Annotated in this window: 41 protein-coding genes and 1 pseudogene; 19 read left to right on the top strand and 23 right to left on the bottom strand. The window is 41.0% G+C overall.

From position 1 onward, the window contains the following. Window positions 1–207 precede the first annotated feature (207 nt). On the top strand, window positions 208–1302 hold the full coding sequence (locus tag V7K89_RS14115) for a phosphotransacetylase family protein (protein ID WP_335188038.1): 1095 nt from the start codon (window positions 208–210) through the stop codon (window positions 1300–1302). Window positions 1303–1336: 34 nt separating this feature from the next. Here V7K89_RS14115 and V7K89_RS14110 read toward each other — a convergent pair whose 3' ends face one another. Continuing rightward, entirely contained in the window at window positions 1337–1861 is a 525-nt protein-coding gene (locus tag V7K89_RS14110) for a DUF4188 domain-containing protein (RefSeq protein ID WP_335188036.1), read from the bottom strand. A gap of 94 nt (window positions 1862–1955) precedes the next feature. On the opposite strand from V7K89_RS14110, the gene V7K89_RS14105 reads away from it, so the two are divergent. From V7K89_RS14105 to V7K89_RS14090, 4 genes are all read left to right on the top strand, one after another. Next, the gene (locus V7K89_RS14105) at window positions 1956–2501 is read left to right on the top strand and encodes a PadR family transcriptional regulator (RefSeq protein ID WP_335188034.1); all 546 of its coding nucleotides are present in this window, start codon (window positions 1956–1958) and stop codon (window positions 2499–2501) included. An 84-nt stretch (window positions 2502–2585) separates the two neighbouring features. After that, window positions 2586–3089, top strand: coding sequence for a DNA recombination-mediator protein A (locus V7K89_RS14100; protein ID WP_334976739.1), 504 nt, complete (start codon window positions 2586–2588; stop codon window positions 3087–3089). A 156-nt stretch (window positions 3090–3245) separates the two neighbouring features. After that, complete coding sequence (locus V7K89_RS14095; RefSeq protein WP_335188032.1) at window positions 3246–3644, top strand: MAPEG family protein; 399 nt, start codon at window positions 3246–3248, stop codon at window positions 3642–3644. 96 nt (window positions 3645–3740) lie between these two features. Next, complete coding sequence (locus V7K89_RS14090) at window positions 3741–4232, top strand: YajQ family cyclic di-GMP-binding protein (protein WP_012411046.1); 492 nt, start codon at window positions 3741–3743, stop codon at window positions 4230–4232. A 190-nt stretch (window positions 4233–4422) separates the two neighbouring features. On the opposite strand, the gene V7K89_RS14085 is transcribed toward V7K89_RS14090, so the two are convergent. Then, entirely contained in the window at window positions 4423–4980 is a 558-nt protein-coding gene (locus V7K89_RS14085; protein ID WP_335188030.1) for a glutathione S-transferase family protein, read from the bottom strand. 6 nt (window positions 4981–4986) lie between these two features. After that, window positions 4987–5451 carry a hypothetical protein gene (locus V7K89_RS14080; RefSeq protein ID WP_335188028.1) on the bottom strand — a complete coding sequence of 155 codons (465 nt, stop codon included), beginning with the start codon at window positions 5449–5451 and terminating at the stop codon, window positions 4987–4989. Window positions 5452–5925: 474 nt separating this feature from the next. On the opposite strand from V7K89_RS14080, the gene V7K89_RS14075 reads away from it, so the two are divergent. Next, a complete protein-coding gene (locus tag V7K89_RS14075) occupies window positions 5926–6651 on the top strand; it encodes a tetratricopeptide repeat protein (protein ID WP_335188026.1) in 726 nt (241 codons plus the stop codon). 220 nt (window positions 6652–6871) lie between these two features. Here the strand turns inward: V7K89_RS14075 and V7K89_RS14070 are convergent, their stop codons facing one another. Both V7K89_RS14070 and psaM read right to left on the bottom strand, forming a co-directional pair. Then, window positions 6872–7282: a hypothetical protein gene (locus V7K89_RS14070; RefSeq protein ID WP_335188024.1), complete on the bottom strand. Its 411-nt coding sequence runs from the start codon at window positions 7280–7282 to the stop codon at window positions 6872–6874. Between the two features lie 352 nt (window positions 7283–7634). Next, window positions 7635–7766, bottom strand: a complete 132-nt coding sequence (gene psaM, locus V7K89_RS14065) for a photosystem I reaction center subunit XII (protein WP_190912801.1) — start codon at window positions 7764–7766, stop codon at window positions 7635–7637. 158 nt (window positions 7767–7924) lie between these two features. On the opposite strand from psaM, the gene V7K89_RS14060 reads away from it, so the two are divergent. Continuing rightward, entirely contained in the window at window positions 7925–9196 is a 1272-nt protein-coding gene (locus V7K89_RS14060) for an FGGY-family carbohydrate kinase (protein ID WP_335188022.1), read from the top strand. Window positions 9197–9394: 198 nt separating this feature from the next. Here V7K89_RS14060 and V7K89_RS14055 read toward each other — a convergent pair. Beyond that, a pseudogene (locus V7K89_RS14055) lies at window positions 9395–10600 on the bottom strand (McrC family protein). Next, a complete protein-coding gene (locus V7K89_RS14050; RefSeq protein WP_335188020.1) occupies window positions 10591–12186 on the bottom strand; it encodes an McrB family protein in 1596 nt (531 codons plus the stop codon). Before V7K89_RS14050 ends, V7K89_RS14055 begins: the two are co-directional and overlap by 10 nt. Before the next feature lie 212 nt (window positions 12187–12398). Here V7K89_RS14050 and V7K89_RS14045 point away from each other — a divergent pair, with 212 nt between their 5' ends. Continuing rightward, the gene (locus V7K89_RS14045; RefSeq protein WP_335188018.1) at window positions 12399–13139 is read left to right on the top strand and encodes a dienelactone hydrolase family protein; all 741 of its coding nucleotides are present in this window, start codon (window positions 12399–12401) and stop codon (window positions 13137–13139) included. 26 nt (window positions 13140–13165) lie between these two features. Here V7K89_RS14045 and V7K89_RS14040 read toward each other — a convergent pair whose 3' ends face one another. The 4 genes from V7K89_RS14040 to V7K89_RS14025 form a co-directional block, all read right to left on the bottom strand. Then, on the bottom strand, window positions 13166–14122 hold the full coding sequence (locus V7K89_RS14040; protein WP_335188016.1) for an N-acetylglucosamine kinase: 957 nt from the start codon (window positions 14120–14122) through the stop codon (window positions 13166–13168). 14 nt (window positions 14123–14136) lie between these two features. Beyond that, on the bottom strand, window positions 14137–15408 hold the full coding sequence (locus V7K89_RS14035; protein WP_335188015.1) for an MFS transporter: 1272 nt from the start codon (window positions 15406–15408) through the stop codon (window positions 14137–14139). A gap of 30 nt (window positions 15409–15438) precedes the next feature. Beyond that, window positions 15439–16608: a glutathionylspermidine synthase family protein gene (locus tag V7K89_RS14030; RefSeq protein WP_335188043.1), complete on the bottom strand. Its 1170-nt coding sequence runs from the start codon at window positions 16606–16608 to the stop codon at window positions 15439–15441. Between the two features lie 100 nt (window positions 16609–16708). Continuing rightward, window positions 16709–17014 carry a hypothetical protein gene (locus V7K89_RS14025; RefSeq protein WP_335188013.1) on the bottom strand — a complete coding sequence of 102 codons (306 nt, stop codon included), beginning with the start codon at window positions 17012–17014 and terminating at the stop codon, window positions 16709–16711. Between the two features lie 191 nt (window positions 17015–17205). Here V7K89_RS14025 and V7K89_RS14020 point away from each other — a divergent pair, with 191 nt between their 5' ends. Then, complete coding sequence (locus V7K89_RS14020) at window positions 17206–20304, top strand: valine--tRNA ligase (RefSeq protein WP_335188011.1); 3099 nt, start codon at window positions 17206–17208, stop codon at window positions 20302–20304. 168 nt (window positions 20305–20472) lie between these two features. Further along, window positions 20473–20907: a hypothetical protein gene (locus V7K89_RS14015; protein ID WP_335188009.1), complete on the top strand. Its 435-nt coding sequence runs from the start codon at window positions 20473–20475 to the stop codon at window positions 20905–20907. 110 nt (window positions 20908–21017) lie between these two features. Here the strand turns inward: V7K89_RS14015 and V7K89_RS14010 are convergent, their stop codons facing one another. After that, entirely contained in the window at window positions 21018–25445 is a 4428-nt protein-coding gene (locus V7K89_RS14010; protein ID WP_335188008.1) for a beta strand repeat-containing protein, read from the bottom strand. Window positions 25446–25509: 64 nt separating this feature from the next. Next, on the bottom strand, window positions 25510–26613 hold the full coding sequence (locus V7K89_RS14005; protein WP_335188007.1) for a TIGR03032 family protein: 1104 nt from the start codon (window positions 26611–26613) through the stop codon (window positions 25510–25512). Between the two features lie 908 nt (window positions 26614–27521). On the opposite strand from V7K89_RS14005, the gene cysC reads away from it, so the two are divergent. Further along, window positions 27522–28094 carry an adenylyl-sulfate kinase gene (gene cysC, locus V7K89_RS14000; RefSeq protein ID WP_335188005.1) on the top strand — a complete coding sequence of 191 codons (573 nt, stop codon included), beginning with the start codon at window positions 27522–27524 and terminating at the stop codon, window positions 28092–28094. Window positions 28095–28125: 31 nt separating this feature from the next. Here cysC and V7K89_RS13995 read toward each other — a convergent pair whose 3' ends face one another. After that, window positions 28126–30114: an ABC1 kinase family protein gene (locus tag V7K89_RS13995; protein WP_335188003.1), complete on the bottom strand. Its 1989-nt coding sequence runs from the start codon at window positions 30112–30114 to the stop codon at window positions 28126–28128. Between the two features lie 313 nt (window positions 30115–30427). Here V7K89_RS13995 and recN point away from each other — a divergent pair, with 313 nt between their 5' ends. Continuing rightward, window positions 30428–32176, top strand: coding sequence for a DNA repair protein RecN (recN, locus tag V7K89_RS13990; RefSeq protein ID WP_335188041.1), 1749 nt, complete (start codon window positions 30428–30430; stop codon window positions 32174–32176). A 134-nt stretch (window positions 32177–32310) separates the two neighbouring features. Here recN and V7K89_RS13985 read toward each other — a convergent pair whose 3' ends face one another. Together V7K89_RS13985 and V7K89_RS13980 are read right to left on the bottom strand one after the other, a co-directional pair. Next, window positions 32311–32973 carry a response regulator transcription factor gene (locus V7K89_RS13985; protein ID WP_335188001.1) on the bottom strand — a complete coding sequence of 221 codons (663 nt, stop codon included), beginning with the start codon at window positions 32971–32973 and terminating at the stop codon, window positions 32311–32313. Continuing rightward, on the bottom strand, window positions 32973–34238 hold the full coding sequence (locus V7K89_RS13980) for a sensor histidine kinase (RefSeq protein WP_335187999.1): 1266 nt from the start codon (window positions 34236–34238) through the stop codon (window positions 32973–32975). The genes V7K89_RS13985 and V7K89_RS13980 overlap by 1 nt, the downstream gene beginning before the upstream one ends. 338 nt (window positions 34239–34576) lie before the next feature. Between V7K89_RS13980 and V7K89_RS13975 the strand changes: the two genes are divergently transcribed. The 3 genes from V7K89_RS13975 (at window position 34577) to V7K89_RS13965 (ending at window position 36109) form a co-directional block, all read left to right on the top strand. After that, window positions 34577–35089 (top strand): Spy/CpxP family protein refolding chaperone, encoded by a 513-nt coding sequence (locus V7K89_RS13975; protein WP_335188040.1) that lies wholly within the window; start codon window positions 34577–34579, stop codon window positions 35087–35089. Window positions 35090–35251: 162 nt separating this feature from the next. Next, window positions 35252–35494 (top strand): regulatory protein SipA, encoded by a 243-nt coding sequence (sipA, locus tag V7K89_RS13970; protein ID WP_335187997.1) that lies wholly within the window; start codon window positions 35252–35254, stop codon window positions 35492–35494. A 57-nt stretch (window positions 35495–35551) separates the two neighbouring features. Beyond that, window positions 35552–36109 (top strand): peroxiredoxin, encoded by a 558-nt coding sequence (locus V7K89_RS13965; protein ID WP_335187996.1) that lies wholly within the window; start codon window positions 35552–35554, stop codon window positions 36107–36109. A gap of 38 nt (window positions 36110–36147) precedes the next feature. Here the strand turns inward: V7K89_RS13965 and modA are convergent, their stop codons facing one another. Next, window positions 36148–36942 carry a molybdate ABC transporter substrate-binding protein gene (gene modA, locus V7K89_RS13960; RefSeq protein WP_335187994.1) on the bottom strand — a complete coding sequence of 265 codons (795 nt, stop codon included), beginning with the start codon at window positions 36940–36942 and terminating at the stop codon, window positions 36148–36150. Window positions 36943–37038: 96 nt separating this feature from the next. Here modA and V7K89_RS13955 point away from each other — a divergent pair, with 96 nt between their 5' ends. Continuing rightward, window positions 37039–37482 (top strand): TOBE domain-containing protein, encoded by a 444-nt coding sequence (locus V7K89_RS13955; protein ID WP_335187992.1) that lies wholly within the window; start codon window positions 37039–37041, stop codon window positions 37480–37482. A 190-nt stretch (window positions 37483–37672) separates the two neighbouring features. On the opposite strand, the gene V7K89_RS13950 is transcribed toward V7K89_RS13955, so the two are convergent. Next, a complete protein-coding gene (locus V7K89_RS13950) occupies window positions 37673–38641 on the bottom strand; it encodes a TauD/TfdA dioxygenase family protein (RefSeq protein WP_335187990.1) in 969 nt (322 codons plus the stop codon). Between the two features lie 654 nt (window positions 38642–39295). Between V7K89_RS13950 and V7K89_RS13945 the strand changes: the two genes are divergently transcribed. Both V7K89_RS13945 and V7K89_RS13940 read left to right on the top strand, forming a co-directional pair. Further along, window positions 39296–40888 carry a glycosyltransferase family 39 protein gene (locus V7K89_RS13945; protein ID WP_335187988.1) on the top strand — a complete coding sequence of 531 codons (1593 nt, stop codon included), beginning with the start codon at window positions 39296–39298 and terminating at the stop codon, window positions 40886–40888. Window positions 40889–41208: 320 nt separating this feature from the next. After that, window positions 41209–45138: a DUF2157 domain-containing protein gene (locus V7K89_RS13940; RefSeq protein WP_335187986.1), complete on the top strand. Its 3930-nt coding sequence runs from the start codon at window positions 41209–41211 to the stop codon at window positions 45136–45138. 127 nt (window positions 45139–45265) lie between these two features. Here the strand turns inward: V7K89_RS13940 and V7K89_RS13935 are convergent, their stop codons facing one another. Beyond that, a complete protein-coding gene (locus V7K89_RS13935) occupies window positions 45266–46225 on the bottom strand; it encodes an NAD-dependent epimerase/dehydratase family protein (protein WP_335187984.1) in 960 nt (319 codons plus the stop codon). Between the two features lie 404 nt (window positions 46226–46629). Between V7K89_RS13935 and V7K89_RS13930 the strand changes: the two genes are divergently transcribed. After that, window positions 46630–46788, top strand: a complete 159-nt coding sequence (locus tag V7K89_RS13930; protein WP_335187982.1) for a hypothetical protein — start codon at window positions 46630–46632, stop codon at window positions 46786–46788. Between the two features lie 245 nt (window positions 46789–47033). On the opposite strand, the gene V7K89_RS13925 is transcribed toward V7K89_RS13930, so the two are convergent. The 4 genes from V7K89_RS13925 to V7K89_RS13910 all read right to left on the bottom strand — a co-directional run bounded on the left by V7K89_RS13925 (window position 47034) and on the right by V7K89_RS13910 (window position 52147). Continuing rightward, entirely contained in the window at window positions 47034–48632 is a 1599-nt protein-coding gene (locus V7K89_RS13925) for a B12-binding domain-containing radical SAM protein (RefSeq protein WP_335187980.1), read from the bottom strand. 271 nt (window positions 48633–48903) lie between these two features. Continuing rightward, window positions 48904–49863, bottom strand: a complete 960-nt coding sequence (locus tag V7K89_RS13920; RefSeq protein ID WP_335187978.1) for an NAD-dependent epimerase/dehydratase family protein — start codon at window positions 49861–49863, stop codon at window positions 48904–48906. Window positions 49864–50035: 172 nt separating this feature from the next. Next, window positions 50036–51097 carry a uroporphyrinogen decarboxylase gene (gene hemE / locus V7K89_RS13915; RefSeq protein ID WP_335187976.1) on the bottom strand — a complete coding sequence of 354 codons (1062 nt, stop codon included), beginning with the start codon at window positions 51095–51097 and terminating at the stop codon, window positions 50036–50038. Between the two features lie 363 nt (window positions 51098–51460). Further along, window positions 51461–52147: an Npun_F0296 family exosortase-dependent surface protein gene (locus V7K89_RS13910; RefSeq protein ID WP_335187974.1), complete on the bottom strand. Its 687-nt coding sequence runs from the start codon at window positions 52145–52147 to the stop codon at window positions 51461–51463. Window positions 52148–52304: the final 157 nt, after the last annotated feature.

Raw genomic sequence — 52304 nt, 5'->3', positions numbered from 1 at the left:
CCGAGACTTTTATTTATATTGCGATGATACGTATTATGCTTCGACGACTCGCATGAGTTTTTACTTTCTTGGACTTTTAAAACATCCTCTTAGAAGGTAATTCTGGGAAAGCTTAATTTGTGAGAGTGAGAGGCTTTTCCCAGAAGGAACTAGAATTAGGAAACACCTAGCTGGGTTCTTCTGACTTTTGAAATTAGGAGTGCATGTGTGCCAAAATTCCCTAAATATTTGCTGATTGGATCGACCGAGACTTACAGCGGTAAATCTGCAACTGTTCTGGGTTTGTCTCATCAGCTACAGCAAAAAGGTCTGGATATTAGCTACGGTAAACCACTCGGTACGTCTTTCAATTCGTCTAGTGGAACCGTAATTGAGGAAGATGTCCAGTTCATCGCTCTTAGCCTCAATTTGCCGGAAAACCGCGTTGCACCTACAATGCTGGCTTTGGATGAACCGAATGTGCAAAAGCGCTTGCGGGGGGAAGACAAAACCGATTATCAGCAGTCCCTAATACAGCAATATTTGCATAAGTCTCAAGGAGATTTAGTGTTACTGGAGGGGCCTGGTAATTTGTCCGAAGGCAATTTGTTTGACTTGTCTTTGCTGCAAATGGCTGAAGTCTTGGATGCTGGCGTGCTGTTAGTAACCCGCTATAAATCGTTGCTTTCGGTTGAGGCGCTATTGACTGCAAAACAGGGTCTGGGTGATCGCTTGATTGGAGTTGTAATCAATGATATCCCTGTCACCCAACTAGAAGCGGTTGACATTATCTTGCGCCCATTTTTGGAACAGCAGGAGATTCCAGTGCTAGCAATGCTGCCGAATAGCGATTTGCTCCGCAGTGTCAGTGTTGGCGAACTAGTCAAGCAGTTAAAGGCTGATGTTCTCTGTCGCAACGATCGCATGGATTTGTTAGTAGAAAGTCTCGCAATTGGAGCGATGAATGTCAACTCCGCTGTGAAATATTTCCGCAAACGCCAGAATATGGCAGTGGTGACAGGAGGCGATCGCGTGGAAATTCAGCAAGCGGCTTTAGAAACTTCTACCCAATGTTTAATTCTCACCGGACAACTACCACCCCCACCATTCATTCTCAGTCGCGCTGAAGAACTAGAAATCCCCATTTTGTCTGTTGACTTAGACACCCTCACCACTGTAGAAATTGTTGATCGCACTTTTGGTCAAGTCCGTGTCCACGAGCCGATTAAGGTTCTGTATATTTGCCAGTTGATGTCTCAGCATTTTGACATTGACCGCTTGTTATCCAAACTAGATTTAACTCCGGCAGGGGCATTATCTTAGATTTATCAACTCAAACTATTAAGAGCATCAATGCTCAGTTATCAGTTAGAGGCTGTATATCTGGTGAGGGTACAGCTGGCTCGCCGTCACCTCCTAGGCGACGGCGTGCTGTTTCCTTCCGTCCCATAGCTGGCACGTGCTTAGTTGCAGCAGCTAATCCAAAAACAGGCATATTCCCGTAAATTGCCTCATATCTTCCTGGTTCTATTAAATAGGTTTCGTGCCAAATGCCGACACTGCCATCAGCACCAATAGCTTGATTAAACCTTTGCCAAGCTTTTAGATGTGCATCGGCTGGATTTCTGGCAAAACGCTCTAAATCCTCGAACGATCGCCAATACTGAATCAGTCCTACCCCTCGCCAGTAAACAAAAGTTTCTCCACCTAAAAACCCTTTTTCAGGATTCTGGTAAAGGCTTCGTAACATGGGCGACATTGCTGTTGCAGTCGGAATCCATTTGGAAAAAGCGAATAATTTATTAATTCGCATCCCAATCAGAAACACAACAAAGGGTTGATCGATTTGGGCTGAAAATCGTCCCGGTATGACTTGAGGCATATACCACTCCTTGTTCTTAAGTTATTATGCAACTAATTGCATAATAACTTATATATGCAATTAGTTGCATATATCAAGTGGTAAATTAAAAATCATGGCATTAGCGCACGCAATATTAGCGGCTCTGGTTGACGCACCCTGTAGTGGGTATGATTTAGCAAAAAGATTCGATGGCTCTGTAGGCTTTTTTTGGTCAGCAAGTCACCAGCAGATTTATCGGGAGTTGGCGAAGCTAGAAGATCAAGGATGGATTAGTTACGAGTCGATTCTTCAAGCAGGACGGCCAGATAAAAGGCTTTACACTGTTACAGACTTGGGAGAACAGCACCTCAAAGAATGGATTGCTCAATCTTGTGAACCCACACCGATTAAAGATGATTTACTGGTAAAAATTTTTGCTGGTCATATTGTTCCTAAGCAAATTATCTTAGCAGAGCTAGAAAATCACCAAAACGCCCATCAAAAAAAATTGTCTACGTATAAGGACTTAGAACAGCGTTACTTTCAAAATCCGCAAGAACTGTCAGAATCAGGCAAATTCCGGTATTTGACTCTTCTAAATGGTATTAGTTACGAAACACATTGGCTAGCTTGGTGTAAGCAAGTAATGGAGTTACTGAACCAAACAATCGAAAATTAGTAGCAATGTTTAACTCAAGTTTTCCTCGTATCTACACGCTGTTTGGTAGAATATCTGGGTCGTTTAATCTGATTTTCTCCATCTTTGAGCCAATCAACAGACCTTATTAACCTAGATACACTAGCGCAAGAACTAGCGACAATCCAGCAAACGGGTTCTAAAAGAATTGCCTTGCTGGGTTCTCGTCACGTCCCGATTACGCATCAGAATCTTATTGAAATGATGACTTATGCCCTAGTTTTATCGGGTAATCGAATCATCACTTCTGGTGCTACAGGTACAAATTCAGCTGCTATCAAGGGAGCAACGCGGGCTGATGCAAATTTGTTGACGGTGATTCTACCCCAAAGCTTGGAACGCCAGCCTTTGGAATCGCGCCAGCAACTAGAACAGGTAATGCATCTAGTCGAAAATTCCAGTAATGATAATCTGTCTCTTGCTGAAGCTAGTTACTTATGCAACAAAGAGATTGTCTCCCGTTGCCAGCAACTAATCTGCTTTGCATTTCACGACAGTGGCACCCTGTTACAAACTTGTCAGGATGCAGAAGAACAAAGAAAAGTGGTGACGCTTTTCTACTTTGATTAGTCATTTGTCATTTGTCTTTCGTCTTCTCTTACAAAGTTCCGATGCCTACGGCGAGCTGCGCTAACGGAGGAAACCTCCGCTCAGACTTTGCGCTTTGTCCTTTGTATTAGACTAATGACTGATGACTGATGACTAATAAACAATAACTAATAAGTAATGATAATTTTTTTGTACTCGATCGCTGCTGCTGCTTTTCTAATTTATGTGCCATTTTTGCTAGTAGCTTATGCCCGTGCGCGTATTGGACCTGAAATGTTTTCTACTCCTCGCGCTCTGTTGGATAAATTGCCACCTTATGCCCAACGAGCTACTTGGGCACATCAGAATACCTTTGAAGCGTTTATGGTGTTTGCGGCAGCCGCATTGATGGCTTATGTAACTGGTGTAAATTCAACTAAGGCACAAGTAGCTGCGATCGCCTTTGTGGTGGCTCGTTTGCTATACTCGATTTTTTATATTTTGAATATACCCCTTTTGCGATCGCTGATGTTTGCCATTGGCATTCTTAGCTGTGCCACTCTCTTTTTCTTAAGCATCATCCAAGCTACTAGTTAATTGGGGTATGGAGACTGAGGACTGGGGAAGATTCCCAATCCAAAATTGTTCGACTGAGCGAAGTCGAAGTCCAAAACCTAAAATCTAAAATATTTTATGGCTTCTACTTTTTCCTTTGACATTGTGAGCGACTTTGACCGACAAGAGTTGGTTAACGCTGTCGATCAAGTTATACGAGACATCAAAGGTCGTTACGACCTCAAAGACACTGAAACTACCGTCGAGTTAGTTGAAGAAAGCATTAACGTTAGTACTGACAGCGAGTTTACCTTAGATTCTGTACACACCATTCTGCGAGAAAAAGCTGCCAAGCGTAACCTCTCCCAAAAAATCTTTGATTTTGGCAAGGTTGAATCAGCCAGTGGTAATCGCGTGCGTCAAGAAATCAAACTCAAAAAAGGCATCAGTCAGGAAATCGCTAAACAAATTTCTAAATTGATTCGGGACGAATTCAAAAAGGTACAAGCTTCAATTCAAGGAGATGCTGTACGGGTTTCTGCTAAATCTAAAGATGACTTACAAGTTGTCATGCAGCGTTTAAAACAAGAAGACTACCCAGTTGCTTTGCAATTTACAAATTATCGTTAAAAGATTCGTAATTCGTAGTTAAAAATTCATTACGAATTACGAATTACGCCTGATGTGAATTAAAAACGCCTCTTAATTCCATAAGGGTTTCTAGAGTCGCCCAAAATCATTATTTTGGGACTACCTATGAAATTACAAGGGTTTCAAGACTTAATTCACATTAAACGTGAATTACGAATTACGAATTATTTTAAGTCCGTTTGGCAATACTTCTTTGAAATGCTGGACGCTCAGATAACTGCTTCATATAGTTCAATACCGCTGGATAGGGGCTGAGGTCTAGTTTCAGTATCATGGGAATATAATTCAGAATAGCCCCCACTGCCACATCAGCAACAGTGAATTTATCGCCAAGTAAAAAAGGTTGCTGACTGAAAATTTCATTTAACTGAGTCAACAAGCGGGGCATTTCCCGTTCTCGATTTGCTTCTACAAAAATCCCTGACCCAAGGGTAGCATTAGCAAACAACACCCATTGAGAAAATACAGCACGTTCCTCTGATGAAAGTGAACTTTTACTGTACTTATCAGCAAGATACAGCAAAATTGCTCCAGATTCCCAAAGTTTAAAATCCCCATCAACAATTGCTGGAACTTTACCAAATGGGTTAATTGCTAAATATTCAGGCTGGAGATGTTCACCCATTTGCATATCAAGCTTGACGAACTCGTAGGGAATTTCTAATTCTTCCAAATACCAGTGAACAATCGAGGCTCGACTACGAGCGCCACCGTAAAGTTTGAGCATGATTACTTAAAGAACTTTGTGAGTGTGAGAATGCTGTTTAATATTGTCTTCTTTGGTGACTACTCTAGCGGCGTTTAACACCCGTTTCCGCTCAGTGGAATACTTAAATTCAGTGTAGTTTGTACCTAATGGAATCAGGGATTTTGCAGATTCACGACGCTTGTATGTACGAGCTGCTGCAAATGCCCGTGGCACAAATTCCTCTCCAAACTGAGCCGACTCTGGGAAGCCATCTGGCAGCAGTTGCAAATCGCCATCCAGCACAGATCCCAAAGTTGTGGCATGAGCCAGCTTATAGGAGGTAGGAATGCCCTTTAAAAGCGCTTCCAAAGCCGCAGAGGGAATCGGCTCTATAACTTCGATTTGATAAACTTCTCCATCTTCTTTGACGAAGCAGGTTGCCAAGCCAATAACAATGTAATCATCGGTTGCTAAATCAGGGGCATTGGGATAGGAAATTGCAGTTGTCATCGGTAAATTTCTCAAAACTTAAAAATTGAATCTAGGGAATGGGGAATGAGCATTGGGCATTGAGAAAAGACAAGGTAGACAAGGAAGAGGGGGAAGATAAAGGAAAGACTTGTTCAATAATTCACCCTTGTCCCTCTTGTCCTCTGCTCCTTTATCTCCCCTGCTTCCTCATCCCCTCTTTAATAATGGCTTGTTGGCATTCTACCAATTTGTCGCTCTGACTACTTGACTAGTCTTTGAGATTGATATCTGCTATTTCTGGAATTCACCTTCAAGATCAAGTATCCATGATTAGGTTTGAGGAGCAATTGTTTATTTAAGACATAGATTTCTACTGGTGTGAGTAGTTTAAATTCAGTCTTGAGATGGCTTTCCAGTAACCATAAATACTTTAAAAGTAGACCCAATGGTAAAACACCAGAGGGAAAAAACTAGAATTTTATTTCACAAAGCATGGATTTAATGTAGGAAAAGATGAATATTCACTCATTTTTAGCTGACGATGACCAGCAAAGTAAACAATACAAGTATGTTCTAAATACTACAAATAAAGTTCCAGATCGAAGGAAAAGCGATTACAGCAAATCTATTTTCGAGGATAGCTACTTACGCTCTTTTGCTTTAAAGTTGGCTCAACAAGGAGATTATACTGAAGCGATCGCACTTTTAAGCCAACTAATCTGCCGCAATCCTCACAATGCTGTTGATTACAATAACCGGGGGCTAATTTATTTTCAAAGTGGTGAAAGGCAAAAAGCGCTTTACGACTATAACACCGCGCTCAAACTTAATCCCTGTTTGGCTAGTGCTTATAACAATCGAGCAAATTACTACGCAGCTTGTAGAGAATTAGCAGCAGCACTTGACGACTACGATCAAGCGATTGATTTGAATCCTCGTCATGTTAGGGCGTGGATTAACAGAGGCATTACCTGGCGTGATTTGGGGCAATATGAAGAGGCAATTGAGAATTTTGAGGTAGCACTGCTTTTCGGTCAACTAGAAGGTCATATCTGGGCCGAACGAGGCAGAACTTACCATCTTTGGGGCGACTGGAATTGTGCGCTCGCTGATTATCGTCGCGCCCTCACTCAACTGCCCTCTCTTGACAATAGTAAGGATATTACTGGTTGTCGCTTGTGTTTACAACTCGAAAATTGGCTCAACGAGTTACTTTTGAATCAGCGTCCTAATTGGTAGATTAATTTTTTCTGGGGGATTTGAAATTCAAAATAATTGATTAAATTTTGAATTAGAGTTTAGTGGCGCTGTATCGCTAATGACTAATAGATGATAACTACATAGCTATTCAAAAATTAGCTATTAACCACTGTTTATTAGCAATAATATAAATTAACACCCGGTTTATACGTAGCCTGAATTACAATAAACCTAAATAATCCCGAATTCGCCATTTGTCTTATGGTAATGAGTCTGTTTGCTCATCTTCTCGGCGATCTTGATTCATCAACACCACCCGACGCTGGCTGGGATCAAATCGGTATCCTTGTTGTTGCCTAATACTTTTAGCTTGTTGCGGATCGAAGTTACGGCTAAATTCTGCCTGCAAACCATTGACATGTCCTTCCATCAGCTTGACTTCAGTACTCATTTCTCGCAACTTTTCTTGCTGTAACCAATGATAAGGCAAGAGTTGTGTTAAGGCAGATGCTGCAACGGCTGTAATCACAAGATTAACTGCTATTTTGGCTGTGCTTTCCAGTGCCATCACCTGGTAAGAACGTTGACGAAGATACCGCTTTGGTCGAGGAGTGACCCGACGTTTTTGTATAGGTTGTGACGGTGGTCTGGACGGTTGAATCGCGTTCATGATCCTAAAATATAACCTCGCTTAGTCAAGGGAAGCATTGTCAAGAGTGCTGAGTTATGAATTTTGTTAGCGGTAGCGGGAGTTTAGTCCGTGCTGAGTTAGAAATCTCACTCAGCACTCAGCACTCGATACTCGGAACTGAATTAGCACTCAGCATTCCTGAATGCTTGATTTAGCTGTCATATTACTTCATTTTTTTGAAATAGCTACAAGTGTTGTACCAGTTAAAAAATAACCTGGCTTACGTAAATGCAAGGTTTCAAGCTACTTATGGCATGAAACCACAAGCTTCTAAAAATTGCACCTCGTATCGCCAGGATTATTAGCTTTTTAACTGTGTCACATCGGAGCGTTATTTGTAAAGTTCTGTAGCTAATCGCCAAGCTAGAACTCCTGGGATCAAGGCTACAACTAGAGCGATGTAGACTTGAGTATCTGAGATGGAAGACACCTGAGCGATGTACAGAGTATCTAAAATAGGCATGGCTGAAAACCTCCTAACCTGAATAGATTTTGAATAGTTCGTTTACTACTTTTCCTTGTTTTGCCAGAATTGTGGAATATCTTGTTACAAGATGCAACAAAAGCAATTATTGATCAGTAGTTCTTATTTATTCTCCATTAAAAAAATTGATAAAAATTATGAATTTATATCTGGGTATCGACTTCGGCACATCTGGCGGACGTGGTGTGGTGATTGACGAGGAAGCCTCTTGTATTCAGACAGAAGTGCGATATCCCTTCCAAGACTCATCAGATGCCGTTACACCAAAAATTTGGCAGGAGGTTTTGTTTGCGTTGGTGGAACAAATACCTGAAGAGTTGCGGCGAGGAATTAAAGCGATCGCAATTAATGGTACTTCTTCCACCGTCTTGCTGGTCGATGCTGCTGGCAATCCAACAGATGCACCATTGCTATATAACGATGCGCGGGGATCGTTGATACTAGAGCATTTGAAGAGTATCGCACCCCCCAATCATACCGTGTTAAGTGCCACTTCCAGCCTGGCCAAACTTTTGTGGATGAGGCAATTACCCTCTTTTAGCAAAGCTAGATATTTCCTGCATCAAGCAGATTGGCTGGCGTTTCTCCTACATGGACAGTTGGGTATTAGCGATTACCATAATGCTTTAAAGCTGGGTTATGACGTAGAAGAGTTGAAATACCCAGAATGGCTAGAAAATTTGCAAATACTAATTCAGCTACCCAAAGTTTTAACTCCTGGGACTCCAATTGCCGAATTGCGACCGGAAATTGCGAACAAGTTCGGTTTTTGCCGTGATTGTCTGGTGTGTGCTGGTACAACTGATAGTATTGCCGCTTTTATTGCCAGTGAAGCAAAATTACCTGGTGAAGCCGTGACTTCCCTTGGTTCAACGTTGGTACTAAAGTTGTTAAGTCGTACCCGTGTAGAAGATGCCAGATATGGGATTTACAGCCATCGCTTGGGAGATTTGTGGCTGACTGGGGGTGCTTCTAATACTGGAGGTGCAGTACTAAAGCAATTTTTCACAAATGCTGAGTTAGAAAGCCTTAGCTTTAAAATTGATGCATCAAAAGCTAGTGAGTTAGATTATTACCCTTTGTTGAAGGTAGGCGATCGCTTTCCGATTAACGATCCCAATCTACCGCCACGTTTGTCACCACGCCCAGATGATCCAGTGGAATTTTTGCATGGGTTGTTAGAAAGCATTGCCCGCATAGAAGCGCGAGGGTATGAATTATTACAAGAAATGGGCGCAGATAAATTGAGCAGGGTTTATACTGCTGGCGGTGGTGCGGCAAATGATACTTGGACTGCAATTCGGGCGCGTAATTTGCAGGTTCCTGTAGTAACCTCAGTGTACACAGAAGCAGCTTACGGAACGGCGCTGTTGGCGATGAGAGGCGGAAGTAAGGGTGAACAAGAGTAATTGTGTAACAATCTTTTCGTAGGTATTTCGTAAATCAGTATCTATCCCAGTGACAATCTACATATCTCGGTCGATACTGTGATTATTAGATACCGGACTATAGATTCCAGGTTCATGATCTGGGCAGCTATTCGGGGATGGGTGCTTCGCAGCAAGCGAATGTTATCTATCCCCTTTACTAATTATTGGTATAAGTTCTCAGCAGATTAGGAGAAAAAGGTTTTTTAAAAAGGTTTGACCTGCGCGATCGAGATTATCATCTAGGGCAAAGGTGAGGCTGCGGACTCGGATTTGATCACTTTTAATATCTAGTGGCTGTGTCAAGTCTTTAGGGTATATCAAAAAGGCTTGCTTGCATTTTGTTGTGTTGGCGTAGCTGATCATTTGATGAATATCATCTGTAGATCCTGCCTGTTCAGGGGCTTTATACTTTGTATCCAAAACTGCTATTGTTTTACTAGTAGTAGCATCACACAGTAATATATCTATACTGAAGTGCCTATTCTGACTAATTTCTATTAGATGTTGCTGTTTGAAAAAATAGCCTTTTGGCGTATTTTTATTCAGCCATTCTGCAACAAAAAGTTCATATAAATGTGCCATATCGACAATAAAAGGTAGGGTTTTGTAATTTCCCATATTATGACTGTGACTACTATTTTCTAAAAAGAATCGACATAAATTATGTAATAGTTCATAGTCTGGATTAAGGCGATTATACTGTCTAGCAATGCAATCTTCTGCGCTACAAGGTTGCAGCGTTACTAATCCTTGTAAAGCGTGATAAGCTTTTCGTACTATTGGCGATACTCTTTCTAAACATAAACTGCTACGACCAATGATATAAAGTGCCCATGCCAGAATTTGATTTTCTTTAATATCAGCTGTATGTTCTTCTTAATCGCATTTAAGTTTAACATTCCACGGCTTTTGAATTACCTGTCGCACATCTAGTTTTCCCCGCACATAAGAAAACTGCTGTGTTTTAGGCAAGTAAGTACGATATAATCCTTTGCGGCATCGTTCTAAAACTTTATGGGCTAATATCTGAGCCAGATTATTATAAAATTCCTCTAGAGATTCACAATCCATCAGCCCTTCGAGAAAGCGAAAACTTTTCAAAGTATAAACATATTCCAGCATTCCGAAGAGGTTTTGAATAGGCACTTTTGGATTTATTTTTAGATGAAATTCAGGAGTAACAGGAATGCAACCTACCCATCCTTTAGCTTTCAATTTCCAATATCCTTTCGTTGTATAGGTAGGAAATTCTATATCTACTTGTGTTTTGTATTTCTCATATAACTCGACTCCGGCTGAATAGGGTATTTTGTCAAACGGAAATAATTTATTTTCGTATTCTTTAATCTCAATAATTCTTGGTTGTGCTAGGTTTATATCCATAGCTGAACCTGATCCTTGATTTTATCCCAGCGAAACTTATCTACTTTTTCTAGCTGGTTAAAAAAGTACTCTTCTAAATATGGCTCAATTTCCATACGCCATATATCTTCTATATCTTTACGTAGGTTGTCTGTTAAAAAGAATGAAATACCAATTTCGTAGTTTTTATCTGCGATCGCCTGATTTAATTGCTGTAAAATTTTAATTAATCCTTCTACTGAAACACCTGTTTTTAGGTGATAACGTTCCAGTACTTTATAGTTTGGGCGAAGTTCAATAAATGCAAAGCGGCGACGTAGCGCATGATCTATATTTGCAATAGACCTATCTGCTGTATTCATTGTTCCAATAATACGGACATTTTCTGGAATGCAAAACCTTTTACCGCCAGCTAATAGAATTTCTCTATCTCTGTACTCAAGCAAGTACATTAGTTCACCAAAAACTTGAGCTAAATTTGCACGATTTATTTCATCGATAATTAAAACACAAGTTCCTTGATGATACTCTGCTTCTTTGCAGAATTTTAGAAAACTGCCTGGAAGCAAAGGATATGTTAATTGCCCATCTTGGCTTTGAGGACGTATACCTTGAATAAAGTCCTCATAAGAGTATGCGGGATGAAATTGCACCAATTGTGAGAAGCCATCACTACCACCTATTAAATATTTTGCCAGGTGTTCAGCAATAAAGGTTTTTCCTGTTCCAGGAGAACCGTATAAGATTATTTGCTTTTTGCGATTAATTGTATGTATCCAGCGCCCTAACTCTGTTTCATTAAACCCAGTTTCCTGAGAAATTCGCTCAATAGAATACTTAGGTTTTATTTGATAGAAGGAAAAAAAAGCCACAAATTTATTAGTAGCATCTATAACTTCTTGAGATTGCTGAAAATCTTTATTATTTGTGCATTTCATCCATTCTGCGTCTGTATTATCTTCGTAAAAAAACATTTCTATGATTGCAGTTTCATCTCTAATAAATCCATTATTTTGATTATAAATTTCATGTATTTCGGCTAAGTTGACGATCTTATCCAAAAATATACTCTCACTAATTAGTTCAGCTTCCATTCTCTGCAACTCATATATATCTCCATCTACTTGAAACTGCTGGTGGTTAATTTTCCATACAGATTTAAATAGCATTGAGTCACTGTCTAGGCTATCCATCAGTACTTGCATTACTTGCTGTAAAGCATTATCGACAAAGTACAAAAGTAGATTATTTGGTTCGGATTTCGGTAGTATAGGGCAGCGTAAACCATTTACACAGTCGATTATGTATTCATTGTACTCATGAGTTATATGAATACCTTCAAGCCATTCTCTACTGTAATTCTTAATATAGTATTCCCAATAATAATCATTAAAAAATTCCAGGTAAAAACTTACAATAGCAAAAAATCTTATAACTACTAGCAAAAGCTCACGTTTATTAGAATAAGTTGCAAGTCCGGTGTAGATTATTATTTCCCATGCTTGCCAAATCAGTTCTAAAACTTCCCATTCTTGCTTTGATCCTCCAGTCGCAATTCGTGAAGCGTAAGCTACATCACCCCAAGTAAGAATATTTTTTTGATTCATATCACAGATGATCTAAATAGCCAAATTCATTACTTTATAATATTTAATACTTATTTATTAACTATTAAGGCGATCGCAACAAACTTTTACTGGAGATATTAAGCGATCGCAATAATGTAAAAGAACGCCAAATTGTGGGTTGAAAGTAACCGGATGCTGCGGCGCTACAGTGTAGAAGCTAATGACAGCAAGCGTAACACGGAGACAAAAAAGTGCAAATCACTAAGCGCAATGTTGAATTAAGAGTAGATGGCAGTTTAATGCGTGTTTATATTGCGGCTCCCAAAGCAGCAGGAAAATACCCTGGTATTGTCTTCTACAGTGATATTTATCAGTTAGGTGATCCAATGATTCGTCTAGCTAACTATTTAGCAGGATACGGCTATGTAGTAGCAGCCCCAGAAATTTTTCACCGAATTGAGCCAGTTGGTTTAGTAATTGAGCCAGACGATCTTGGACGAATGCGCGGTAATGATGATGCGCGTCGAACCTCCGTAGCTGATTATGATGCCGATTGCCTTGCTGTGATTGAATTTCTGAAAACAGAGAGTGCGGTTTCTCCAAATCAAATAGGCACTCTCGGCTTTTGTATTGGTGGACATTTAGCTTTCCGCGCTGCATTTCAAAGCGGAATTCGGGCTGCTGTTTGCTGTTACCCTACTGGTATTCCCAGTGGTAAACTCGGTAAAGAGGTAGCCGATACAATCCAGAGGGTAAGTGAAATTAAAGGCGAGATGCTAATGGTGTTCGGTACTCTTGACCCTCATATACCAGAGAGCGATCGCCAAATCATAATAAAAGCAATTGAAAATGCTAACATACCTCACCAAGTTTTCTTATATGAAGCAGAGCATACATTCATGCGCGACGACGGTTATCGTTATGATTCTAGTGCTACCACCGCAGCTTGGTCTGAAATAATAACTTTCTTGGAGCGCATATTTGCAGAGTGAAAACTTATATTATTGCTTTCTTCGCGTCAAATTTGAGTTGTCTGCAACGCCAACAAACCAGCACCATAAGCAGGTTCATACCTCGGAAAAATCACCTTTACTTCAGGAAACTTCTTCATAATTGATGCTGCAAATCTTTCATGGATCTTGCATTTACCCCGCCATACACTTCCTGTTGTGACTATTTCTAAAACTGAGTCGGCAGTAAAAATTGCATCAATTACTGTAGATGTAGCTTTCACTAATTCTTTGACAGCATCATCAATGATGATATTCGCTACTATATCACCTGAGGCAGCTGCAAAATCTACAATTGGTGCTAAAGCCGCTATCTGTTTAACTCCCCATTCTCGCCGATAGACTACTTCTATTAAATCTTCTATACTTTCCAAATCAAGATGCTGTTTGAAATCCTCTAGCAAACTCGTTGATATTTCCCGTCCATCATAAGATTTTAATGCTGCATTCATGCCAGCGATCGCAATTTTATAGGCGCTACCTTCATCTCCTAAAATATATCCCCAGCCGCCGACTCGCTTAGTATGTCCTTGATGATTTCGCCCAAAAACTATTGAACCAGTACCTGCTGCAACCACAATTCCTACATGCTGACCAATTCCACCAACTAAAGCAATTAAAGCATCGTTACAAATTAGAATATTCGCTGGCTGTAATGCCAAAATAATAGGTAATTTGTTATTCTGCAAGTCTTGTACTAAAGCTTTTACTACTTCGATATCTGCTGTACGACCTACACCTGCTAAACCCAGGCATATCGCATCAATCTTCACATTATTTGTAATTCTTGCTGTCTCAACCGCATTGTGAATTGCAGATTGAATAGATTGGAGAGTGACTTTAATACCTATACTCTGATAATTAGATGGGCCTGCTTCACCACGACCTAGCACTTGACGCAAATCATCCATCAAGACACAAACAGTCTTGCTACCTCCACCATCTATTCCCAAAACATAACTCATGATCTGTAATAATGTTAATTATTTTGACGCTTTGGTTCTTCTGTTAAAGGTATAAAAAAGAGAGCAATCATCCCAGGAATGGTCAGCAAACAAACTAAGATAAAAAATAATGGATAACCAAATGCTTTTTGCAAATAACCGCTAATTAAACCTGGTAGCATCAAGCCTAAAGCCATAATACCAGTGGAGATAGCAAAATGAGAAGTTTTATATTCGCCTTGGCAAATATACATTAAATAAACACTAAAAGCTGTAAATCCAAACCCATATCCAAATTGCTCTAAGGAAACCAAGGGATACACTAATATTAATGAAGGTTTAGTGTAAGCCATATATACATAAAATATATCAGGCAAGTTCAAAGCTAAAGCCATAGGAAACAAACATTTTTTTAATCCATATTTAGAAATTATCAAGCCTCCTATAATTCCTCCACAAATAAGAGATATTACTCCAAATGTCCCGTAAACTAATCCGACATCTGATGTTGATAGTCCTAAGCCCCCTACTTCTGGTTTATCCAATAAAAATAAAGAGGCTATCTTGACAAGCATTGCTTCACCAAGTCTGTAAAGTAAGATAAATGCTAAAATATTTATTATTTGATCCTGAATAAAATATGAGCTAATTATTGACCAAAAAGGTATATTTTCTCTAGTTTGGATTTGTCGTTGATTATCTAATTCAGGTAAGGGTAAAATTAGGTGATGGAAAATAAATAGGATTGTTAAAATTAAAGCTGAAAAGCCAATAGCTATAGTCCAGCTTAAAGGAATGTTATTGAGAGATACTTCAAGTTGACCGGCTAATACTACTAATATTCCTGAACCAAAAATGACAGCCATTCTATAAAACAGTGAGCGAATGCCAACAAAGAAGGCTTGTTGTTCTGGAGATAAAGCCAGAAGATAGAAGCCATCTGTAGCAATGTCATAAGTTGCAGAAATAAATGCTCCTATTGTTAATGCTGCAAGGGAGATGAAAAAGAAATTTGGCAGTTGTAAGGAGAAGGCTATCAAACCCAAGCAGCAGAACATGGCAAATTGGGTATAAAGTATCCATTTGCGTTTGGTAGAGTAAATATCAACAATTGGGCCCCAAAACATTTTGATGACCCAAGGTAGATAGAGAAAACTTGTCCATAAGGCTATTTGAGTGTTATCTATTCCGAGTTTTTTGAAAAAGATTACGGAAACTGTGTTGATGATGACGTAAGGTATGCCGGAGGCAAAGTACAACGTGGGTATGTATGTCCAGGGCGAATGGCTGGTGGTTTGAGGTTTCATGTTTGCCTCTAATTCTCGATGCTGTTAAAATTAGCATCCAATAGGACACCAATAGGATAAGTTATCTGTAATTTCTCCTTCAGAAAGGCGGATTCCTACACCTCCAGATATAAACTTGTCATTACCATCGTTATATAGCCATACTCCCCAAACTTGAGTCATTGACTTGCCATCAATTTCTAGTTTAGGAAACTCTAATAACTCTTGATACACATAATTCTGTTGTGTATACCAAGGGTCATTATTACTACTACGCACAGAGATATTTCCTGAATTAACTGCAAACCCTCCTTCACCTTCTCTTCCTAGAATAGGTTTAGCAAAGTATGAATTACCTATTCCTGTTGTACTCAGTGATGTTTTAGGGAAATATTCCCAGACTGTCCCAGCATCTTTGTCAGAAAAAAAGTCATATCCCAAATCTGTAATTAGGGTAAATACACTCTTTGGTTGCAGTGCAAAAGCAGATCCAAAGTTCACAATCACAATTTTATTCTCAAAAATTAGTTGCTCTAGAGCTGGCCATAATCTTTCACCTTTCTCATCAGTATCATGGATTAGCCATTCCACTGGATACCACATAAAGAGTATATCTATTGGTTTTTGTGTTCTCTTATCAAATAGATATTCACCATCTTTGATGGCAATATATTCTAAGGGTAAAACGGTACTTTTAGACTCCAAATAATTGCTTAACCATCGCATAGTACCTAAATCTTCGGCATTGTTCAAAGCTGTAAATGCCACGTGACAGTCTATAATTGGTTTACCCAAATTTAATGCGGCTCTATTGACATGTTGATTGAGTGTTAATTTTAAGGTTTTTTGAGCATCTAAATCTGGTTCTTGTAATCCAAAATGTCTGGCGACTTTGTTATTGCCGTCTGTACACTCAAACCAAAAGCTAGGAGTTTGGGGATTAGTTTCTACTACTTTTTTTATCCCGGTTTCTTGATTCCAGCACCAATCAAGACGCATACAAAATGGTGCGAAGAAGTCATATTTAACTAACTTAATAGTAGCTTCAGGAAATCCATAATAAAGTAGTGTATCTTGATCAAGAGTGCGGATAATTTCCCACGTTTGGGTTAAAATCCTACCGACTAATTCCGATGCTTGCTGGATTTCTTGTATGGTCTGTGGTAAAACTTGATGGCAATAATAAAGAGCGTAAGGTGTTTCTTGGTCAGTAAGAGGTATACCTGTTCCTTCTTCAATCGGAGCAAAGTTGTACTAACCCATTTTCATCGACTGAAATAGACGCTTTCGTTGAGGACTGTTGAAAATATTCATAACTCTCTTATCCACCCGCATGACCACCGCGACCGAAACTACCAAAACCACTACGACCCTTGGAAGAACCGCTAGAAATCCCGACCTCCGATGAATGATCATAACCGGATCTTCTAATGCTACTACCACCAGAGTAACCACTTGATCTGCCGCTACTATTAGATGAGGGAGAACAGTTATCGGCTTGTTGGTTTGGCGACGTTGTGGAGCTACAATCTGACTGTCTTGCTTCTGGGGTTGTCGCACAAGAAGTAAGTAGCGATATAGTCATAACTAACACGATGAGTTGAAATAAACCTGGTTTCAATTTCATGAGTCTTTCTGAGCGAATATACAGATGTCAGCTACGGAATTTATTCAAGATAACTACAAGGGTAAAAAATAGATTTCGCATTTCCAGATTTTTTAAGGGGTATATCCACGATTTCGAGAATTGCTAAACAAACCCACCTCCAACCCTGTGGCAAAATTTATTAGAGTCCTTCCATAGTTAGTTTGCCCCGCATGACCGCAACCATTCCCAATCTCCCCAGTCTCTACGACCCCTTTTCCACTGAAGCTAAGTGGCAAAAATTCTGGGAAGACAACCAAGTTTACAAAGCTGACCCCAACAAAGGCGGCGAACCTTATTGCATTGTGATTCCGCCGCCGAATGTCACCGGCAGTTTGCACATGGGTCACGCTTTTGAAAGTTCGTTGATTGATACCCTCGTGCGCTACCACCGGATGCAGGGGCGCAATACCCTGTGGCTACCGGGAACTGACCACGCCAGCATTGCTGTGCATAGTATGCTGGAAAAGCAACTCAAGACAGAGGGTAAGACTCGCTACGAGTTGGGGCGTGAGAATTTCCTAGAACGCGCTTGGCAATGGAAGGCGGAGTCTGAGGGAACGATTTTAAATCAGCTACGACGCTTGGGTGTCTCGGTGGACTGGTCACGGGAAAGGTTTACCCTGGATGAGGGTTTATCTAAAGCTGTCGTCGAGGCATTTACTCGCCTTTACGAGGAAGGCTTAATTTATCGTGGTGAATATTTAGTTAACTGGTGTCCCGCTTCTCAGTCGGCTGTGTCTGACGTGGAAGTAGAAAATCAAGAGGTGAATGGAAATCTCTGGCACTTCCGCTATCCCCTCACCGATGGTTCCGGTTTTGTAGAGGTGGCGACAACACGACCAGAAACGATGTTGGGTGATACGGCTGTAGCAGTTAATCCCAATGACGATCGCTACAAACATCTCATCGGCAAAACTGTAACTCTGCCAATTCTACACCGAGAAATTCCGATCATTGGCGATGAATTTGTTGATCCCACCTTTGGCACGGGTTGCGTGAAAATAACTCCCGCCCATGACCCGAACGATTTTGACATGGGTAAGCGTCATAATCTGCCGTTAATCAACATTATGAATAAAGACGGTACTCTCAACGCCAATGCCGGGGAGTTTCAAGGACAAGACCGCTTTGTTGCTAGAAAGAATGTGGTTTCTCGCCTAGAAGCAGATGGCTTTTTGGTGAAGATTGAAGATTATAAGCATACCGTTCCCTACAGCGATCGCGGTAAAGTACCCATTGAACCCCTCCTCTCAACTCAGTGGTTTGTCAAAATTCGCCCCCTAGCTGACAACACTCTCGAATTCCTTGACCAGCAAAATTCACCGGAGTTTGTCCCTCAACGCTGGACAAAGGTTTATCGTGATTGGCTACTAAAACTCAATGATTGGTGCATATCTCGCCAATTATGGTGGGGACACCGAATTCCTGCTTGGTACGCTGTTAGTGAAACGGATGGGCAAATTACCGATAACACGCCCTTTGTGGTAGCGAAATCAGAAACTGAAGCTTGGGAGAAAGCAAAATCGCAATTTGGCGAAAATGTCAAGGTAGAACAAGACCCAGATGTGCTAGATACTTGGTTTTCTTCTGGACTCTGGCCATTTTCGACTTTGGGCTGGCCGGAACAAACTCAAGATTTAGCGACTTACTACCCAACTACCACTTTGGTGACAGGCTTTGACATCATCTTTTTCTGGGTAGCCAGAATGACCATGATGGGTGGGCATTTTACTGGTCAAATGCCTTTCCAAACAGTTTATATCCACGGCTTGGTATTGGATGAAAAAGGTCAGAAGATGTCAAAGACCAAAGGTAATGGTATTGACCCGTTGTTATTAATTGACAAATATGGTACTGATGCCCTGCGATATACCCTAATTAGGGAAGTGGCTGGTGCCGGTCAAGATATCCGCTTAGAATATGATCGCAAAAAGGATGAATCAGCTTCTGTAGAAGCATCCCGCAATTTTGCTAACAAGTTGTGGAATGCTGCCCGGTTTGTAATGATGAATTTGGATGGACAAACGCCGCAACAATTGGGGAATCCAGTAGCTACAGAATTGAGCGATCGCTGGATTATCTCGCGGTATCATCAAGTTATCAAACAAACTACCAATTACATCGATAATTACGGTTTAGGGGAAGCAGCAAAAGGACTCTACGAATTCATCTGGGGTGATTTCTGCGATCAGTATATTGAACTGGTGAAATCCAGATTGCAAGCAGATGCCGATCCAGTATCGCGGCGGGTAGCACAGCAAACCCTCAGCTATATACTGGAAGGGATTATGAAACTGCTTCATCCCTTCATGCCTCATATTACCGAAGAAATTTGGCAGACTCTCACGCAACAATCAGCAGATTCATCGCAAACTTTACCGTTGCAAATCTATCCCCAGGTAGATGCAAATCTAATCAATCAAGCTTTAGAAGAACAGTTTGAATTACTAATTGGTACTATCCGCACAATTCGGAATTTGCGGGCTGAGGCGGATATTAAACCAGGGGTAAAAGTGACAGTGAATTTGCAAACTGAAAGCGAGAAGGAGCGGGAAATTCTCACTGCTGGACAAGATTACATTAAAGATTTGGCGAAGGTTGAGACTTTAACCATTACTGAAAAGGAAAAAAACCAAACTGTTGCTGTTAAAAAACCTCAGAGGGGTTTGAAGATAATTGGCTTAATTATCGTGGCCATTGTCTTTGGTAGAGTGGGTTTAGCTGCGGGAAATGCCATTGATGACATTCCCATCATCGGAACTTTCTTTGAACTAGTTGGTTTTGGTTACACAGCGTGGTTTGTTAGCCAAAATTTACTCACTGCTCAAGCGAGACTTAGGTTGTGGAGCCGATTTTTCTCACAGAAAGAATTAGAACAACCACAAGAACCAGAAAATGCGATGCCTGACGGCAAGCCCTTCCGGTTCGGCAGTAACGCTCGAAGACTCGCTACCGCTTCGCTAACGCAACCGACGGAAACCGCCAGGACTGCGACTGCCTCACCGCAAAACGTCTACGCAGGTGTGATTGGTACAATACAAGTGCTAATTCCTTTGAGCGGCGTAGTAGATATTGAAGCTGTCCGTGCCAAACTAGAGAAAAGCTTGAGTAAAGCCGAAGCAGAAGTTCAATCTCTGAGTACCAGATTAAACAATCCTAACTTTGTGGATAGAGCTAGAGCCGACGTGGTACAGGGAGCGCGGGATGCCTTAGCAGAAGCACAGAAACAAGCAGAAATTTTGCGCGATCGCCTTAAGGGATTAATGTAGGCATCGCCTGCGTGGCTTAGGATAACTGTAATAGGTAATGGGAGTGTTAATAATTCCCAATTACCCATTACCAATTAACAAGATCCAAATATCCATTCATTCTGGCACTTATTCTTTTATTAAATTTTTTTTGAATTTTGAATTTTGAATTGGAGCGAAGCGACCCTCATGCTATATCTAGCCCAGGTGCGTAAAAACGATTTTTTAGAGCAGCACCAGTTACGTTTGTTGGCGCGTCAAGAAGCTGATAACTTGTGGGCGATAATTCCGGAAGAAGCTTTCATTCTGCTTGGAAAGGGAAAAATCATGAGTGAGAACTTGCTTGTTCTGGTGGAACTTTCTCCTACAGGCGACATTGAAAGAATAGAAGACGCTACCAACTGGGTACTGCATCTGGTAGAAAGCTACCTCACCATTGGCATTACTCCAGAATTTTTGCAGCACGAAGCCGAGCGAGCAGAACATTGGCGACAATCCCTAACGTTGCAAAACCAAGACTTAGCAAGGCGTTCCTTAGAGTTGGAAGCCAGACGCGAACAAATTCAAGCCTTAGAAGAAAGTCTTAAACGCGAGAAAAACGGTTATTCCCAAGAGGAAAGTTAAAAGTTTGCAGTTGTATTGCACTCAAGTGTGTATTTATGACAGATTATCCAGTAAGAGTTGATCTGTCTGTTACTGGGTAATCTCTCAATCCTTGCTATAGTTAGCTTTCGTTAGGCAATGACAGTAATATTTGCACTACTAAGCATTGCCTGATTGGAGAGCAGAGCAATTTGAACTTGTGCAGCCTTACCAATCCCATCTGCGTCAAAGAAAAGATTACCCGTAGTTTGATCGTAGATAAAGCGATCGCTTCCTGCTGTAGCATTGGTACCAAGTCGGAATAAGCCAGAATTTAGTGTAGTATTCTGAGATTGGCTCAGTCCAAATTCCGCCTTAGAAATAAAGATAGTATCATCCCCAACAGTAAAATCAGTAATAGTATCATAGCTTCCAGTGCGGGTATCAGTCAGATATAAGCTATCTCGCCCATCTCCACCAGTCAGCATATCTCGACCAATTCCACCAGTCAGTGTATCGTCACCTGCACCACCGAACAAGGTGTCATTGCCAGAGCCACCAAAGAGGCGATCATTGCCATCTTCTCCTGTCAAAGTGTTAGCACCAGTATTTCCCGTCAGAATGTTATTGAGGCTGTTGCCAGTACCATTGATTGCTGTGCTTCCAGTCAAAGTCAAATTTTCTAGGTTATTTCTCAATACCCAAGTTATCGAAGACTTAACTAAATCTGTTCCTGCATCTAAGCTTTCAGCGATCATATCGCTAATGCTGTTTACAGTGTAAGTGTCATTGCCGACTCCACCATCAAGGCTATCATTACCTGTACCTCCATCCAAGTCATCGTCACCTGCACCACCGAACAAGGTGTCATTGCCCGAACCACCAATCAGGCTATCATTGCCATCTTCTCCTCTCAAAGTATTAGCTGCACTATTTCCTGTGATGATGTTATTCAAGCTGTTGCCAGTACCATTGATTACCTTGCTTCCAGTCAAGGTCAAGTTTTCTAGGTTATCTGTTAACACCCAACTCACAGCAGACTTGACTAAATCTGTGCCTGCATTTAAGCCTTCAGTAATTGTATCGCTAAGGCTGTCTACGGTGTAAATGTCGTTGCCGACTCCACCATCAAGGCTATCATTACCGACTCCACCATCTAAGGTGTCATTACCAGAACCACCAACCAACGTGTCATTACCGGAACTACCAATCAGACTATCATTGCCATCTTCTCCTTTCAAACTATTAGCACCAGTATTTCCTATAAGGATGTTATTAAGACTGTTACCAGTACCATTAATTGCTGTGCTTCCAGTCAAGGTCAATTTTTCCAAATTGTCTGTCAACACCCAATTTACAGAAGACTTAACTAAATCTGTGCCTGCATTTAAGTCTTCAGTAATCGTATCGCTGAGGTTGTCTACAATGTAAATGTCATTGCCAAATCCACCATTAAGACTGTCAGCTCCCAAACCTCCATCCAAGGTGTCATTGCCTGCACCGCCCAACAAGGTGTCATTGCCATCACCACCAATTAGATTATCGTTGCCATCTTCTCCTTTCAAACTATTAGCACCAGTATTTCCCGTGAGGACGTTCTTCAAGCTGTTACCAGTACCATCGATTGCCTTGGTTCCTGTCAGGGTCAAGTTTTCTAGATTAGCTCCCAACACCCAACTCACGGAAGAATTGACTATATCTGTACCTGCATTTAAACCTTCAGTAATCGTATCGCTGAGGCTGTCGACAGTATAAGTATCATTTCCTTTACCACCAATGAGACTGTCACTTCCTGCACCACCATCTAAGGTATCATTGCCATCACCACCATCAAGGGTGTCATTATTACCTAGTCCTTTGAGGCTATCATTGCCCTGCAACCCAGAGATGAGATCTTTTATCTCTGTACCAGTTAACTTGTCTGCAGCTGAAGTACCATTAATGACATTGACCACTTGATTATTGGGATCAGTGACTATCAGTACAAAAACATCGTTGATAAATGCTGTTCCATCACTGGCGATAACTTTGATGTTGAGGCTACCAACGTTGTTAGTTGTGGGAGTACCATTAAAGGTGGTGCCATTGAAGGTCAACCAACCAGGAAGAGAGTCACCATTTTGCAGGGTGGCTGTATAGGTGAGGTTTCCACCATCCACATCGTTAAAGGTGTTTGCTGGTAGGTCGAAGTTGAAGGCGGTGTCTACTGTCGCTGTTTGGTCAGCAATGGGGTTGGCAACAACTGGGTCATCATTCACCGCCGTAATATTAATATTGCGGGTAACAGCGGTACTATCAGCAGTCCCATCATTAACTAGAAAGCTGACGGTACGAGGTGTAGTAGTAGGGTTGTCGCTGCTGTTGGTATAAGTAATGGAACTCAGTGCAGCTTGATAATTAGCAACGGTGGAAGTGCCTGTTAAAGTTAAAACGCCGGTGCTGCTGTTGTAGTTACCGATAATCCCATTTTGGTTGGTGAAGGCAAGGGTATCTTGACCAGAGACAAAACCACTGGTGATGCTAATGGTGGCACTAACCAGGTTGCTTGAGTCTACATCACTGACGGTGATGGCTGAGTCGATTGCTATAGTGGCATTCTCAGTGTAGCTGAGGGCAGGGTTGGTGGCCCTAGCAATCGGGACATCATTCACCGCCGTAATCTTAATATTGCGGGTAACGGTAGCACTATCGGCAGTGCCATCATTGACAACAAAACTAATGGTGCGAGGTGTAGTAGTGGGGTTGTCGCTGTTGTTAATATAAGTAATGAAACGCAGTGCAGTTTGATAATCAGCAATGGTGGCACTGCCAGTTAGGGTTAAGACACCTATGCTGCTGTTGTAGCTGCCGGTAATCCCATTTTGGTTGGTGAAGGCGAGAGTATCTTGAGCAGAGACGAAACTACTGCTAATGCTGACGGTGGCACTAACTAGGTTGGGGGAGTCTGTATCACTGACGGTGATACTTGAGTCGATGGCTGTAGTAGTGTTCTCGGTGTATGACAAGGCAGAGTTGGTGGCAGTAGCAATGGGCGCATCATTCACTGCCGTAATATTAATATCGCGGGTAACAGCGGTACTATCGGCAGTCCCATCGTTAACTAGAAAGCTGACGGTACGAAGTGTGAGATTGGGGTTGTCGCTGTTGTTAGTATAAGTAATGGAACGCAGTGCAGTTTGATAATTAGCAATGGTGGCACTGCCAGTTAAGGTTAAAACGCCTGTGCTGCTGTTGTAGCTGCCGATAATCCCATTTTGGTTGGTGAAGGCGAGGGTATCTTGACCAGAAACGAAACCACTACTAATGCTGATAGTGGCACTAACCAGGTTGGTGGAGTCTGTATCGCTGATGGTGATGGCTGAATCGATAGCTGTAGTGGCGTTCTCGGTGTATGTCAAGGCAGAGGCAGAACCAGAGGTAATTGTCGGAGGAACCCCAATGTTGTTGTTGTAGCGTTGGGCATATATCCCATTGGCAGAGCCGTCTTGACTATAGCTTTGCCAAGAAATGACAAAGTTCCCATATGTATCTACCGCTACTGTGGGGTTAACTTGATCGTTGTCCGTGTTGGTATTGACCTGAAATTCGCTCCCAATAGCTACTCCGGCACTGTTATAGCGTTGGGCATATATTTCTTTAGAAGATCTGTCCTGACCGTAGCTTTGCCAGGAAATGACAAAGTCCCCACCTGTATCTATCGCTACAGTGGGGTTAACTTGATCTTTGTCTTTTTTGGTATTGACTTTAAAGTTACTACCTTGTGCCACTCCGAAACTGTTGTAGCGTTGGGCATATATCTCAAAGCCATAGCCATCTATATAGTTATAGCTTTGCCAGGAAATGACAAAGTCCCCATCTGCATCTATCGCTATTGTGGAATTAGTTTGATCGTAGTCGATGTCACTATTGACCTGAAATTCGCCCCCTTGTGCCTGCCCAGCATGGTTGTAGCGTTGGGCATATATCCCATTGCCATACCCGTCTTGATTATAGCTAGTCCAGGAAATGACAAAGTCCCCATCTGCATCCATCGCTACTGTAGGGTTGTATTGAAAGTTGTCGGCGTGGGTATTGACCTGAAATTCGCCCCCTTGAGCTACCCCGGCATTGTTGTAGCGTTGGGCATATATCCCATCCCCAGATCCGTCCTGACCGTAGCTAGTCCAGGAAATGACAAGGTCCCCATCTGCATCCATCGCTATTGTGGGGTTAACTTGATTGTTGTTGGTGGAGGTATTGACCTGAAATTCGCCCCCAATAGCCACTCCAGAACTTTTGTAGCGTTGAGCATATATGCCTGAGCCAGACGCATCTTGGCTTTGCCAAGAAATAACAAAATCCCCAGTGGCATTTATCGCTACTGTCGGGTTAAGTTGATTGCCGATGGTGTTGGTATTGACTTGGAATTCATCCCCAACAGCCACCCCAGCACTGTTGTAGCGTTGAGCATATATGCCTGAGCCAGACCCATCCTGACCACTGCTTTCCCAGGAAATGATGAAGTCCCCATCAGCATCCATCGCTACTGCAGGGTTAAGTTGATTGCCGATGGTGTTGGTATTAACTTGAAATTCAGCCATGAAAAAACCTCTGAAAAAACTAAAAATTTGATTTCAGCAATTACGCTCTGATTAAACAGATTCCTTAGTCATTAGGAATCACTGCACTCGGTCGCAGCCAATAGTTAAACTCTGGTGCAGTAAATGCTTGGCGGATTTCTTTTCGTTCCTGATTTAAAACCATCGGACGCTGCACGCCAGGGAGAAACTGCACATCATAAAGTTCTTGACAGCCTGTGGTGAACTTCAGCATCCCTACCTGCTGCCCATTTCGCAAATCCACGACTGCTACGCCACAGAGCAACTTCTCAAACCGTTGGGTTATGGGCAACCCTCCGAAAATATGCCGTTCCCGAATCTGGCAAAGTCCGACTAGAGCGTAATAACCTACGCAGCACAACCCTCGCAGAAATCCAGGGAGTACACAGACTACTTGTTTGTCCGCTGATTCTGGATGAATGCGCCATATTTCCCCTGCACCAGAGTTGAGTAACCACAAAAACCCGTCATGCCAGATTGGGGAATGGGGCATTGATAATCCATCTACAATAATTTCATTGCTCTCTACTTCCACTACGACTCCACCGTTGGCTTTGCCCGACCGCCATCCTCCGACGCTATCTGTCGCACCAAGGGCAGTCACATACTTGGGTTTGCCATCCACCATCGCTAAACCATTCAGGTGGCATCGGTCTTCTGGCACTATTTGGGAAATAAATTTGGGATGCCAGCGCGGGACAAAGCTAAAGTCTGGACTCAAGGCAGAAAGACAGGAAAAGCGGGTGTTGACAACCCACAGCCCTTCTCTCCCAAATTCCAAGTCGTGAATATTGAGGTCGCCTGTGAAGTATGCCATCCGTGGCAAGTAAAGGGTATCGTAGCGTCCGGGCTGGTCTTCTAAAAACTCATAGGCTAATGTAGGAGCATTGGCTAATAAACAGACTTCGTAATGGGTAGCCAGTGCCAGTCGCAAACCATTCACTGCTAATCCCATTGGTTTGGAAAATTGGCGTAACAGCATAGTTACCTGTTCCCCATTCCAGCCTACTAGTGCTAGTTTTCCGGCTTGATAGGTGGTGATGGCAACTGAGCCTTCGGCTTGACTCAACCAGGAGATAAATCCCTGATCGGCATCACATTGAATTAAGTTATTCTCTTCTGAGGCAGTAGTGGGAAAAGTAGATAACATAAATCAGTTGAATTAAATTTCAAATTTTGTTGAAGAACTTTAGACTTAATCAAATACAAAATATACTCAGTGGCTCTAGCCCTTGAAATTAAGCAGTAAATCACCAACTACGAACCCCGAAAATTACTGGCACAAACCACTAGTACAGCACGGCGTAAATCCAGCTATCACCTCAATTAAGCAGACAAGTTGCTCTGAGGAACTAGTTAAAGGTGAACAAATTTATGCCAAAGTGTACTAATGATTGATGTCATGTCATTAGTTTTGATGAGTTGTGAAAGTTTGTAGTCAGGAAGGATTAAAACCCTTAAAATTGACTGATAAATCGCTCACTACGAACCTCTCAGAATTAATGACACAGACCACTAGGCGTACCATCATTGTCAATAAACAAGCCTGTACCAGAAACAGCACCTAAAGGGATCGCCCTCAGATAATGGGTCGTGCCGCCATAAAGCTGCACTGGATATAACTTTGTAGATATTTTGAACTTAGTTTTTTATAATGTCCTAGTGGTAAATCTTATTTGGTAATCTACTGTTATAATAAAAACTATTTTATTTAAAAATAAACTGTATATATACTGAATGTAAAAATTAGTTAAAACTTCAATAATTTGAAAACTGGATCAGCAAGTTTTGTTACTATAGCGGCGAATTGCGTTGTTAGGGTTCAGAAAATGCGTAAGTGTAGTCCGTCGTATACATCGATATCTTTTGTATTAAATATTTAGCCTAAATACGTATAATTATACGATTCTTCACTCAAAATCAGTAGAGGTAAAAGTAACAAGGCTGACACGGGCTGGCTTGCAATGGCTGAAATTCCTGCTAAAAAAGGACTATAAAAATAAAATTACTATTTGACCCACAATTACCTAAAAAAGCTTTTTTGGTGTGCTATTTAAAATGTACGACGAAAGTAGGATGAGACAACAAGAGTGTGGTGTGACAGTATGGTTCACTGGTCTGAGTGGTGCAGGTAAAACTACTATCTGTCAATTCGTGGAGAAGGAACTGCGGATACAGGGATACAGAGTTGAAGTTCTGGATGCTGATGCGGTACGTCAAAACCTATGCAAAGGATTGGGTTTCAGTAAAGAGGATCGAGTGGAGAATATTCGGCGCATTGGCTTTGTAGCTCAACTTCTTGCCAGAAATAATGTAATTGTATTAGTTTCAGCTATTTCACCGTACCGTGAAATTCGAGAAGAAGTACGCCAAATTACTCCATTTTTCATTGAAGTTTATGTCAACGCATCATTAGAAGTTTGTGAACAACGAGACGTAAAAGGGTTATATAAAAAAGCAAGAGCAGGGGAAATTAAGCACTTCACTGGTATTGACGATCCTTATGAAATACCACTCTGTCCTGAAGTCGAATGCAAAACTAACCAGGAAAGCGTTGCTCAAAGTGCAACTAAAGTCTTAGAAAAGCTAAAAAAGTTGGGTTATATAGTTGCTAGAATAAATGGTTTATGAGTTAAATAAAGTTTTTAACTCACAACTTTTACTAGGATGCCAATAATTGCCTAATTAACCTGGCTACAGCTTTTTGCGTGAAGCGGTTGGCAATTTGTTGACCTAAACGTTGTACATCAGAATTTACCAATAACTGGGCAATTTGGGATGCAACTTGCACTGGATCAAAGCCTCTTGTTTCTCGGAGAATACCTAATATACGTTTGATATGCTCCAAGGTTTGTTGTTGCTCAACTGTAGCCGCTGGAGTTTTATTAACTGCTGTTAATCCTACCCGTTCTCGCAACAAGGAGGTAAAGTTATGCAAAACGTTTTTACCTAAAGCATCGAGTCCGTTAACAGATTCATCTACTAACTTGTCACGAATAAAAGCACCGCGTTCAGATGACAGAAATTCTATCCCCTGATTCAGTACTAAATTAAAGTCATAGTCTTGACTATTACGCGCATTTTTTAACAAGTTTTCTAAGCGATTCCAGCGAAATCTGCCATCTTTAAATAACAAATCTTGCAATGACGCTCTTAATTGCGGTGCTGGGTCTGTTAACAGACGTTTAGAAACGTAGGGATAAGCTTCGCTGAGAACTTTAAAGTTTGGATCTATATATATTGCAATACCTTCAAGCGTCACAAGGGAGCGAATAATTAACGCGTAGTAGGGCGGTACGCGAAAAGGATACTCATACATCAAAGCTGATAGTTCATCGGTGATGCTTTTAATGTTGAGTTCGGCAACGCTGGCTCCTTGGGCATCAGCAAAAACTCTGGCAAAAGCTGGGATAATTGGTGTTAAATCAGTTTCTGGTGATAAGAAATCTAACTTCACGTAGTCTTTTGCTAATCCTTCAAAGTCGCGGTTGACAACGTGGACGATCGCTTCAATTAAACCATAACGCTGTGCTGGCTTAATCTCGCTCATCATCCCAAAGTCGAGATAAGCTAATTTACCATCGGTTGTCGCTAACAAATTACCAGGGTGGGGATCGGCGTGGAAAAATCCATGTTCTAGTAATTGGCGCAGGGAACACTGCACACCCACTTCAATTAGGTAACGAGCATCTATCCCTTGGGCGCTAATTTCTTCTGTCTGGGTTAATTTGGTGCCGTTAATCCACTCCATCGTCAAGACGCGACGATTGGTGTATTCCCAGTAAATTTTCGGTATATATACGTCTTTTATGTGACCGTATAACTCGAAAAATCGTTCGGCATTTTCACCCTCATGGATGTAGTCCATCTCTTCAAAGATACGATCGCCTAATTCATCAAGAATCCCAACTAAGTCACTTCTTACCCGTTTAACCTTTTTTTGCACCCAGGCGGCGAGGTTACGCAAAATATACAAGTCAATAGTAATCCCCTCTCTTAAGTCAGGGCGTTGAACTTTAACGGCGACTTCTTCGCCAGTTTTTAGCTTACCTTTATAAACTTGCCCTAATGAAGCCGCAGCAATTGGCTGGGCTGAGAGTTCGGCATAAACCTCTTCTGGAGGTGCGCCTAATTCTTCTTTGATAAACTGGTAAGCAATTTCGTTGGCAAAAGGCGGTAATTGGTCTTGTAGTTTAGTTAATTCTTCTAGGTATACGGGAGGAACTAGATCCGGTCTGGTGGATAAAGCTTGTCCAATTTTGATGTAAGCAGGCCCCAGTTTAGTCAGTAATACTCGTAGCTGGGTAGCTCGGCGGCGGTCGTTTTTGACGACAATTCCCCGTTTACTATCCGACCACAACCCAAAAACAAAGGATAGAACTGGCCGCAACACGGCAAAAATCCGCCGTAGAACTTGCACTTTTCTGTTTTGGTAATGCGCTGCTATGCCCACGGGATCGTAAAGCGTCTCAGGTTGGGCTGTTGTCCTCATCTTTTGGGCTGCTAAGAGCCTTGGCGAGCGCACAACTAAACTTGATGTACCATCTTCTGGCACTACATCAATAACGTCCAGTTCGCCTCGGCTATTTGTGCCGTTGCGACTGTCCTCCTGAATCGGTTGAGAACTAGGGGGAAGTGTCTTAACAATCATGAAGAAAGCCACCAGTCAGAACGATCACATTAAGTATTGTAACAATATGTTTAGAAATTGGGAATTTGGAATGGGGCACTTGTACTGAACGACTCGTGCCGAGCAAAGCGGAGGTAAGTCGAAGTATTGGGCATTGGTTATTTCTTCCTCATCTTTCCCTGCTCCACTTACTCCTTAATACTAATAGGTCTGCTACACTTAAACGGGCATACTAGTTCAATAGTAGTAGGTATTGCTAGTTGCTGAAATATCATATCTATTGTCTTGTAAGTTAGAAGTATCTGGCATCTGCCCTCATGGAGAATTTGGCTTGATGTTGCTTTGCCTGCGAATTGAAAACTTTGCCCTAATTGACCAATTGGAATTGGAATTTGGCGCGGGACTAAATGTGTTAACAGGTGAAACCGGCGCTGGAAAATCTATTATCTTGGATGCCATAGATGCCGCTCTGGGCGGTAAAGTCTCTAGTCGAGTCATTCGCACGGGGACAAATCGGGCGATGGTAGAAGCTACTTTCACCTCAAACGCCCCCCTAGCGGCTTGGTTGACCGAACAAGAAATAGATTTGCTTGATGAAAATTCTGTAGTCATTAGCCGAGAAATCACAGCCACTGCTAGTAATGTCCGCAGTCGATCGCGGGTGAATGGTGTGTTAGTAAATCGGCAGATTATGGTAGGAATGCGCGATCGCTTGGTGGAAATTACCGCCCAAGGTCAAACTGTACAAGTTGGACAATCTGCCCAAGTTCGGGACTGGTTAGATTTGTATGGCGGTGACTCGTTGATGCAGCAGCGTCACAAGGTCGCCACGAGCTTTAGTGCTTACCAACAGGCGCATTTAGTACTAGAAAAACGCCGAACATCAGAACGGGAACGGTTGCAACAACTCGACTTGCTCACTTATCAAGTGCAAGAACTGGGAACAGCTAATCTCAGCGAACCTGATGAATTGGAACAGTTGGGACAAGAATGGGAACGCCTAAATCATGTCGTTGATTTGCAACAAATGAGTTACAAGGTTTATCAGGCTTTGTATCAAAACGATTATGAAACTCCCGCCGCCGCAGATTTATTGGGAGATAGTGAGGTGACATTAAATGACATGGTGGAATATGATACGCAATTGCAACCCCTATTAGAATTGGTGCGGGACGCGCAAGCTGCGGTAATGGAAGTGGGAAGGCAGATTAATGCTTATGGGGATGGATTGGAAGCCGATCCGCACCGATTGGAAGAGGTAGAAGAACGGATTCAGGAATTAAAGCAAATTTGTCGTAAGTATGGACCGACACTTACAGAAGTGATCGCTTATTACCAACGTATCCAAGCAGAATTAGCCCAACTTAATGACAACGAACAATCTATCGAAAGTCTGGAACAGCAAGAAAAGGCGTGTTTTGAGAAACTTACCCAAGCAAGTAATCAGTTAACTCAATTGCGGAGTAAGGCGGCTGCTAATTTAGAATCACGTTTGATAGCTGAACTCAAGCCCCTAGCGATGGAAAAGGTGAAATTTCTGGTTGAAATATTACCAGCTTTCCCAACTGCGATGGGAGCAGATAAAATTACCTTTACATTTAGTTCCAATCCCGGAGAACCACTGCAACCTTTAACAGAAGTTGCCTCTGGTGGAGAAATGAGCCGTTTTTTACTAGCGCTGAAAGCTTGTTTCTCTCAGGTTGATGTTGCTGAAACTATGGTATTTGATGAAATTGATGTCGGGGTTTCGGGAAAGGTAGCCCAAGCGATCGCGGAAAAGTTATACCAGTTAAGTCAATACAACCAAGTATTATGTGTTACCCATCAACCTTTAGTTGCGGCAATGGCCGATCGGCATTTTCGCGTAGACAAACAAACTATTAATCAAGGCAAAGGTCAAAAAGCCAACAATGACAACGCCGAACAGCGTACTGTTGTTAGAGTTACTACTTTGGATAATTTAAACACCCGCCGGGAAGAACTAGCGCAGTTAGCTGGTGGTAAATCTGCAACTGATGCGATCGCTTTTGCAGAATCTCTGTTATTACAAGCTGCTAACCACCGTCGCCGGGAGCATACTTGACCAAATAATTACGTAGCTTGCTTCTCGCCTTTGGCGAGTATTACGAATTATAAATTTAGGTTGCCAACTCTGAAAGGCGTAAACCAGCGATATTCTCGCAGGAAAAAGTCTCTTTACCCATCCATCGACATTATTTAACTTGGCTCATTTAAATAGGATAAATATGTATTTGCCCAAATCGCAGCTTGAGTGCGATCACGCAAATTCAACCTGTTTAAAATATTCGTAACATGATTTTTTACTGTCCCTTCAGAAATGTAGAGTTCCTGAGCAATTTCTCGGTTACTAGCGCCTGTAGCAATTAACCGCAAAACCTCTTTTTCTCTAGGAGTAAGTTCAACTAAATTAGATGGTACAGGTGGTGAATGAATTGGTGCAACATGAGAAAATTGAGTCAAAAGCTTTTTAACTATACCTGGGCCTAAGTGAGTATATCCTTTATGAACAGCGCGAATAGCAACAGCTAATTCTTCTGATGGTGTATCTTTTAATAAATAACCCATTGCTCCATTTTTTAAAGCTGCTGATACATATTCGTCATCATCAAAAGTTGTAAGTACTAAAATCTTAGTTTTAGCAAAACGTTTTTGAATTTCCTGCGTGGCTGCAACTCCATCCATAATCGGCATTCTGATATCTAGCAATATTACATCTGGCTGAAATTCTGCAACAAAATTAATCGCTTGTTCGCCGTTTTCTGCTTCTCCAACTATTTCTAAATCTGGTTCTAGTTCCAATAACGCTCTTAATCCTTGACGAATTAAACTTTGGTCATCTACCAGCAATACTTTAATCATTATGTTAGCCTTGTTAATGGAATATTAACTGTAATTTTGCAACCAAAACCAAGAGTGCTATTAATACTAAATTTACCCCCAAGTGCTAAAGTGCGATCGCGCATACTCTGAAGTCCAAAACCAGTGGTATTTTGCCCTACATCAAAACCTTTACCATTATCCTGAATTATCAATCGCAAATTGCCTTTAGTCGTAGTGAGTTCCAATTTGACCTCTGTGGCATACGCATATTTAGATATATTAGTTAAAGATTCTTGAGTAATCCGGTAAATAGCAGTATTTATTTCAGGTGGTAGAGAATATTCCAGGTTTATTTGATAAATTGGTAATATCCCATTAAAGCGATGAAAGTTTTCTGAAAGACTAGCGATTGCATCTTCTAAAGATTGTTCTTGTAAGGGATTAGAACGCATAGTAGAAACAGATTGACGAACATCTTTTAGCGCCTTGGAACCTAATTCCTTTGCAGTTGCAAGAAATGTTTCAGCCTTACCTGGGTTGGATTGCCATAGTTTTAAAGCAGTTTCTAATTGTAGATTTAAAGCCGTCAGAGAGTGTCCTAATGAATCATGAATTTCACGAGCAATACGGTTACGTTCTTCTAAGGTAGCTTGATTTTCAATTTGCATGGCATATTGACGGAGTTTTTCGTTAGCAAGAGCTAGCTTTTCTCGACTTTGCCGTTCAGATAAAACTGCATTCATCATCAACAACACAAAAACCAAACTTAAGCCAAATACTAGTGACGAATTCAAAATTAAAAATCGATATCGCTCTTGTGCCTGCGGTGATGCTTGAAAATTGAATAACTGATATTTTAGTTGTGTAGTAACTAAAAATAAGGCAAATGACAAACTTGTAACGAACAAACGCCCATTTAACTGAAAAATTAAACAACTGCGAGTCACTAAAATTATATAGAGAAAAGGGAAAAGCCGAGCAAATCTTTCCCCAAAAAGTCCAATTATTAAAATTAATAAAATTTCAATAGCTGTATATATTACCTTAGTTTTATGGTTATTTCTGGGTAATCTTAAGCCCATTACTGCAAAAACAATCAGACTATAAATTGATAATTCTGGTAATATGCTACAAACTGACAAGTCTGGAAATGCACCACAAATTGATAATTCTAGAGGCTTAGGACGAAAACGCCGTAACGGAGGTGGTATCATAGCTGTCAATGCCGTGATCGCTAGTAATGTCCACTCCAGATAAAGCAGAGACGGAAAAGGATGTTTCTTAATTTCAGTTGGACGACTCATTAGTCGCATTGCTCCAGTTATAAGTTAGAAATTAGAAGTTAATAATTCCGAAAATTTGAACAGATATTTCACCACTTATTTTTTTGCTAAGTGAGAAATAAAAAGTAAATTCAAAGAACAATACAGTTAGTTAATCAGCTAAATAATGACTTATAAAATCATCATAATCAAAATTTTCATAAGTTATAAATCTTAACTTATAACTTGTAACTTTTAACTATCTATTGTCAATCATGACTAAAGTCATGGATAGAATCATGACTTTCTCCTCATGTAACTGCTGAAGATAAGTTTTTATGATGGTGGCATCCAACCAGGAAAAACCCACCAGACAAGTAATGAAACTCAAAGCATTATCGCTAGTTGCTTCCGCAATCGCCTTAACTTTAACTGCAACTTCCTTTGCTGTTCACGCTCAAACAGCCTCTCCTTCACCCGTCTTACTTGCACAAACTCCACAAAAAGAAAGAGGCCCTTGGAAAGATTTGGGTCTAACAGATGCCCAAAAAAACCAAATTCAGACGATTCGCCGTGATAGCCGCAGCAAATTTGAAGCAGTTTTGACCCCAGAACAAAAGGCAAAATTAGAGGCAGCGAAACAAGCACGGCGGGCTGAATGGCAAGCCCGTAAGGCTCAGGGGCAAACAGGTCAACGGCAACCCGGTCAACGTCGAGGAAAGGGTGGTTTTGCTGACTTAAATCTAACTGAAGCACAAAAAACTCAAATGCGACAAATTCGCGAGTCTGAAAAACAACAGATTCAAGCAGTCTTAACCTCGGAACAGCGTCAAAAATTAGAGCAATTCCGTCAAAATGCTCCTTCACGCCGTCAACAAGGCAATCCTCAATAATCATTTTTTAAAAAATAAGAATTCTATAGACTTCTTGCAGAAGATGCGGAAAGGGGAAAAACTTCATCCCCTTTCCCTTTCCCTATTTATTCTCCTGCTCAATTTAGTAGACTTTCAAGCTAGTTTTGAGTTATGAGTTAATCAAAACTCCGCTTGATTAAAATGTCAAAAGAATTCGCAATTGGTAGTAAAGTCCGTGTTGTGGCGCTACCAGCTTATGTCAAAACTGCTGAACCTATGCCCATGCTACGCCCTCCTAATGTAATTCACATGGGCGAGGAAGGTATAGTCGTTGACCGCAGACCCGGTGGATATTGGGGTATTCGCTTTACTAGGGGGGTCTTTCTCCTAGATAGTCAATATATCGAAAGCACAGATACCCCTCCCGAATCTCACTTAGAATAAGATTTCTCGCAACAAAAAATTGTAAACTTGTGTAAAGTTGTGATTCTGGTTTTCACCATGATTTCCCGCTACATTTTTTTAAGTATATTATTTGCCAGCTGTATTTCTATCATCATCTGGCTGAATTTTACCCCTGTTGCTAATGCTCTTGGTGGTAAACTTCCGGCAATTAATCAACCTGCACCAGAGTTTACTTTGCCAACCAACACAGGCGATGGCAAAATTTCCCTCTCTGACTTGCGCGGTAAATGGCTAGTCTTGTACTTTTATCCTAAAGACTTCACCTCTGGTTGTACTATAGAGGCTCGTCGTTTTCAGCAAGACTTACCCCAATACCTTGAAAAAAACGCTCAGATTATTGGCGTTAGTGCTGATAACATTGATTCCCACGCCAAATTTTGTGATTCAGAAGGACTAAAATTCCCTCTGTTGGCTGACACAGATGGTTCAGTGAGTAAAGCTTACGGTTCGTGGCTCGGCTTTTTATCTATGCGCCATAGTTTCATCATCGATCCTCAAGGTGTCTTGCGCGAGACTTTTGTCAAAATCAACCCAACTATTCACAGTTCAGAAGTGCTGGCACGACTAGAAAAATTACAGTCCACAGCTTCTTAAATTTCAATTAACAAGACAAGGGGCTTAAGCCCCTAATTTTAACTCACAATAAACCCATATTTTCTGAGTACAGTTTTGACTTGACTGCCAGATAAAAACTGGACAAATTCTTTGGCAGCAGAAGGATTTTTACTGCTTTTAATTATTGCTACCGGATAGACAATCGGCGAGTGAAATTTATCATCAGCAGCGACTACGACTTTTACCTTGTTGGAAATTTTGGCATCTGTGGCATAAACTAAACCTGCTTCAGCATTACCACTTTCTACTGCTGCTAAAACTTGACGCACATTGTTAGCAAAGACAAATTTCGACTTGAGGCGATCATAAAGTTTCAATTTCTTTAAGACTTGCTCGCCATATTGACCGGCAGGTACGCTTCTGGGTTCACCGATCGCAATTTTTTTAATCTTACTATCTGTTAAATTGTAGAAGCTACTGATGCCAACAACATCCTGAGCCACAATCAAGACTAGACGGTTATTTGCTAGGTTAGTACGGCTACCTGGTAGCAACAGTCCTTTTTCTTCCAAAGCATCCACTTGCTTTTTGCCAGCAGAAATAAAGATATCCGCTGGCGCACCTTGCTCAATCTGTTGCTGCAAGGCACCAGAAGCCCCAAAATTATAACTAATATTGATATTTGATTTACTTTGTTGGTACAAAGGCTTAATTTCTTCCAGCGCTTCTTTTAAGCTGGCAGCCGCGGACACGAGTATGCTGTTGTTCGACTGTGCTATTACAGGAGAAGGAGTAATCAGTGGTAAACCAAATGCTAGCAGCAAGCCAGCGATCGCTATACCCAGGAAGCCAAAAATTTGTCTTCTTTTCATAGAAAAGGCGTTTGAAAGGTTTCTTCCATAAAATTGATGCTAGGTAAAATAGTACCAAAAATTACCAACATTTAACCAACTAAATTAGTAGTAAATATGCCTAGAAAAGAACAAGGGTGGGTCACATTCCAAACCTCAGAAGAGGAGCGAAAGATTTTGGAAGAGTTTTGTGGCCAATCTCAGCGAACTAAGACCGAGATTCTCCGGGAACTGGTACGTGGTCTTAATCAACACTCTTCACCATCAAACTTGCTACCATCCATAAACATAGAAGAGGAAGATATCTACACTCAAATGCCTGAGATAGAAATTAGTCTTCAAAAGAAACCACTCAAAGTTAGCTCTCGCAATATTCTCAAGGGTGTTGTTAAGCGAGTTGTTACTGGAGCCGTTAATAGTGAAGTAACGCTAGAGATTGTTCACAAAGTTGAGTTAACTTCAATTATCACCAGAGTATCGGTAGAAGAGTTGGATTTGTCTGAAGGGAAAGAAGCTTATGCTGTTATTAAGTCCAACGATATAGTTATTGCCAGGGAATAGGCTGTGGTGATGTTTGTGAACTATTGCTTTGGCGTAGGCGTAGTCTCTCATAGACATCCCTATTCACTCAAGAGAAGTTGCTGTAAAAATTTCTTAATGCTACGCAAATAAATTGATATTTCGCTAGATACTGAAGTAGGTAAACCGGGCTACGAACAGATTTCGCAGCCCTTGTTTACTGTTCTGTAGATTATGAAAGCGCTGGTACTGCTTCCAACTTGTCAGCTTTGTTCTTCAATACGGTTGGTAGTTCGCTGTTGAACGCCTCACCTTCAACCACTTGTGATCGGAAACCATCGGGACCAACTGGAACATCACCCGTAATGGTGGTGCGATAGAGGACGCGCTCGACTTCCAGATGATCCAAGTCTTGAGGGGCTAAATGGGAGGTGGCGCGGTTGTCCCAGAACGCAATGTCACCGTTATTCCAGCGAAAGCGGGTGGTATAGGCGGGCTTGGTGATCTGGTTGAAGAATAACTCAAGCAGCAGATCGCTCTCTTGTCGTGATACGTCGATAATGTGCGAGGTGAAGCCTGGGTTGACGTACAATGCACGTTCACCTGTCTCAGGATGAACCCTTACTACTGGATGGATTGAAACCAGGGGATTGGCTGCAATGCGCTGGGCAATCTTGCTGTTGCTGGGCAAATTCAAACGCGCATTGAAGCGATGTTCGGCTTTTAATGTGTCTGCCAAGGCTCGCAGGGGTGCTGACAGACCCTCATAGGCTGCAACTAGATTTGTCCATTGTGTGTCACCACCAAAGCTAGGGACGTTAACCGCACGCAAAATTGACGCCGCAGGTGGGTTAACAACTGCTGTGACATCGGTGTGCCAACGGCTCTCGTAGCTGGAACGGCGCAGACCATTGCGCCGCTCGTAACGGCTGCGGTCAATGGGCAGGATTTCTGAGAAGCCTTCAATCGGCTCATCTTCGTGGGGATGTGCGTAAGTCACTTCGCCGAAACGAGCCGTGAATGCAATCTGTGCCGCATGATCGATGTTTTGACCGCGAAAGAACACGACTTTCCACTTCAATAGTGCTTGACGAATTTCTTTGACTGCATCATCGTGCAAAGGACGCGACAGGTCTACACCGCTGATTTCAGCACCGATGAAACCTGCTACCTGTTTGACTTCAATGTGTTTGTTGCTCATGTCAATTCTCCATAATTTAATCGATAGGGCGGTGTTCGCAAGCGATCGCAATTTAAATTATAATACTATAAATCAATCGATTTACCGTAGTATATATTGACAGTATTTTAGACTGCTCGAACAACGGTCAATTTAGTCCAAGCAAGGGCAAGTTAAAATTCGCAACACAGATTAAGAAGCTTCTTACCGGAGGTAAAAAGCAAGCTATCTAATTAAATGTGTATAGAGCAAGCACTAAATTTTTGCTACAAGTGCCTTTTTTCGAACTTACAACGATTCCACAATAGCCTCTCTGTATCTTCGCTACTCACAGGCGTATTTATAATACTTTTATATAAACTTTGTAAAATCTTTTTATTTGTAACACTAGTATTTTATTGATTGATTAATTTATACTATAAGATGACAAAGAAACAATTATATTTACTATAAGTATAGTTTTGCCCAAAGCTGCAAAATAAATACTGGTTAAAAATAAAATAATACTTAATATTTATTTTTTCATTTGTAAAATATATAAATAAATCTTAATTTTAGTCAAATTTACTATTTCAAGATACTAATTTTATTTTTTCATTAGCACTAGGCTAATAACAAATTATGAGTTGCCTTTTTAGAAACGTTGATTAAGGTTTTAATTAAATTAAAAACTATATGAAAAAGCAACGATCACAGAAATGGACTATTTCTAAATATTGGTTACGCTTTTTAATTATTATCCTATTAGTAATAGGCGTATTTTTTCGCTTCGTCAATATTGATAAAAAAATTTATTGGGGTGATGAAGTTTTTTCATCATTACGTATATCTGGCTATACGCAGTCAGAAATGAAAACGCAATTAAGTGATGGTCGTTTGATTGGCATAGAAGATTTACATAAATACCAGCATCCTAATCCTGAAAAAAATGTATTTGATACAATTAAAGGGCTTATTTTAGAAGACTCACAGATTTTGCCACTATACATTTTGATTACCCAGTTTTGGGTAGAGTGCTTTGGCAATTCTATAGCAGCGATCAGAAGTTTTTCGGCATTTATTAGTCTGCTTACCTTTCCTTGTTTTTATTGGCTATGTCAAGAATTATTTGAGTCTTCACTAGTAGGGTGGATAGCCATCGGGTTAGTAGCTATTTCACCTATTCATATCGTGTATGCACAAGAAGCGCGATCGTATAGTTTAGGGATAGTAGCCATATTACTATCGAGCGTAGCACTACTACGAGCCATGCGCCTTCAAACAAATGTTAGTTGGTGTATTTATGTGGCAACATTATCAATAGGGTTCTATACTCATCTATTTTTTACCTTTGTTGCTTTAGCACAGGGAATTTATATAGTTGTAATCGAAGGTTTCCGATTGAGTAAAATATCGATTTCCTACGTGCTATCATTGTTTGCAGGGTTTATAACTTTTCTACCTTGGATTTGGATTATTATTACCAATCCTCAGCCAGAAGCAGTCACTTGGGCGAATACTAAACAAACATTATTGATGTCAGCTACAAGGTGGGCTGGTATCTTTAGTCGTGCGTTTCTTGATTTAGGTATTAGTCCTAATGAACCAGGAAAACTTAAGTTTGTCTTAATTCCTTTTATTTTAATTATTTTAGCTTTAATCAGCTACTCCATTTATTTTGTATGTCGAAAAACCTCTAAAAAAGTTTGGTTATTTGTCTTAACTTTGATTGGATCTCTAGGGCTTCCTTTACTGATAACAGATTTCGTCTTTCAAAAGCGATTTGCTACTAGTCGATATACACTTCCTTCTGTTTTAGGTATACAGTTAGCTGTTGCTTACCTATTTACCACTAAGATCGCGTCTGTTTATACTAAAGCTTGGCAAAAAAAGTTTTGGTCACTTGTAGCGTTTATGGTAATTATGGGTGGAGTTGTATCTTGTATGGTTCACTCTCAAGCGCAGATTTGGTGGAACCAATTCCCTGAAAAATACCAAGAATATCCGAAAATTGCTAATATTATTAATCAAGGTAAAAAACCGCTTTTAATTAGTGATCAGGATAACCTTTTTCCACCGCTACAAGTACTTAGTAAATTAATCGATCAAAAAGTGCAATTTCAAATTGTAGGAAAAAATCAGTTACCAGAAATTAATAATGGCTTTACTGACATATTTTTGTTCTTGTTCGAGCCGTCTGATTTCTTAAAAGCTGGAGTTGAAAAAGTTTATAACTCAAAGTTACAGCAGGTAGACGACTTTCTCTGGAAAATAACAAAACCTAATTAAACTAAGGATACGGGCACATTTAGCGGTTAGGAGACTGCAAGGTGGAAAATAAAAGCAGATAGTTGGCATTTGAATATCGCTTGTATGTTAAAAATCAATATGCTTGGGTTAAGGGTTATTGGTGTAGATAATTAGTCTTTCAAGACGCGATAAATCACTAAGACACGATAAATCACGTCTCTACATTAGGGTTTTGGGGTTATCTAAACTGTATTGGGTTAAAAATTAATATCAATTAGCCTTATAAGTGGTACAGTTATAGCAAAAATATACTTTAATTAAACAAATAATTTAAGTATATACTTGTACTGCTGCCGCTTATGTCATCGCCCCTTGAGCGCCTGCTAAAAATTGAAATCAGACTGCCGTCTTCCCATCCTCAATTATTAGAAGGACTGGATATATGGCTGCGTTTAGGTCTAATATCTGATGTCCAAGTCAGGCAGTTATGTCGAGAGTTTCTAGTGTGTGCAGTGGTGTTGCAACCCCAGGCTGAAGCTCAAACAAAGGTAGTATTTGCAACTTCTGACCCTGTGCAGCAGTTGCCCGTAGCAGTTTTACAAGCTAGTAGCGGTAAACAACTACAACAAAAACCAGCTAAACCCAACTTCATCGGCACAATGTTGCAGTCCTTGGGTGCAGAACTGAGTGTCCGTTGGCTACTTTTTCTAGGGGTTTTCTTGGTAGTCGTATCTTCTGGGGTACTGGCTGCTAGTCAATGGGCCAGGTTTCCTGCTTCTGGGCAATACGGGGTTTTACTTGCTTATACTTTGAGTTTTTGGGGATTAAGCTTTTGGGCAATTAGGCAAAATAACCTCAGCTTGACGGCTCAGACATTGCTGATTGCTACTCTTTTATTAGTGCCAGTGAATTTTTGGGCAATGGATAGCTTTCGGTTGTGGCAAAATCCTATGGATTGGATTGTAGTTGCGATCGCCTGTCCTACCCTCACTGCTATAACTGTTTTACTCTCCAAAAATCGGACTATTTTTACCAATTTACATACTGGCAAATTACCTCTGGTAAATATTCTGGGGCTGAGTTATCTGCATTGGGGTTGGCAATTAAGAGGATTTCCCTTAATTGCTGTTTATCTGGCAACTATCAGCACAACTATCATTACCGTTTATCACAATCTTTTCCAACAGCCTCATACTGTCAGCGATGATCGCCGTAGGTTAAGTATTAGCTTACCTGCTGCTGTAATTATTTATTCTTTAATAGTATTGTTGGTGCGAGCAATTTTTGTTATCAAGGTAGATGTCACACTGTTGGGGTTAGCTATTGGCATTTGCGGCTGGTTGATGACTTGGTTAACACAGCAGGGAAGGAGGAGGGCAGGGGAGCAGGGGAGCAGGGGAGCAGGGGAGCAAACAGAAAATTTTGCTTCTTTGCCGCTCTACTCTTTACTCTGGGAAAGACTTGGGAGCGTTTTACTCTTTTTGGGTTGGGTGGTATCGGTAGTAAATTATCCTTGGCAAGCAATAGCTGTCAGTGGTTTGGGTTTGTGGTTTGTAGGGAGTCGCTTGCGGTGGTACAGTTTAAAGCGAGACTTTGTAGCGGTTTTCGTCATCGGCTTAGAGACGATTTGGCTAGGTTGGCGATTAGTACCTGATAACTTACAGAAATTAGCGATCGCAACTGGTACTCAACTCACCAATTCTCAAAATGAACCTTGGGCGCTACTGGGTATAGTTTTATTTCCCTACGTAATTTTGATGGTGGCGCTTACAGATAGTTTGTATCGCAGCCAAAAGCGAGAATTAGCTAAATTTGGCGAACTGCTCGCTCTGTTATTTGGAGCTTTTTTAACAACGATCGCTATAGTAAATCCCACATTGCGATCGCTAAATCTGCTATTTTCTACCGCTACTCTCGCATTCGTTACTCAACGTCGCTCCCCCTTATCCCTTCCCCTGGTATACCTAACTCACATCATGGGGGTGCTGACGTTTTGCTTTACCATTAATTGGTTATTCCCCAGCCTGACTCAACAAGCCTGGGCAAGTATTTTATTGGCTCTCATGGTTGCAGAATGGCGATTTAGCTTAGAGGAAGGACTATGGCAACGTAGTGCATGGGACATCGGTTTAGGACTAGCTGCAGCGAGTTTTTTCCTTTTGTGGATGAATGCAGAATCATCTTGGTTTGGCATCGCTGATAACCGATCTGATTGGGGAGTTTTATGGCTAGTTACGCCTTTAGCTTTGACAGGTGTTGCCAATGCCACAATTATCGAGCGGCGGCTTACTAGCCGTTACTTGAGTGTCTTGGCTGTGATAGTTGCCCAGCTAGTGACTTTACAATTACCAGGAATCAGATTAATCGGTTTGGCTGTAGGTGCTGGATTGATGTTTGCAAATACGCGCTATTTGCGAAACCAAGTATCTGCGTTAATTACAGAAGGATTTGTTTTAAGTTTCATTGGGGTGCTGCTGTGGACAGGTATGCCTGGTTTACCTCGCCTAGCGGTAGCAGGTTGGTTTGTTGCTGGAGCGATCGCCACTCTCAGTCTATGGTTAGCGCGCACTGTTTTAAGCCGACGCAGTAACGAATTAGCAGTTATCTATGCCGCCGCTAGCGATAAATGGGCGATGGCTTTGTGTGGTTTGGAATTGTTGAGTTTGACGCTGCACTCAGTGCTGATTTCCCAAGGATTTAATACTTCAGGATTTTTGTTCTTAATTGCCACTGCAATAACCTTGGCAGCCATTGTTTATCGCAGTTGGCGAGAACCAACAAATTGGGCATTTTATGGAATTGGTTGGTGTTTGGAATTGTTGATTGCTCAGGTGTTAGGGTTGGAAGAACGCTCAATTGTGAGAATTGCAATCGTAAACATCGCTTTGGGTTTAATTACTCAACTTGTCGGCGAGTGGTGGTGGCGACGACATCAATTAGAAAGGTTTCCTAGCAGCTTGCATATTTTGCCATTAATTTATGGTGCATTCAGTGTATTGCTGCGTTTGAACACCTTCACCGAGTGGACAGGTTTGTATTCCTTGGGTGTAGCATTAATTGTTATTGGCGTGGGGCGACGGCGCGAAAACTTTAAACCCTTGTTGTATTTAGGGATTATTGGCGTATCAATTTCTGCTTACGAACTTTTGTTTTATCAAATGTCACAAGCTTCAGGAGGAGCATTAGGTGATGGATTAATTGCCATGTCTGCCCTTGGCGCAAGTATCATGTATGCTTACCGCATTCTGTCGCCTTGGCTTGTCAGCTACTTACGCCTAACTCCTCAAGAATTGAAAAGAGTTGCCCATATTCATTGGGCTTGGAGTAGCTGTTTATTAATGGCTGCTATTACTACACCCATTGGAATTAACCGTTTGCTGGGATTGGCAACTGGGGTATTTTTGATTCGCTATGCCATCTTTCAGGGACGAAATTCACGCACTTCACCCAGTTTCTTCAGAGGAATTACAATCGCCGAAATGTGGGTTTACCTTAGCTTATTAGAGGTAGCCGGCATAAGGATTTATTGGCGGGAGACAGCAGTAGGGCGATTTTGGGCTGGGCCATTAGTTCCTTGGAATGGTGCGATCGCTTGTGTAGTAGCCTACTTTCTGTACATTCTACCTTGGGAAAGTTGGGGTTGGTCTAAAAGACCTTGGCAACAAGCTGCCTACGTTATACCATTGATAATTTTATGGGAAACCAGACTGCAAACTTACCCCATTACCTTGATAATCGCAGATGGATTTTACATCTTCCTTGCAAAGGTTAGTGAAAACATCCGTTTCACCTATATTAGTGTGGCGCTCATTGATTGGGCGCTTTATCGTTGGTTTAATTCCTTACATCTAACTGATGATTTATGGTATGTAACACCCATTGGGTTATCACTGCTGTATATTGCTCAAATCGATTCTCAACTGAGGCTACCAGAGTATAAAACCCCTCGCCATATTCTGAGAGTGCTAGGTAGTGGTTTAATTTGTGGATGGGCAATTTTATTTCATCAAAATGCAGCTTGGATACCGGGGATTCTCAGCCTCATCGCCATTTTTGCTGGATTAGCTTTACAAGTGCGGGCTTTTCTCTACATTGGTACAGCCACTTTTTTAATTACTACAATCTATCAATCGGTAATTTTCAGCTTGCAATACTCCTTTTTAAAATGGGTTGTTGGCTTGCTAGTTGGCATCTTACTGATTTACATCGCCGCTAACTTTGAAACCCGTCGCGCTCAAATAACTTCCTTAATTCGTAGCGCCATTGATGAATTTCAATCATGGGAATAAAACAAGGGATAATGAAGGAGGCTAAAACCTTCTTCCTTTCTGCCTCCTGCCTTATCCCAACAATAAATATTTACGCCCACCTACTTATTCCACTAATAAGAAGTGAAGGTTAAAAAGATAAGAAAAATTAGGAAGATAGGGAATACAAAGATTTCACCCACTCCCATTCTTGTATCAAACCCTCTCTTAAGGAGACTTGCGGCTGATATCCAAGAATTTTCTGCGCTTTAGATACATCAGCAGCTGTGTGGCGGGCGTCTCCCATCGCTTTTTCTATGTGGTTTCTCTTGATTGGCTTCCCGACAATTTCTTCAATCGTATTTAAGACTTCTGCTAAAACCACCCTGCTACCACCACCGATATTAAAGATTTCTCCCACTGCTTGGGGTATAGTAGCGGCAGCTAAATTAGCGGCGACAATATCACTAACAAATGTAAACTCCCGCGTTTGCTGGCCATCGCCGTAAATAGGAATCACCTCATCGTACAAAATGGATTGAAAAAACTTATGAAATGCCATATCTGGGCGCTGTTTGGGTCCATAGACTGTGAAATAGCGCAATGTTACACAGGGCACACCAAAGTTTTTGTAATACAGTTCACACAAAAACTCTGCTGCTAGCTTTGTAATACCGTAAGGAGAAACTGGTTGAGGACAAATTCTCTCATGAGTAGGTAATGTTTCTGCATCACCATATACACTAGATGAAGAGGCAAACACTAATCTTTTTAAGTATTTAGCATCTTTAGCTGCTTCCAGCAAAACTTGTGTAGCGTTAACATTTCGTTCTGTATAGCCTCGAAAAGCTTTACCCCAACTTGCTCTGACCCCTGCTTGTGCCGCTTGATGGTAAACTACATCAACATCTTTTAGGAGTTTCTGCCAATCTAAAAACTGTATATCTCCTTCAATTAATGCAAAACCAGGTAAACGATACAAGTGTGCAATATTGTTTCGCTTTAACATAGGATCGTAATAATCATTGAATTCATCAATCCCGATCACTTTGTTTCCTTTTTGTAGCAATGTTTGTGCAAGATGAGAACCAATAAAGCCTGCGACTCCAGTAACGATAATTTTAGCCATGTTGCTGATTTTTTTATATCCTGATTAACCGCTATATTCACAAGTTAATAATTATAATCAAAAAATGGTGAGTAATTGAGGCTTTTTTCATAGATTATTTTAGCTTTATTAGTATAAAAGATAATTCAACTAATACACTTGTGTTGAAAATATGTTATTAACTTAATTAAGTAATTGCTAACAATAAAAATTAAAACTCTACTAATTATAAAAATTTAATTTTTATAATAAATGCAGTTAGAATTTAATGGCTAAAATATTTCAGCAGATCAAAGAATTAAAGTGATGCATAAATAAAATAGTTCCATGCCGCCTTTGGCTTACGTCAAAGTCTCCCCTCCTTACAGGTCTACGGTATATACACAAGTCTGAAATAGTTTACTCACCTGAGCGATGGAGAAACCTTGAAGAAAGAAGCTACTAAACCTCAAAAATTGCGTTCTATCTACACATTGACTAATGATTTTCCTGTGTGGCCTTTTGATGTTACAACCTTCTGTCAATACTTGCTTTCTGTATTGACACCACTTCTCCCTCTGCCAATCAAGTTAGAAGAATACTAACGCAAGTTACTAGTTATAAAAAAGCGCCTCTTTTTAAGTACAAAATATTAAATTTTGGTGCCTAGAAATACTTCAAAATGCTGATTTTGTATCATAAAGATATGATTCAGGGACACTAACTAGCAACTTGCGTTACTATTTTAAACGTATGGTCGTAAAGTAATTTAAACTTAAATATTGGATTTGTATAATTTTAATTGAAAACGGGTAATAAGTAATTTATTTACTATTACCCATTACCAACCTTAACTAACTACCGCTTCAACTTTTTCCTCAGCTTTTTCTTTCACTAGGACATAAGGCTTTTCTGCACCTTGTGCTAAATACTCAGCTAGCTGACTTTCAATTTGATCGCGGACAATTTGGCGATACTCCAGAAAATGCTCGTTGTGGGCGCAAGCAGAAATGTAATGTTCAATAACTCCAGGGTTACGCTTGAAAATACTGAACAAATGATGCCAGAATTTCCAGCGGGTTTCCCGTTTGATTCCTTGTCGCCAAATCACAATCAGCAACGCTTTTACAACTAACCACTCTGGCATTTTTGCTGGGGCTTTCCAACTCGGCAAGCCCATCATCAAGAAACAGCGATAGGTGCGATCTAAATACTGTACCGGATCGTATAAAGAACAGAATGCTTCAATATATTCTCGCGCAAGTTCTTCTAGGGGACGGGTGGGCAGGAAGTTCATCAATGTTGTTTGATTGATGTTGCCATCTTGATTTTCTCGTAATCGCCCTTCCTTTTTCAGGCGATGCCAAAGTGCAGTATTAGGTAACGCTTGTAACATGGCAAAGGTAGTTGAGGGAATTGCTGCTTGTTCAGCAAAGCGGACAATGCGATCGCCTGCACCTGCTTTTTCGCCATCAAATCCAATAATAAACCCAGCCATTGGGCGCAATCCCGCTTTGATGATGGTTTGCACCGCCTCAGTTAGGGAACTGCGAGTATTTTGAAACTTCTTGGTCATTTGCAAACTATCTTCATCTGGCGTTTCGATTCCCAAAAACACCGCTGAGAAACCACACTCAACCATCAACTCCAACATTTCTTGGTCTTGTGCCAAGTCAACTGAAGCTTCTGTGTCAAATCGGAAGGGATATTTGTGTTTTGCCATCCAGACTTTTAACTCTTTCAGCAACAACTTCACATTTCGCTTGTTGCCAATAAAGTTGTCATCCACCATGAACACACCCCGTCGCCAACCCAATTCATAGAGATAATCTAACTCTGCTAACAATTGGGCTGGGGTTTTGGTGCGCGGTTTGCGCCCGTAGAGAACAATAATGTCGCAAAATTCGCACTGGAAGGGACACCCACGCGAAAACTGCACCGACATCATATCATAAGCGTTCAATTCTAATAAATCAAAGCGGGGTATTGGTGTACTTGTGACATCAGGTTTTTCTGTGGCGCGGAAAGTGCCAGATGTGTCTCCCCTTTTTATTGCCTCAATAAACATGGGCAGCGTGATTTCTCCTTCATCCAGAATCAGAAAATCTGCGCCAACATTTTCAACTTCGTCAGGTACAGAGGTGGGGTAAGGGCCGCCAACTGCAACTAACTTGCCACGTTTTTTTGCTTCCTGAATTTGCTCAAGCAAATCTTGTTTCTGGACAATCATCGCAGAGAGAATTACTATATCTGCCCACGCCCATTCTGCTTCTGTTGCGGGGCGGATGTTGCGATCAACCAGCTTGAATTCCCATTCTTGGGGCAAAATCGCGGCTACTGTTACTAAACCCAGAGGTGGTAATAAAACCTTGCGATCGACTAACTCCAAGATTTTTTCATAAGACCAAAAGGTTTTGGGAAATATTGGATACACTAACAAGATTCGCATCTAGTATTAATCCTCACACTTTGATTGTTATCCCACTCTAACGAAAATAAAGAGTTATTGACTTTTTATTAAAGTTGTTTTATTTTACCATTGATATTTTTGACTCAAATCAAGGGACTGGGGAGCAGAGAGGAAAGAGGTAATTTTCCATTCTTCACCCATACTCAATTACGCCAGTAGCTAATGGAGAAAACTCCCAGATGCTCTCTACAAAATTAGGAGAATTTTCTGTTAATATTTTACAAACCTTGTCAAAAGCGACAGATTATAATCAATTTTTAGCCTTTTCAACACCGCTAATTTTCAAAACATCACTCATGGTTACACAATAATTTGACAAGCCGAAACTATCAGGATTGATGAATTTTTCGTATGTAAAATGCCGATAGTTCATGCAAAATCGATCCCAAGCGGCCATCCGAATGCGGAACAGAACAATAATCAAATTAGCCAATGCTATAGATATGGGAATGCGAAAGTAAATCTTTTTGCCCAGATAAGCACAAACTTCTTTCACTGCTTGATTAGCAGTTAATGGTACCTGACCTAAAACAAGCCGACGTGGTTGATCGCTTTCGGGAGGACAATTGATCAAATATCGCACGACAGTGGCAATATCTCGTCCGTGGATAAAGTGAAAACTGCCATCTGCTTCCAAAAAGCGAATCAAATTAATATATTTCGTAACTTCTGGAATGCCATACGTCAGATGAGAATAGGGTTTATTGGCATCACCACCCAATACTAAAGTCGGAAATACTGTAGTAATTTTGGGTGCGATCGCTAATTTTTCTTTTTTCTCTAAGCACTCATATTTAGAACGGATGTAATCTGTCCCTATTTCCCCGGCTTTTTTTAATGGTTGATTGTAGCGATCCAAAACGCTAGCTGTCGAAAAATAAATCACCTGTTGGCAACGTTCTGGATCTAGCAGTTCGAGTAACTCTATAGTCTTGACGACATTAATATCAAATGTCTCATCACCACCCCAAGCTGTGGCTGTGAGTATTGCTGTATCAATTGTGGATAGCAAATCGGCAAACTGGTGAATATTTTGCATATCACCTTGTAAAATGTTGATTCTTGAACGTACCTTGGTATCAACTTGCAGTTTGCTTGGGTTCCTAACTAGTAAATACAGTTCGTGATCTGTTTCTTTAATTAAGGCTTCTGTTAAATAATGACCTACACAACCACTTGCACCAGTCACTAAAATCCGTTTCTGGCTCATAGAGAATTTTTCAAAATTTAGGAGTTAAAACTAAAGAGTTAAGAATCAAGTTAAAAGTTCCGAATCACAACTGATAAGTTATAACTCTGGAAATTTTAGATTTTGAATTTTGGATTTTGGATTGAAGGAAAAATCTAAAATCTAAAATCTAAAATCTAAAATTGCATGATTCCTAACCCTTAACTCCTGCAAGATTCAGTTCCTTTGCGGTTTCAAAGAAGAAAGCGACATTTTCTTCGGGAGTTTCTGGGAGGACACCGTGACCGAGATTGAGAATGTGACCCCAATTACCAGCTTTGCGAACGGTATCAAGAATGCGATCGCGGATAAACTGTTTAGAGCCAAATAGTACGCCTGGATCAAGATTTCCTTGAACTTTGACTTGTTTGCCCAATCTGGCTCTTGCGTCTGCCATATCTACTGCCCAGTCTACACTGACAATATCAGCACCAGATTGTCCCATTCTTTCCAACACACCCGCACTACCGCTAACTAGCAAAATCAAAGGTGTATCAGGATGGGTTTGCTTAACTTGCTGGAAAACTCTTTGCTGATAGGGGAGAGCAAAGGTATCATAATCTTGAGGACTCAATTGACCCGCCCAAGAATCGAACATTTGCACAACTTGAGCGCCAGAGTCAATTTGGTAGCGGGCATAAATGGCGATCGCATCTGCTAATTTAGCTAACAGTTGATGCAGTATCGTCGGATCTGAAAATGCCAGATTTTTGATCATGGAGTAGGTTTTAGAACCTTTTCCTTCCACTGCATAAGCTGCTAACGTCCACGGCGCACCCACAAAGCCCAACACCGTTGATTTATCGCCTACTTCCGAACGTAGCGCTTGCAAAATTGTTTTGATAAATGGTAGAGCTGCTTCTGGTTCTAAAGGATGCAAATTATGAATTTGTTCTTGAGTGCGGAGAGGTGAGTGAATGATTGGCCCTTTACCTTCGGCGATGTCCATGTCAATGCCCAAACCAGGTAATGGGGTGACAATATCAGAAAATAAAATTACTCCGTCTGGTTGGAAAGCTCTCCACGGTTGCAAGGAAACTTCAATTGCTACTTCTGGAATTTCTGAGCGATCGCGAAACGAAGGATACTTCTCTCTTAAGTCTCGATATGCTTTCATATATCGTCCCGCTTGTCGCATCATCCATACAGGGGGACGATCTACTACTTCACCACGAGCAGCCCGTAAGAGATGAGGAGTTGTTAAAGAAACACCCATTTATTACTTCATCCTATTTATGCCACTGTTTAGCTTATCATTCTGGGATTACGCTTTTCCAGCACGTTGTTAGGAAAAGGTGAGTAGCAGGGCATAAAGTAATATTATTTTATAATATTTTGATTATTGAATATAAGCGCTCGGTTGGCTTGACTATAGTAATTAATGCCACCAAGTGCCACAAATTATTCTTTTTTTGGCTTATCCGATGAAATCATCGCTTTAAGTCCCACGTAGAAATGCACCTCTGACTTATACATCAAGGGAACGCATGAGGAAAACTGGATGACAAATAACAAATGTGTCTCTATACTTGACGTAGAGACACATCCTTAAGGGTTTTCAACCGATATCCAGATAAATTTATCCTTTCACTGTCGCTTTATGTTGTGAGCGTTTGAAAAGTGAAGTCATACCACAAGCACCTATTGCTAACACACCTAACATCGTATTAGATTCGGGAACGCTCTTGGCTAGTCTATAAGCGTGGTTATCTGTTTCAAAGGCAATACCATTTGAGCGCATCACAACTCGGTCAAATGTTTCTCCTGTATCAGCTACAAGATTGACAAACATATTAGCTTGAGAGCTAGTCCAACTACCATCAGCTATAGCAGTTGGCACATCTGCACCACTAAAACTCTTTAACAACTGATTGCCTTTGTAAATGTCAACATAGTTGTAACTATCTAATGAACCTGCATAAAAACCGAAGTAATTAACAGCTTGTTTGAAGGCTATATTGACAAAACCACTGTCGCCTGCAACATTACTACCTTTTGGGGAAATTGTTAAAAATTTGGTATTATCCCCATAAGGTGAGGCGTATTGACCTGATGCGCTACCTTGAACAATGTTACTAGTAATATTAGAGTAAGTAACAAATCCATTGGGATCGTTTGCTGTGCCATCATCAAAGGTGACAGTTTTGGCATCAGCGTAGCTAGAAAACGGACCGGTATTGACTTTCAAACTTACGGCACTAGCTGGATTTGCACTCATAACTACAGCAGTTATTCCGAGTAAAGCCAAAGAGATTTTTTGCAGCATTTTAGTAATAAAGCTTGAAGAACACAAAGAGAATTAAGATTGAACTTTTCTTGAAACCTAGCTAACCTGAGTTCGGGTTAAGCAGGTTGAGATAAAAGCCACTCCATCTGAAGGCTGGGTTTCTTAGGTTGATGGCAATAAGCGATTAATCCGCATA

The organism is Nostoc sp. (assembly GCF_036917515.1).
GTDB lineage: Bacteria > Cyanobacteriota > Cyanobacteriia > Cyanobacteriales > Nostocaceae > Nostoc.
The sequence above is the reverse complement of the archived record's forward strand: the minus strand, read 5'-3'. Positions and strand labels throughout refer to the sequence as shown.

Bases quoted from the DNA above. Each gene is read 5' to 3' on its own strand.
- V7K89_RS14040 (WP_335188016.1), bottom strand. From the start codon at position 14,122: ATGAGTTATGTTTTGGGAATAGATGGTGGAGGTAGCAAGACTGTTTGT.
- V7K89_RS13925 (WP_335187980.1), bottom strand. From the start codon at position 48,632: ATGCGAATCTTGTTAGTGTATCCAATATTTCCCAAAACCTTTTGGTCT.
- V7K89_RS13910 (WP_335187974.1), bottom strand. From the start codon at position 52,147: ATGCTGCAAAAAATCTCTTTGGCTTTACTCGGAATAACTGCTGTAGTT.
- V7K89_RS14080 (WP_335188028.1), bottom strand. From the start codon at position 5,451: ATGACAACTGCAATTTCCTATCCCAATGCCCCTGATTTAGCAACCGAT.
- psaM (WP_190912801.1), bottom strand. From the start codon at position 7,766: ATGCCTATTTTAGATACTCTGTACATCGCTCAGGTGTCTTCCATCTCA.
- recN (WP_335188041.1), top strand. From the start codon at position 30,428: ATGTTGCTTTGCCTGCGAATTGAAAACTTTGCCCTAATTGACCAATTG.
- V7K89_RS13965 (WP_335187996.1), top strand. From the start codon at position 35,552: ATGATTTCCCGCTACATTTTTTTAAGTATATTATTTGCCAGCTGTATT.
- V7K89_RS14020 (WP_335188011.1), top strand. From the start codon at position 17,206: ATGACCGCAACCATTCCCAATCTCCCCAGTCTCTACGACCCCTTTTCC.
- V7K89_RS14050 (WP_335188020.1), bottom strand. From the start codon at position 12,186: ATGAATCAAAAAAATATTCTTACTTGGGGTGATGTAGCTTACGCTTCA.
- V7K89_RS13975 (WP_335188040.1), top strand. From the start codon at position 34,577: ATGAAACTCAAAGCATTATCGCTAGTTGCTTCCGCAATCGCCTTAACT.
- V7K89_RS14105 (WP_335188034.1), top strand. From the start codon at position 1,956: ATGGCATTAGCGCACGCAATATTAGCGGCTCTGGTTGACGCACCCTGT.
- V7K89_RS13945 (WP_335187988.1), top strand. From the start codon at position 39,296: ATGAAAAAGCAACGATCACAGAAATGGACTATTTCTAAATATTGGTTA.
- V7K89_RS14010 (WP_335188008.1), bottom strand. From the start codon at position 25,445: ATGGCTGAATTTCAAGTTAATACCAACACCATCGGCAATCAACTTAAC.
- V7K89_RS14015 (WP_335188009.1), top strand. From the start codon at position 20,473: ATGCTATATCTAGCCCAGGTGCGTAAAAACGATTTTTTAGAGCAGCAC.
- V7K89_RS14090 (WP_012411046.1), top strand. From the start codon at position 3,741: ATGGCTTCTACTTTTTCCTTTGACATTGTGAGCGACTTTGACCGACAA.
- V7K89_RS13980 (WP_335187999.1), bottom strand. From the start codon at position 34,238: ATGAGTCGTCCAACTGAAATTAAGAAACATCCTTTTCCGTCTCTGCTT.
- modA (WP_335187994.1), bottom strand. From the start codon at position 36,942: ATGAAAAGAAGACAAATTTTTGGCTTCCTGGGTATAGCGATCGCTGGC.
- V7K89_RS14110 (WP_335188036.1), bottom strand. From the start codon at position 1,861: ATGCCTCAAGTCATACCGGGACGATTTTCAGCCCAAATCGATCAACCC.
- V7K89_RS13935 (WP_335187984.1), bottom strand. From the start codon at position 46,225: ATGGCTAAAATTATCGTTACTGGAGTCGCAGGCTTTATTGGTTCTCAT.
- V7K89_RS13955 (WP_335187992.1), top strand. From the start codon at position 37,039: ATGCCTAGAAAAGAACAAGGGTGGGTCACATTCCAAACCTCAGAAGAG.
- V7K89_RS13940 (WP_335187986.1), top strand. From the start codon at position 41,209: ATGTCATCGCCCCTTGAGCGCCTGCTAAAAATTGAAATCAGACTGCCG.
- V7K89_RS14060 (WP_335188022.1), top strand. From the start codon at position 7,925: ATGAATTTATATCTGGGTATCGACTTCGGCACATCTGGCGGACGTGGT.
- hemE (WP_335187976.1), bottom strand. From the start codon at position 51,097: ATGGGTGTTTCTTTAACAACTCCTCATCTCTTACGGGCTGCTCGTGGT.
- V7K89_RS14075 (WP_335188026.1), top strand. From the start codon at position 5,926: ATGAATATTCACTCATTTTTAGCTGACGATGACCAGCAAAGTAAACAA.
- sipA (WP_335187997.1), top strand. From the start codon at position 35,252: ATGTCAAAAGAATTCGCAATTGGTAGTAAAGTCCGTGTTGTGGCGCTA.
- V7K89_RS14070 (WP_335188024.1), bottom strand. From the start codon at position 7,282: ATGAACGCGATTCAACCGTCCAGACCACCGTCACAACCTATACAAAAA.
- V7K89_RS13920 (WP_335187978.1), bottom strand. From the start codon at position 49,863: ATGAGCCAGAAACGGATTTTAGTGACTGGTGCAAGTGGTTGTGTAGGT.
- V7K89_RS14085 (WP_335188030.1), bottom strand. From the start codon at position 4,980: ATGCTCAAACTTTACGGTGGCGCTCGTAGTCGAGCCTCGATTGTTCAC.
- cysC (WP_335188005.1), top strand. From the start codon at position 27,522: ATGTACGACGAAAGTAGGATGAGACAACAAGAGTGTGGTGTGACAGTA.
- V7K89_RS13995 (WP_335188003.1), bottom strand. From the start codon at position 30,114: ATGATTGTTAAGACACTTCCCCCTAGTTCTCAACCGATTCAGGAGGAC.
- V7K89_RS13950 (WP_335187990.1), bottom strand. From the start codon at position 38,641: ATGAGCAACAAACACATTGAAGTCAAACAGGTAGCAGGTTTCATCGGT.
- V7K89_RS14035 (WP_335188015.1), bottom strand. From the start codon at position 15,408: ATGAAACCTCAAACCACCAGCCATTCGCCCTGGACATACATACCCACG.
- V7K89_RS14005 (WP_335188007.1), bottom strand. From the start codon at position 26,613: ATGTTATCTACTTTTCCCACTACTGCCTCAGAAGAGAATAACTTAATT.
- V7K89_RS14025 (WP_335188013.1), bottom strand. From the start codon at position 17,014: ATGAAATTGAAACCAGGTTTATTTCAACTCATCGTGTTAGTTATGACT.
- V7K89_RS14095 (WP_335188032.1), top strand. From the start codon at position 3,246: ATGATAATTTTTTTGTACTCGATCGCTGCTGCTGCTTTTCTAATTTAT.
- V7K89_RS13985 (WP_335188001.1), bottom strand. From the start codon at position 32,973: ATGATTAAAGTATTGCTGGTAGATGACCAAAGTTTAATTCGTCAAGGA.